Annotated in this window: 67 protein-coding genes, 1 tRNA gene and 3 pseudogenes (1 of these 71 running past the window's edge); 45 read left to right on the forward strand and 26 right to left on the reverse strand. The window is 40.4% G+C overall.

What is annotated here, in order from left to right; genetic code table 11:
- The coding region (locus tag NPX99_RS05995) for a tyrosine-type recombinase/integrase (protein ID WP_269030981.1) at positions 1 to 943 on the forward strand (943 nt) is incomplete at its 5' end.
- A gap of 190 nt (positions 944 to 1133) precedes the next feature.
- Here NPX99_RS05995 and NPX99_RS06000 read toward each other — a convergent pair.
- Positions 1134 to 3656, reverse strand: coding sequence for a DNA translocase FtsK (locus NPX99_RS06000; RefSeq protein WP_269030982.1), 2523 nt, complete (start codon positions 3654 to 3656; stop codon positions 1134 to 1136).
- A 443-nt stretch (positions 3657 to 4099) separates the two neighbouring features.
- On the opposite strand from NPX99_RS06000, the gene NPX99_RS06005 reads away from it, so the two are divergent.
- The 3 genes from NPX99_RS06005 (at position 4100) to rpoH (ending at position 7592) form a co-directional block, all read left to right on the forward strand.
- Positions 4100 to 5530: an aldehyde dehydrogenase family protein gene (locus NPX99_RS06005; RefSeq protein WP_269030983.1), complete on the forward strand. Its 1431-nt coding sequence runs from the start codon at positions 4100 to 4102 to the stop codon at positions 5528 to 5530.
- A gap of 32 nt (positions 5531 to 5562) precedes the next feature.
- The gene (locus tag NPX99_RS06010) at positions 5563 to 6561 is read left to right on the forward strand and encodes an RluA family pseudouridine synthase (protein WP_269030984.1); all 999 of its coding nucleotides are present in this window, start codon (positions 5563 to 5565) and stop codon (positions 6559 to 6561) included.
- Positions 6562 to 6713: 152 nt separating this feature from the next.
- Positions 6714 to 7592 carry an RNA polymerase sigma factor RpoH gene (rpoH, locus tag NPX99_RS06015; protein ID WP_269030985.1) on the forward strand — a complete coding sequence of 293 codons (879 nt, stop codon included), beginning with the start codon at positions 6714 to 6716 and terminating at the stop codon, positions 7590 to 7592.
- A 156-nt stretch (positions 7593 to 7748) separates the two neighbouring features.
- Here rpoH and NPX99_RS06020 read toward each other — a convergent pair whose 3' ends face one another.
- The 3 genes from NPX99_RS06020 to NPX99_RS06030 all read right to left on the reverse strand — a co-directional run bounded on the left by NPX99_RS06020 (position 7749) and on the right by NPX99_RS06030 (position 12263).
- The gene (locus NPX99_RS06020) at positions 7749 to 9176 is read right to left on the reverse strand and encodes a hypothetical protein (RefSeq protein WP_269030986.1); all 1428 of its coding nucleotides are present in this window, start codon (positions 9174 to 9176) and stop codon (positions 7749 to 7751) included.
- Positions 9177 to 9406: 230 nt separating this feature from the next.
- The gene (locus tag NPX99_RS06025; RefSeq protein ID WP_269030987.1) at positions 9407 to 10696 is read right to left on the reverse strand and encodes an adenylosuccinate synthase; all 1290 of its coding nucleotides are present in this window, start codon (positions 10694 to 10696) and stop codon (positions 9407 to 9409) included.
- 403 nt (positions 10697 to 11099) lie between these two features.
- The gene (locus tag NPX99_RS06030) at positions 11100 to 12263 is read right to left on the reverse strand and encodes a phosphoserine transaminase (RefSeq protein ID WP_269030988.1); all 1164 of its coding nucleotides are present in this window, start codon (positions 12261 to 12263) and stop codon (positions 11100 to 11102) included.
- Between the two features lie 413 nt (positions 12264 to 12676).
- On the opposite strand from NPX99_RS06030, the gene NPX99_RS06035 reads away from it, so the two are divergent.
- Positions 12677 to 12752 (forward strand) — tRNA-Phe (locus NPX99_RS06035).
- A 99-nt stretch (positions 12753 to 12851) separates the two neighbouring features.
- Here NPX99_RS06035 and NPX99_RS06040 read toward each other — a convergent pair.
- From NPX99_RS06040 to NPX99_RS06075, 8 genes are all read right to left on the reverse strand, one after another.
- Complete coding sequence (locus NPX99_RS06040; protein WP_269030989.1) at positions 12852 to 13055, reverse strand: helix-turn-helix transcriptional regulator; 204 nt, start codon at positions 13053 to 13055, stop codon at positions 12852 to 12854.
- Between the two features lie 72 nt (positions 13056 to 13127).
- Positions 13128 to 13751 carry a lambda exonuclease family protein gene (locus tag NPX99_RS06045; RefSeq protein WP_269030990.1) on the reverse strand — a complete coding sequence of 208 codons (624 nt, stop codon included), beginning with the start codon at positions 13749 to 13751 and terminating at the stop codon, positions 13128 to 13130.
- A 1-nt stretch (position 13752) separates the two neighbouring features.
- A complete protein-coding gene (locus NPX99_RS06050) occupies positions 13753 to 14508 on the reverse strand; it encodes an ERF family protein (RefSeq protein WP_269030991.1) in 756 nt (251 codons plus the stop codon).
- 144 nt (positions 14509 to 14652) lie between these two features.
- Positions 14653 to 15183, reverse strand: a complete 531-nt coding sequence (locus NPX99_RS06055; protein ID WP_269030992.1) for an antA/AntB antirepressor family protein — start codon at positions 15181 to 15183, stop codon at positions 14653 to 14655.
- Positions 15184 to 15542: 359 nt separating this feature from the next.
- Positions 15543 to 16286 (reverse strand): Rha family transcriptional regulator, encoded by a 744-nt coding sequence (locus NPX99_RS06060; RefSeq protein WP_269030993.1) that lies wholly within the window; start codon positions 16284 to 16286, stop codon positions 15543 to 15545.
- A 62-nt stretch (positions 16287 to 16348) separates the two neighbouring features.
- Entirely contained in the window at positions 16349 to 16741 is a 393-nt protein-coding gene (locus tag NPX99_RS06065; RefSeq protein WP_269030994.1) for a hypothetical protein, read from the reverse strand.
- Between the two features lie 271 nt (positions 16742 to 17012).
- Complete coding sequence (locus NPX99_RS06070; RefSeq protein ID WP_269031059.1) at positions 17013 to 17630, reverse strand: S24 family peptidase; 618 nt, start codon at positions 17628 to 17630, stop codon at positions 17013 to 17015.
- A gap of 79 nt (positions 17631 to 17709) precedes the next feature.
- Entirely contained in the window at positions 17710 to 18312 is a 603-nt protein-coding gene (locus NPX99_RS06075; protein ID WP_269030995.1) for an XRE family transcriptional regulator, read from the reverse strand.
- Between the two features lie 99 nt (positions 18313 to 18411).
- On the opposite strand from NPX99_RS06075, the gene NPX99_RS06080 reads away from it, so the two are divergent.
- From NPX99_RS06080 to NPX99_RS06100, 5 genes are all read left to right on the forward strand, one after another.
- The gene (locus NPX99_RS06080) at positions 18412 to 18657 is read left to right on the forward strand and encodes a helix-turn-helix transcriptional regulator (protein ID WP_241438041.1); all 246 of its coding nucleotides are present in this window, start codon (positions 18412 to 18414) and stop codon (positions 18655 to 18657) included.
- Positions 18658 to 18726: 69 nt separating this feature from the next.
- Entirely contained in the window at positions 18727 to 19203 is a 477-nt protein-coding gene (locus NPX99_RS06085; RefSeq protein WP_269030996.1) for a crossover junction endodeoxyribonuclease RuvC, read from the forward strand.
- A complete protein-coding gene (locus NPX99_RS06090) occupies positions 19196 to 20266 on the forward strand; it encodes a hypothetical protein (RefSeq protein WP_269030997.1) in 1071 nt (356 codons plus the stop codon). The genes NPX99_RS06085 and NPX99_RS06090 overlap by 8 nt, the downstream gene beginning before the upstream one ends.
- The gene (locus NPX99_RS06095; RefSeq protein WP_269030998.1) at positions 20202 to 20675 is read left to right on the forward strand and encodes a hypothetical protein; all 474 of its coding nucleotides are present in this window, start codon (positions 20202 to 20204) and stop codon (positions 20673 to 20675) included. Before NPX99_RS06090 ends, NPX99_RS06095 begins: the two co-directional genes overlap by 65 nt.
- Before the next feature lie 148 nt (positions 20676 to 20823).
- Positions 20824 to 21150, forward strand: a complete 327-nt coding sequence (locus tag NPX99_RS06100; protein WP_269030999.1) for a hypothetical protein — start codon at positions 20824 to 20826, stop codon at positions 21148 to 21150.
- A gap of 43 nt (positions 21151 to 21193) precedes the next feature.
- Here NPX99_RS06100 and NPX99_RS06105 read toward each other — a convergent pair whose 3' ends face one another.
- From NPX99_RS06105 to NPX99_RS06130, 6 genes are all read right to left on the reverse strand, one after another.
- Complete coding sequence (locus NPX99_RS06105; protein ID WP_269031060.1) at positions 21194 to 21487, reverse strand: HigA family addiction module antitoxin; 294 nt, start codon at positions 21485 to 21487, stop codon at positions 21194 to 21196.
- Positions 21488 to 21503: 16 nt separating this feature from the next.
- Positions 21504 to 21779, reverse strand: coding sequence for a type II toxin-antitoxin system RelE/ParE family toxin (locus tag NPX99_RS06110; protein WP_442864051.1), 276 nt, complete (start codon positions 21777 to 21779; stop codon positions 21504 to 21506).
- A 4-nt stretch (positions 21780 to 21783) separates the two neighbouring features.
- Positions 21784 to 22980: an RNA-guided endonuclease InsQ/TnpB family protein gene (locus NPX99_RS06115; RefSeq protein WP_269031001.1), complete on the reverse strand. Its 1197-nt coding sequence runs from the start codon at positions 22978 to 22980 to the stop codon at positions 21784 to 21786.
- On the reverse strand, positions 22977 to 23600 hold the full coding sequence (locus NPX99_RS06120) for an IS607 family transposase (RefSeq protein ID WP_269031002.1): 624 nt from the start codon (positions 23598 to 23600) through the stop codon (positions 22977 to 22979). The genes NPX99_RS06115 and NPX99_RS06120 overlap by 4 nt, the downstream gene beginning before the upstream one ends.
- A gap of 170 nt (positions 23601 to 23770) precedes the next feature.
- Positions 23771 to 24199, reverse strand: a complete 429-nt coding sequence (locus NPX99_RS06125; protein ID WP_269031003.1) for a type II toxin-antitoxin system HicB family antitoxin — start codon at positions 24197 to 24199, stop codon at positions 23771 to 23773.
- A 67-nt stretch (positions 24200 to 24266) separates the two neighbouring features.
- Entirely contained in the window at positions 24267 to 24458 is a 192-nt protein-coding gene (locus NPX99_RS06130) for a hypothetical protein (protein ID WP_269031004.1), read from the reverse strand.
- A 237-nt stretch (positions 24459 to 24695) separates the two neighbouring features.
- On the opposite strand from NPX99_RS06130, the gene ssb reads away from it, so the two are divergent.
- The 9 genes and pseudogenes from ssb (at position 24696) to NPX99_RS06175 (ending at position 29925) form a co-directional block, all read left to right on the forward strand.
- Positions 24696 to 25148 (forward strand): single-stranded DNA-binding protein, encoded by a 453-nt coding sequence (gene ssb, locus NPX99_RS06135; protein WP_269031005.1) that lies wholly within the window; start codon positions 24696 to 24698, stop codon positions 25146 to 25148.
- An 11-nt stretch (positions 25149 to 25159) separates the two neighbouring features.
- The gene (locus NPX99_RS06140; protein WP_269031006.1) at positions 25160 to 25696 is read left to right on the forward strand and encodes a hypothetical protein; all 537 of its coding nucleotides are present in this window, start codon (positions 25160 to 25162) and stop codon (positions 25694 to 25696) included.
- A 68-nt stretch (positions 25697 to 25764) separates the two neighbouring features.
- Complete coding sequence (locus tag NPX99_RS06145; RefSeq protein WP_241438850.1) at positions 25765 to 25965, forward strand: type II toxin-antitoxin system HicA family toxin; 201 nt, start codon at positions 25765 to 25767, stop codon at positions 25963 to 25965.
- Positions 25962 to 26357 carry a type II toxin-antitoxin system HicB family antitoxin gene (locus NPX99_RS06150; protein WP_269031007.1) on the forward strand — a complete coding sequence of 132 codons (396 nt, stop codon included), beginning with the start codon at positions 25962 to 25964 and terminating at the stop codon, positions 26355 to 26357. Before NPX99_RS06145 ends, NPX99_RS06150 begins: the two co-directional genes overlap by 4 nt.
- A gap of 297 nt (positions 26358 to 26654) precedes the next feature.
- Positions 26655 to 26975 carry a hypothetical protein gene (locus tag NPX99_RS06155; RefSeq protein WP_269031061.1) on the forward strand — a complete coding sequence of 107 codons (321 nt, stop codon included), beginning with the start codon at positions 26655 to 26657 and terminating at the stop codon, positions 26973 to 26975.
- A 3-nt stretch (positions 26976 to 26978) separates the two neighbouring features.
- Positions 26979 to 27563 carry a hypothetical protein gene (locus NPX99_RS06160; RefSeq protein ID WP_269031008.1) on the forward strand — a complete coding sequence of 195 codons (585 nt, stop codon included), beginning with the start codon at positions 26979 to 26981 and terminating at the stop codon, positions 27561 to 27563.
- A 557-nt stretch (positions 27564 to 28120) separates the two neighbouring features.
- A pseudogene (locus NPX99_RS06165) lies at positions 28121 to 28612 on the forward strand (Rha family transcriptional regulator); the annotation flags it as partial.
- 306 nt (positions 28613 to 28918) lie between these two features.
- Positions 28919 to 29650, forward strand: coding sequence for an antA/AntB antirepressor family protein (locus NPX99_RS06170; RefSeq protein ID WP_269031009.1), 732 nt, complete (start codon positions 28919 to 28921; stop codon positions 29648 to 29650).
- Complete coding sequence (locus NPX99_RS06175) at positions 29647 to 29925, forward strand: hypothetical protein (RefSeq protein WP_269031010.1); 279 nt, start codon at positions 29647 to 29649, stop codon at positions 29923 to 29925. Before NPX99_RS06170 ends, NPX99_RS06175 begins: the two co-directional genes overlap by 4 nt.
- 51 nt (positions 29926 to 29976) lie before the next feature.
- Here the strand turns inward: NPX99_RS06175 and NPX99_RS06180 are convergent, their stop codons facing one another.
- Positions 29977 to 30258, reverse strand: coding sequence for a type II toxin-antitoxin system YafQ family toxin (locus tag NPX99_RS06180; protein WP_269031062.1), 282 nt, complete (start codon positions 30256 to 30258; stop codon positions 29977 to 29979).
- A complete protein-coding gene (locus NPX99_RS06185) occupies positions 30245 to 30508 on the reverse strand; it encodes a type II toxin-antitoxin system RelB/DinJ family antitoxin (RefSeq protein ID WP_269031011.1) in 264 nt (87 codons plus the stop codon). Before NPX99_RS06185 ends, NPX99_RS06180 begins: the two co-directional genes overlap by 14 nt.
- Positions 30509 to 30632: 124 nt before the next feature.
- On the opposite strand from NPX99_RS06185, the gene NPX99_RS06190 reads away from it, so the two are divergent.
- From NPX99_RS06190 to NPX99_RS06245, 12 genes are all read left to right on the forward strand, one after another.
- Positions 30633 to 31181, forward strand: a complete 549-nt coding sequence (locus NPX99_RS06190) for a hypothetical protein (protein ID WP_269031012.1) — start codon at positions 30633 to 30635, stop codon at positions 31179 to 31181.
- Positions 31171 to 33117, forward strand: a complete 1947-nt coding sequence (locus NPX99_RS06195; protein WP_269031013.1) for a phage terminase large subunit family protein — start codon at positions 31171 to 31173, stop codon at positions 33115 to 33117. The genes NPX99_RS06190 and NPX99_RS06195 overlap by 11 nt, the downstream gene beginning before the upstream one ends.
- Positions 33118 to 33120: 3 nt before the next feature.
- Positions 33121 to 33369, forward strand: coding sequence for a phage head-tail joining protein (locus NPX99_RS06200; protein ID WP_269031014.1), 249 nt, complete (start codon positions 33121 to 33123; stop codon positions 33367 to 33369).
- Positions 33369 to 34913 carry a phage portal protein gene (locus NPX99_RS06205; protein ID WP_269031015.1) on the forward strand — a complete coding sequence of 515 codons (1545 nt, stop codon included), beginning with the start codon at positions 33369 to 33371 and terminating at the stop codon, positions 34911 to 34913. Before NPX99_RS06200 ends, NPX99_RS06205 begins: the two co-directional genes overlap by 1 nt.
- Positions 34903 to 35973 (forward strand): S49 family peptidase, encoded by a 1071-nt coding sequence (locus NPX99_RS06210; RefSeq protein ID WP_269031016.1) that lies wholly within the window; start codon positions 34903 to 34905, stop codon positions 35971 to 35973. The genes NPX99_RS06205 and NPX99_RS06210 overlap by 11 nt, the downstream gene beginning before the upstream one ends.
- A gap of 110 nt (positions 35974 to 36083) precedes the next feature.
- Complete coding sequence (locus tag NPX99_RS06215) at positions 36084 to 36236, forward strand: hypothetical protein (RefSeq protein WP_269031017.1); 153 nt, start codon at positions 36084 to 36086, stop codon at positions 36234 to 36236.
- The gene (locus NPX99_RS06220) at positions 36233 to 36607 is read left to right on the forward strand and encodes a head decoration protein (protein ID WP_269031018.1); all 375 of its coding nucleotides are present in this window, start codon (positions 36233 to 36235) and stop codon (positions 36605 to 36607) included. The genes NPX99_RS06215 and NPX99_RS06220 overlap by 4 nt, the downstream gene beginning before the upstream one ends.
- A gap of 10 nt (positions 36608 to 36617) precedes the next feature.
- Positions 36618 to 37688: a major capsid protein gene (locus tag NPX99_RS06225; protein WP_269031019.1), complete on the forward strand. Its 1071-nt coding sequence runs from the start codon at positions 36618 to 36620 to the stop codon at positions 37686 to 37688.
- Position 37689: 1 nt separating this feature from the next.
- Positions 37690 to 38040, forward strand: coding sequence for a head-tail joining protein (locus tag NPX99_RS06230; protein WP_269031020.1), 351 nt, complete (start codon positions 37690 to 37692; stop codon positions 38038 to 38040).
- Positions 38041 to 38632: 592 nt separating this feature from the next.
- The gene (locus tag NPX99_RS06235) at positions 38633 to 39169 is read left to right on the forward strand and encodes an antA/AntB antirepressor family protein (RefSeq protein ID WP_269031021.1); all 537 of its coding nucleotides are present in this window, start codon (positions 38633 to 38635) and stop codon (positions 39167 to 39169) included.
- Positions 39170 to 39429: 260 nt separating this feature from the next.
- Positions 39430 to 40158: an antA/AntB antirepressor family protein gene (locus NPX99_RS06240; protein ID WP_269031022.1), complete on the forward strand. Its 729-nt coding sequence runs from the start codon at positions 39430 to 39432 to the stop codon at positions 40156 to 40158.
- Positions 40155 to 40433 carry a hypothetical protein gene (locus tag NPX99_RS06245; RefSeq protein ID WP_269031023.1) on the forward strand — a complete coding sequence of 93 codons (279 nt, stop codon included), beginning with the start codon at positions 40155 to 40157 and terminating at the stop codon, positions 40431 to 40433. Before NPX99_RS06240 ends, NPX99_RS06245 begins: the two co-directional genes overlap by 4 nt.
- Positions 40434 to 40474: 41 nt before the next feature.
- Here the strand turns inward: NPX99_RS06245 and NPX99_RS06250 are convergent, their stop codons facing one another.
- Both NPX99_RS06250 and NPX99_RS06255 read right to left on the reverse strand, forming a co-directional pair.
- The gene (locus NPX99_RS06250; protein ID WP_078688424.1) at positions 40475 to 40771 is read right to left on the reverse strand and encodes a HigA family addiction module antitoxin; all 297 of its coding nucleotides are present in this window, start codon (positions 40769 to 40771) and stop codon (positions 40475 to 40477) included.
- A gap of 16 nt (positions 40772 to 40787) precedes the next feature.
- Positions 40788 to 41102: a type II toxin-antitoxin system RelE/ParE family toxin gene (locus NPX99_RS06255; protein ID WP_269031024.1), complete on the reverse strand. Its 315-nt coding sequence runs from the start codon at positions 41100 to 41102 to the stop codon at positions 40788 to 40790.
- Positions 41103 to 41154: 52 nt separating this feature from the next.
- On the opposite strand from NPX99_RS06255, the gene NPX99_RS06260 reads away from it, so the two are divergent.
- From NPX99_RS06260 to NPX99_RS06295, 8 genes and pseudogenes are all read left to right on the forward strand, one after another.
- The gene (locus NPX99_RS06260; protein ID WP_269031025.1) at positions 41155 to 41703 is read left to right on the forward strand and encodes a hypothetical protein; all 549 of its coding nucleotides are present in this window, start codon (positions 41155 to 41157) and stop codon (positions 41701 to 41703) included.
- Positions 41684 to 42373 carry a phage baseplate assembly protein V gene (locus tag NPX99_RS06265; RefSeq protein WP_269031063.1) on the forward strand — a complete coding sequence of 230 codons (690 nt, stop codon included), beginning with the start codon at positions 41684 to 41686 and terminating at the stop codon, positions 42371 to 42373. The genes NPX99_RS06260 and NPX99_RS06265 overlap by 20 nt, the downstream gene beginning before the upstream one ends.
- Positions 42370 to 42711 (forward strand): GPW/gp25 family protein, encoded by a 342-nt coding sequence (locus NPX99_RS06270; protein WP_269031026.1) that lies wholly within the window; start codon positions 42370 to 42372, stop codon positions 42709 to 42711. Before NPX99_RS06265 ends, NPX99_RS06270 begins: the two co-directional genes overlap by 4 nt.
- A complete protein-coding gene (locus NPX99_RS06275) occupies positions 42708 to 43535 on the forward strand; it encodes a baseplate J/gp47 family protein (RefSeq protein WP_269031027.1) in 828 nt (275 codons plus the stop codon). Before NPX99_RS06270 ends, NPX99_RS06275 begins: the two co-directional genes overlap by 4 nt.
- A complete protein-coding gene (locus tag NPX99_RS06280) occupies positions 43535 to 44641 on the forward strand; it encodes a phage tail protein (protein ID WP_269031028.1) in 1107 nt (368 codons plus the stop codon). The genes NPX99_RS06275 and NPX99_RS06280 overlap by 1 nt, the downstream gene beginning before the upstream one ends.
- A gap of 1 nt (position 44642) precedes the next feature.
- Positions 44643 to 47785: pseudogene (locus NPX99_RS06285) on the forward strand (DUF4815 domain-containing protein).
- Between the two features lie 67 nt (positions 47786 to 47852).
- Positions 47853 to 49241 (forward strand): Bgr_08870 family protein, encoded by a 1389-nt coding sequence (locus tag NPX99_RS06290; RefSeq protein WP_269031029.1) that lies wholly within the window; start codon positions 47853 to 47855, stop codon positions 49239 to 49241.
- Between the two features lie 9 nt (positions 49242 to 49250).
- On the forward strand, positions 49251 to 49490 hold the full coding sequence (locus NPX99_RS06295; protein WP_269031030.1) for a hypothetical protein: 240 nt from the start codon (positions 49251 to 49253) through the stop codon (positions 49488 to 49490).
- Here NPX99_RS06295 and NPX99_RS06300 read toward each other — a convergent pair.
- A complete protein-coding gene (locus tag NPX99_RS06300) occupies positions 49487 to 49651 on the reverse strand; it encodes a hypothetical protein (protein ID WP_269031031.1) in 165 nt (54 codons plus the stop codon). The two genes, NPX99_RS06295 and NPX99_RS06300, sit on opposite strands and share 4 nt — an antisense overlap.
- Positions 49652 to 49738: 87 nt before the next feature.
- Here NPX99_RS06300 and NPX99_RS06305 point away from each other — a divergent pair, with 87 nt between their 5' ends.
- Positions 49739 to 50035, forward strand: a complete 297-nt coding sequence (locus NPX99_RS06305; RefSeq protein WP_269031032.1) for a HigA family addiction module antitoxin — start codon at positions 49739 to 49741, stop codon at positions 50033 to 50035.
- 9 nt (positions 50036 to 50044) lie between these two features.
- Here the strand turns inward: NPX99_RS06305 and NPX99_RS06310 are convergent.
- The 3 genes and pseudogenes from NPX99_RS06310 to NPX99_RS06320 form a co-directional block, all read right to left on the reverse strand.
- Positions 50045 to 50430: pseudogene (locus NPX99_RS06310) on the reverse strand (hypothetical protein).
- Positions 50423 to 50674, reverse strand: a complete 252-nt coding sequence (locus NPX99_RS06315; RefSeq protein WP_269031033.1) for a type II toxin-antitoxin system Phd/YefM family antitoxin — start codon at positions 50672 to 50674, stop codon at positions 50423 to 50425. Before NPX99_RS06315 ends, NPX99_RS06310 begins: the two are co-directional and overlap by 8 nt.
- A gap of 123 nt (positions 50675 to 50797) precedes the next feature.
- Positions 50798 to 51319 carry a Rha family transcriptional regulator gene (locus tag NPX99_RS06320; RefSeq protein ID WP_269031034.1) on the reverse strand — a complete coding sequence of 174 codons (522 nt, stop codon included), beginning with the start codon at positions 51317 to 51319 and terminating at the stop codon, positions 50798 to 50800.
- A 356-nt stretch (positions 51320 to 51675) separates the two neighbouring features.
- On the opposite strand from NPX99_RS06320, the gene NPX99_RS06325 reads away from it, so the two are divergent.
- The 5 genes in view from NPX99_RS06325 to NPX99_RS06345 are tightly spaced (at most 47 nt apart) and all read left to right on the forward strand, a layout consistent with a single transcriptional unit that may run on beyond the window.
- On the forward strand, positions 51676 to 53067 hold the full coding sequence (locus NPX99_RS06325) for a phage tail sheath subtilisin-like domain-containing protein (RefSeq protein ID WP_269031035.1): 1392 nt from the start codon (positions 51676 to 51678) through the stop codon (positions 53065 to 53067).
- Entirely contained in the window at positions 53067 to 53573 is a 507-nt protein-coding gene (locus tag NPX99_RS06330) for a phage major tail tube protein (RefSeq protein WP_269031036.1), read from the forward strand. The genes NPX99_RS06325 and NPX99_RS06330 overlap by 1 nt, the downstream gene beginning before the upstream one ends.
- A 2-nt stretch (positions 53574 to 53575) precedes the next feature.
- Positions 53576 to 53863: a phage tail assembly protein gene (locus NPX99_RS06335; protein WP_269031037.1), complete on the forward strand. Its 288-nt coding sequence runs from the start codon at positions 53576 to 53578 to the stop codon at positions 53861 to 53863.
- 47 nt (positions 53864 to 53910) lie between these two features.
- On the forward strand, positions 53911 to 53973 hold the full coding sequence (locus NPX99_RS06340; RefSeq protein ID WP_234924827.1) for a hypothetical protein: 63 nt from the start codon (positions 53911 to 53913) through the stop codon (positions 53971 to 53973).
- Positions 53970 to 54665: the 5' end (the start) of a phage tail tape measure protein gene (locus NPX99_RS06345; protein ID WP_269031038.1), read on the forward strand. The gene runs 1539 nt beyond the window's last position; 696 of the gene's 2235 nt are visible here — the first part of the coding sequence; its start codon is at positions 53970 to 53972; its stop codon lies beyond the right edge, outside the window. Before NPX99_RS06340 ends, NPX99_RS06345 begins: the two co-directional genes overlap by 4 nt.

The raw sequence follows: 54665 nt of genomic DNA on the forward strand, positions 1-54665 counted from the left end.
TGGGACCTACGGAACGCAAGAGTTTGTTGACAACTACAAAAGTGCACTTGCCGAATTACAAGGGCTTATACTCCCTAAATCCAAAACAGGAAAACTTGTTGAGGGTTCATTTGCATGGCTGGTTAAACAGTATTTTAACAGCTCCAATTGGCATAACCTTGCTAAAGCTACGAAAAAACAAAAAGAATTCATCCTTATGAAGGTATGCGATTCAATAGGAAATATTCCATATCAAGCAATCGAAAAAAAACATATCATAGCCGGTGTTGAACGGCGTAAAGAAACACCAGCTATGGCTAGAGACTTTATTAAAACACTTAATGGACTTTTTAAATGGGCGATTGAACAAGGTCTTTTAGAAGATAATCCGGCTTTAGGAGTCAAAAAACCTTCTCTTAAAAACAAAGAGGGCTTTCCTGTTTGGACAGAAGAAGATGTTGAGAAATATTATCAAAAATGGGCTCTAGGTACGCATGAACGCGTCTGGATTGATGTCCTTCTTTACACAGGTTTGCGTCGTGGTGATGCGGTTCGCATTGGTTGGAAAGACGTCAAAGATAATATCATTCACTTAAAAACCGAAAAAAGCCAATTTAAAACAGATGTTTTTCTACCCATTTTGCCTGAATTAGCAGAAACTCTGAAAATTGGTCCTATTGGAAATGAAACATTCATTTGTAATAAACGTGGAAACAAAATACCCAAAGAAAGTTTTGGGGTTTTATTTCATAATGCCTGTATCAAAGCAGGAATTAAAAAATCAGCACACGGTTTGAGAAAATTAGCAGCAACGCGTGCCGCTAATTCCGGTGCAACAGTTGCACAATTGAAAGCACTGTTTGGCTGGACAGAAGATCAGATGGCATCTCTTTATACAAAGAGCGCAGACCGCAAAAGACTAGCTATAGAAGCGATAAAAAAGCTCCAAAAAAATGAGGGATAGGCGCAAAAAAACGTAATAGAATCAATAACCACCCAATCCCTTATATTAGGCATAATTATTTGATTTTGTTATTAAAACTTTCCCCACAGTTAAAAACAAATATAGCCCCCGCTCTCACAACATAAAGCAAACATTAACCATTAAAATGAGGCATTTTTAAAGCCATATATTGTTAAAATTGTTTTGCTTACTACGTGTACTCATTGAGTAAAATTTCACGTTTCCCTACATGATTAGCAGCTCCAACAACGCCTCTTGCTTCCATAAGCTCAACGAGAGAAGCTGCCTTATTATAACCGATTGCAAGCCTGCGTTGAATATAGGATGTTGAACATTTTTTATCACGCATAACAATCTTTACAGCTTGCATATAAAGTTCTTCACCATCTTCATTAAATTTTTCCTCCTTTGAAACTTCAGAAACTGAAGCGGCCAACTCATCTTCTTTGTTATCGTCTTCACTATCTGTTACTGTTGCTAAATAATCAGGCTTTCCTTGCATTTTAAGATGTGCAACCACAGCTTCAACTTCTTCGTCAGAAACAAAAGGTCCATGAACCCTTACAATACGCCCACCGCCTGCCATATGAAGCATATCTCCTTGCCCCAAAAGTGTTTCAGCACCTTGTTCCCCCAAAATTGTACGACTATCTATTTTTGATGTAACCTGAAAAGAAATACGGGTTGGGAAATTTGCTTTAATCGTACCAGTGATGACATCAACAGAAGGACGCTGTGTAGCCATAATAAGATGAATACCCGCCGCACGCGCCATTTGCGCTAAACGTTGAATGGCATTTTCAATTTCTTTGCCTGCCACCATCATGAGATCAGCCATCTCATCAACAATCACAACAATATAAGGAAGCTGCGTTAAATCCATTGCTTCTTCATGATAAAGCATTTCCCCACTTTCCTTATCAAAACCCGATTGTACAGTACACATAATCGTTTCGCCTTTTTGTGCTGCAAGAGCAACACGAGCATTAAAACCATCAATATTACGCACACCTAGCTTAGCCATTTTTCGGTAACGCTCTTCCATTTCACGAACCGCCCATTTTAAAGCTGTTACAGCTTTTTGCGGATCCGTCACAACAGGCGTTAAAAGATGAGGAATACCATCATAAACAGAAAGTTCTAACATTTTAGGGTCAACCATGATCAAACGACACTGCTTTGGTGTCATGCGATAAAGAATCGACAAAATCATTGTATTAATTGCAACGGATTTGCCCGATCCTGTTGTTCCTGCAACCAATAAGTGAGGCATTTTTGCCAATTCTGCAATAACCGGTTCACCATTAATCCCCTTCCCCAAAGCAAGAGCGAGTTTAAATTGGCTTTCACAAAAAGAACTTGTTTGGATTAATTCCCGTAAATAAACGGTTTCACGAACCGCATTTGGCAACTCAATCCCAATAACATTGCGTCCAGGAATGACAGCTACGCGTGTAGAAATAGCAGACATAGAACGCGCAATATCATCAGCAAGATTAATAACCCTCGATGATTTTACTCCAGCGGCAGGCTCAAACTCGTACATTGTCACCACTGGCCCTGGATGAACATGGATAATTTCACCCTTAATGCCAAAATCTTCCAAAACACTTTCCAAAAGTCCAGCACCGCGTTCTAATGTTTCCTGCGGAATCACCGTGCCTTCATGAAAAACAGGTTCCTGCAATAAATTGATTGGAGGATATTCATAAGTAGCATCATCAAAAGATTGAACATTTGACGTAAAAGCGGAATTATAATTGCTGAACGACGTGCTAGCAGATCGTAATGATTTGCCTTTTGGTTTCATTACAGAAAAATCTTTCGAGTTCTTTATGATATTTTTTGATGCAGAGCAAGCAATATTGCTCGTATTTTTGGTTTCTATAGGAATCTCTCCATCGCTTAACGACTCAACAGAATCTCCAACAACAAGCTTAGAATGACACTCTTGATTTTCTTTAACAGGGTGTTTTTTTGTATGCATTAAATCAGAAATTTGCTTTCCTTCTCGATTCTCTCCTGCTGGAGTTTCTGCCGTAATTGAATCGTAAAATTGCGGAAAGCGGTATTCAAGGACACGGTAAAGAGCAGTAATTGATTCATCAAAGGTAGAAGACGTATCGGATGTACTCTCATTATTTGTGCAATCAATTGGCAAATCCTTTCCTGAAATTTGAGCATCAACCTGTTCTAGCATAAAGGATTCACACTCAAAAAATGCATCATCAGAAAGATGAAAAACAGGCTTTATTTTTTTCTCCACGTTTTCTACTTGTAATTTATTCTCCTTTGTATCCTTCTCAAGTGGCGTACTAACAGCTTGCCGTGACAACTGCTTCAAAACAGCTGAATGACAAATTGACGCTTTATTCTCTATCGATTGAGAATTAATAACTCTTTTTGTTGATGAGAGATTTTTTGTTTTTTTGTGTGTACGTGTAATGTTGGTCAGATTTTTTTGCTCTTGCTTTGTAAAAATTTTAAACTGTTTTGCAAAAATTGGATCTTCTTCTATCCGACGACGTAAAATTTCAACTTCTGGTGTTCGCGTAAAACGCACATTCTGTCCCAAAGCAAACGCCTTCTTCCATACTTCCGGATAAGGAAATATCTCAACAATCTTAGTAGATGCATTTCCTTCTGATGCACTTTGTGAATTCTCATCAGAAAAAGAAGACGTAGAAACAGATTTTTTTTTCGAATTATGCATGATACCCAACAAACTTATAATAATGAGAACAATTGCTTCAAAAAGAATACATAGAGACTATAGCATGAAGGTTAATAACCTTTTGCTGGCTGTCACTTTTTAACAAAAAATAATGCCATAATTTCTTTTCATGAGATTGTCTCCGTAAACACTGTATGAATTACAAAATTCATGATGTCATGAAGCTGTATTCTCTTTATTTTGAAGAAAACTCTCTGATAAAAAATGTTAATTATTCTCTTCCCTGCTTCTTTCATAAAAATGATGAGCACAATAATATAAACAACTTGTATCATAAGTGCTCTTTCAATTCTCCGTGCTTTGTTGTCATAAAAATAAATCAATTTCTTGCTTTGATAAAATTATCCTTGTTATTCTTGTTTAAAAAGGATCAAATAGGATAAAATTTAACAATATAAAAAGAGAAAAATGAGGGAATGTTCATGTTTAATAAGCGGAAATTTTATATCAACGGTCTATGGGATGATCCAAGCACTCCCCACGATCTACATGTCATTGATCCATCGACAGAAGAAGCTTGTGCTGTTATTAGCCTTGGTAGCGTAAAAGACGCAGACAAAGCAATTAACGCTGCTAAAAGAGCTTTTCAAACTTGGAAAACAACCCAGCCTAGTGAACGTCTTGGTTTCGTTGAAAAAATTTTAGAAATCTACGAAAGACGCTCGCAAGATATGGCAAAAACCATTTCAATGGAAATGGGGGCACCGATTGATATGGCACTCAATGCGCAAACAGCAACCGGCAGTTCTCATATTCGCAACTTTATCAAAGCTTATAAAGAATTTTCATTCCAAGAGGCTTTAATAGAAGGAAATGAACAAGCAATTCTTCATTATGATCCCATCGGCGTTGTAGGACTCATTACTCCGTGGAATTGGCCTATGAACCAAGTAACACTTAAAGTCATCCCTGCTCTCTTAGCTGGCTGCACAATGGTGTTAAAACCTTCTGAAATTGCTCCTCTTTCTGCTATGCTCTTTGCTGAAATTTTAGATGAAGCCGCTTTGCCTGCCGGTGTTTTTAACTTAATCAACGGTGATGGTGCTAACGTTGGCTCTTACCTCTCTGCTCATCCAGATCTCGAAATGATTAGTTTTACCGGATCAACCAGAGCTGGAAAAGATATTTCTAAAAATGCCAGCAATACTTTAAAACGAGTCTGTCTGGAACTTGGAGGTAAAGGCGCTAATATCATCTTTGCTGATGCCGATACAGACGCTATTCAACGTGGAGTACGACACTGCTTTTATAACAGTGGACAAAGCTGTAATGCACCAACCCGTATGCTTGTGGAACAAGCCCTCTATGACAAAGCTATCCAAACAGCTAAAGAGATTGCCGAACAAACAAAAGTGGGACCAAGCCATCAAGCAGGAAATCATATTGGTCCCGTAGTTTCAAAACAACAATACGATAAAATTCAAAATCTTATCCAATCCGGAATTGATGAAGGCGCAACTCTTGTTGCAGGTGGAACTGGTTTACCAATGGGAATGGAGCACGGCTATTATGTACGCCCCACAGTTTTTGCTGATGTAAAACCTCATATGCGTATTTTTCGAGAAGAAATCTTTGGTCCAGTTCTCTCAATTCTTTCTTTTAATACAGAAGATGAAGCAGTAGCACTCGCCAATGACACTGAATATGGTCTTACAAACTATATACAATCACAAGATCGCAGCAAATGTCGTCGTATCGCTGCGCAAGTACGGTCTGGTATGGTAGAAATTAACGGACATGGGTTGCCTAGTGGGAGTTATTTCGGAGGCGTAAAATTTTCTGGACGTGCGCGTGAAGGCGGTCATTGGGGAATTAAAGAATTTCTCGATACCAAAGCAATTTCATGTTGGTAAAAAGATCTTATTAAAAGCTTAATAGGAATTGTATGATCACACAGCGAATAACGGATGAAGATGCTCTTGGGCAACGACTCGATCAGTGGCTTGCTAAACAATACCATAATGCGCTGTCACGTTCACGCCTACAAACCCTCATCCGTGAAGGCTGTCTTAAAGTTGATGGTCAACGCGTAAAGGAACCAAAAACAAAATTAAGGCCCAACCAAATCATTGAATTGACAATGCCTGTCCTTCGTGATGCAGAACCTCGTGGTGAAGCCATCACTTTGGATATTCTTTTTGAAGATGATCATGTTATTGTCATCAATAAGCCAGCTGGTCTTGTTGTTCATCCCGGCAATGGGAATTGGACTGGAACATTGGTTAATGCCCTTATTTATCACTGTGGGAATAGTTTATCTGGTATTGGCGGAGTTAAGCGCCCTGGTATTGTTCATCGTCTCGACAAAAACACAAGTGGGGTTATGGTTGTTGCAAAAAATGATCTCGCTCATAAAAGTCTCAGTGCCCAATTTTCTGATCATGGACGTACTTGTGCATTAGAGCGGCGTTATCACGCTTTGATTTGGGGAATACCTCACCGCAATGTTTGGACAATTGATGCATCCCTTGGTCGTTCTCCCCATAACCGAACAAAGCAAGCTGTCGTCCATAACCAAAATACTCATGCGCGCCATGCTGTTACACATTTTTCTCTCCTTGAAAAATATAAAACCTGTGCAAATACCCCCCCTTTTGCCAGTCTTGTGGAATGTCGTTTGGAAACAGGACGCACACATCAAATTCGTGTTCATATGGCTCATATTGGACACCCGCTCATAGGGGATACTGTTTATGGAAATGCTTTTAGAACAAAATCAAATATGCTTAATCCCACCCTTAAAAATGCAATCGATCAATTCAAACGTCAAGCACTCCATGCTGCTAGCCTTACTTTTGAACACCCTGCGACAAGCCAAATTGTGTCTTTTTTTTCACCACTCCCTCAAGATATGGCTGAACTTATCAAGCATTTTAAAAAATAAATTGAAACTTTTTTCCTTATCAGGATTTCACAATAGATATCTCTTTTTGAACAAATTTGAAAATTATGCTAGGATCGAGTTGAAAAGATGTTTATAATATCTGGAAAAAGAATTTGCCTTATGAGGGAATTCATACAAAAGGAGGGTGCTTTATGGCCCATATGAATCTGCTATCAGTTACAACAGGTGACGGAGGATTGAATCGTTACTTAGAAGAAGTGCGTCGTTTTCCAATGCTTGAGCCAAAGGAAGAATACATGCTGGCTCAGCGTTATCGTAAACATAATGATTTAAAAGCTGCGCATAAACTGGTAACCAGTCACTTGCGCCTTGTCGCCAAAATCGCCATGGGATATCGAGGCTATGGGCTGCCTATTGGGGAAGTTATTTCAGAAGGTAATGTTGGGCTTATGCAGGCTGTTAAGCGTTTCGAGCCAGAACGGGGTTTTCGTCTTGCAACCTATGCGATATGGTGGATTAAAGCATCCATTCAAGAATATGTATTGCGGTCTTGGAGTTTGGTAAAAATGGGGACAACCGCTAATCAAAAGCGTTTGTTTTTTAATCTTCGTAAATTAAAAAGTAGGCTTCAAGCCCTTGACAGCGGCGATCTTAACGCAGAACAAGTAAAAGAGATTGCAACCCAATTGAATGTTACAGAAGATGAAGTTGTTTCTATGAACCGCCGACTTGGTGGTGACACTTCGCTCAATGCACCTCTTCGCACAAAAGAAGGGGAAAACGGCGAATGGCAAGATTGGCTGGTGGATGACTCCGACAATCAGGAACAAGCTTTGATTGAACAAAGTGAATTAGAAAATCGTCGTTCCATGCTTATAAATGCTATAGACAATCTGAATGAACGTGAAAAGCGTATATTCAAAGCTCGTCGTTTGAGCGATAAGCCATTAACGCTGGAAGAGCTCTCAAGTGAATTTAATATCAGTCGTGAACGCGTCAGACAAATTGAAATGCGTGCATTTGAAAAAGTACAAAATTCTATCAAAGCTTTCGCTTTATCCCAAAGTTAAATGTAGAGCTTACGAAATGAGATATAAATTCAATTTGTTTGCATGTTCTTGATAAGGAGAAAGCTATATTAGCTTTATGCTCTTGGGTCAGTCAACAGAATCCTTTTGAGAGAAAGGATTCTTTATAGAGTTTTTTGCATTACTCACATTGGTGTTTTATTTTTTCTGACCAAGAACTGTGAGCTTATCTGGTTGCGCAAGCCATTGTCCAATAACTTCATTAAAAATAGACTCACCTGTTGGCCCTTTTGCAAAGGTTAATTCATTGATACGTCCATTTTTATCAGTTAACACCAAACGCACCCAATCTAATTCCCGCATCAATTGTAAATTTCGATCAAGGAATGGATGATTATCACTCAAAGCAACAAGAAAAAAATCATCACCAATCTTCGCTGCAACTGCTCTTGTTAAAGCCTGTCCAATGGATTGTTCACTTGCTTTAAAAGTTAATGCTTGAACATTACTTATAGCTTGACCTGAAAATTTATCAGAAAGAATAAAAATAAGATCCATCATATAGGCAGCAGGAAAAGATATATCGGTGTTACGACGTAAAATTAACCGCAATGATAACCCTTCATCTGGAATTGTTATATCACCTTGTATAGCTGACTCTTCCGGAGCCCCCTTTACACGGGACTCCTTTATAAGCGTCCAACGAGCACTCCCTGTCGCCACTTTTTCTGTATCAGAATTTGTACGCGCTTGATAAAAAACAGCTTCACCTAGTTGCTCAGATAATTGCATATTATTCGCAACAACTGTTGAGGTTCCTTCTTCATTCGAAGAATCCGCTGTTTTATCTAAACCGACGTCAACTTCGCTTCCATCCTCTAGTAAGCGTTTCGTTAACTTTTGATTAGCCGACATTGCCTTTGGTAATGTATGAGAAACTTGAAGGTTTTGCCCCGTCAACTCGTAATCATCTGATACAAACACACGCCCCCCAACGAAACAAATACTAGCAGTTAAAACAACAAGACTAGCAAAAACAGCAGTACTTATCACAATACGCTTTTGCATCGACGACCGATGAGCACGACGCAAAGCCTGAGAAAAAATATGCGACACAATGTGCGAATTATCTCCTTGCGAAGAAGAAGTTAAAGGGGAAATTTTTAACATATTGTCATCAATATGTTGAGAAGGAAAAACAGCTTTCATATTGACAGGCTCTGCATCTGGCATGACTGGTACATAAGGCTTATTAAGCGCCTTTTTGTCCTTTGAACCTGTAAAAGACTTCTGTCTTTCTTTTGTTTCTACCTCTAAAAACGCATTATTCTTTGACAATAGAGAACTTTGTATGTGCTTGTCATCTTCAGCTCTGTGTGCAGGATTCCATCCAATTACTGAAGAAAGCAACTTTTTTTCAACGGCTAAATACTCTTCTTCAACAGTTGCAATGGCACTTTGTAAAATCTTTCTCTGCTCATCTACTATTGCGTGTGGTACTTTTGCTGCGGAAAACTGATGTTCTAATGTTTCGATAGCCCGTTTATAAATCTGCTTACGTACTTGTGGTGTACCATGACTCTGCGCATTAATTGCCTTTTTTAAGATTCCAACGAAATCCACCATATCTTCTATGTCTTTCTCAGACTGAAAAAAGAAATCGCAACCATAAAGCTAAAAACGCCCTCATTTTAGCCTTCTAAATTGATTGCCATTTATATCGATACAACTATCGTAATAATTTAAAATGAATGTGAAAAATAAACAATGCTATTTTATACTTTTCTCTCCTTTGCTCTTAAAACTCTCTTGGTAGAAAAACACAGAAAAAATTGTAGAGAAATCATAAATAATGATTAATTTGCAAAAGGGTCCGTAATAAGGATAGTATCTTCACGCTCAGGGCTCGTGGATAATAAAGCTACCTTTGTGTTAATCTGTTCTTCAATATACCGTATATATTTGATAGCCTGCACCGGTAAATCCTTCCATCTCAACGCATGTGCCGTTGCTTCCTTCCAACCTTCTAATGTCTCATAAATAGGTTTTACACAGGCTTGGGCTCCCATGGAAGAGGGTAAATAATCAATCCTTTTACCATTAAGCTCATAACCAATACAAACTTTAATTTCATCTAAACCATCCAAAACATCAAGCTTCGTCAGCGCTATCCCCTGAACACCACAAACCGTTACCATCTGTCGTACTAAAACTGCATCAAACCAACCACATCGGCGTTTTCGACCCGTTACAACACCAAATTCACACCCACGCATCCCAAGAAATTCGCCAATATCATTTATCTGCTCTGTTGGAAATGGTCCTTCTCCAACACGTGTTGTATAAGCTTTTGCAATCCCCAAAACATAATGAATTGCGCTAGGTCCCGTACCTGAACCAGTACATGCTTGTCCAGCAACTGTGTTAGATGACGTCACATAAGGATAAGTTCCAAAATCATTATCGAGTAAAGCACCTTGTGCACCCTCAAAAAGAACGTGCTTTCCCATTCGATAACTTTCATCTAAAAGACGCCACGTACAGTCCATAAAGGGTAGAATTTCATCCGCCACTTGCATCAACTCATCATAAAGCGTTTGAGAATCAATCTCTGCAACACCCATCCCACGCCGCAAAGCATTATGATGTCCTAAAAGCCGTTCGATCTTAGCCATAAGCGTTTCAGATTCTGCCAAATCCATCACGCGGATAGCACGACGCCCCACTTTATCTTCATAAGCTGGTCCAATACCACGCTTTGTCGTACCAATTTTTAAACCAGATAAACTGCCTTCACGCGTTGCATCAAGATCACGATGCAAAGAAAGAATCAACGGAGCATTTTCAGCAATACGTAAAATTTCTGGAGTAATTTTTACACCCTGATCACGTAGTTTTTTTAATTCTGCTACAAAATGGTGGGGATCAATAACAACACCATTACCGATAATCGATAACTTCCCACGAACTAAACCAGACGGTAAAAGCGATAATTTATAACTAACCCCATCAACAACCAACGTATGACCTGCATTATGCCCTCCTTGATATCTCACTACAATATCTGCCCGTTCAGACAGCCAATCTACAATTTTACCTTTGCCTTCATCACCCCATTGTGTACCGACAACTACTACATTGGCCATAACTTTCTCCGTCGCGTCTTGTCACATAAAACCAGCATTCAAAAACAAATGTCTCTTTATAACGAAACCTTAAAGCAAGTGCGACTCTTCATTTCAGCTTTTTCCCAATCTTTAAGTTATTAAATTTTCAGATTCATGATAATAAAAGGCAAAAAAATACTAGGTATAAAATATATCTTTATTTCAAATCAGTCATTTTTTCACAACAAGTAAAAAGATTGGGCGCTTTTGGTAGTTTTTTCGTCAACACTTGACAAAGCATCTATCCTCCCTTGTAATCTTTTACAATCTATGCAGCATTTGCAAATTGTTTGTACGATATAAGAAAGGATACGAAAGATCATGATAATCTGCCGTATTCTTTTTTCTGGGAAAATGCATTATAAAAATCACTAAGAGTGACTTAAAGCCGCGCTTTTTCAACTTGAAATGCCCATTCAAGCCATCGCGTTAAAATTTCAAGATCAGAAGCCTCAATCGTTATACCCGTCCAAATCCGCAGTCCTGGAGGAGCGTCTCGATACGAACCAATATCATAAGCAGCTCCCTCCTCATCAAGACGCTTCACCACCGCTTTTATAAAAGATACCCGCTTTTCAGTCTCTAAAGCAGTAACAACTGGATCCACAATATCCAAACAAACAGATGTGTTAGAACGTATTTGAGGATCTTTTGCCAAATAATCTAACCACGGTGTTTTGCGAACAAAAGCATCAAGTACAGCAAAATTTTTCTCAACGCGTGCCATTAATGCCCGCAAACCACCCTGCGCCTTTGCCCACTTCAAGCCATCAAGAAAATCCTCAACACAAAGCAAAGAAGGCGTATTGATGGTTACCCCTCTAAAAATATTTTCAATTAACTTTCCATCTTTTGTCATACAAAAAATTTGCGGCATAGGCCAAGCTGGAACATAATTCTCAAGTCTTTCAACAGCACGAGGACTTAAAATTAACATACCATGTGCTGCTTCCCCTCCTAAAACTTTTTGCCATGAAAAGGTAACAACATCTAATTTTGAAAAATCAAGATTTTGTGCAAAAGCTGCTGATGTTGCATCACAAATTGTTAACCCTGTTCGCTTATCTGGAATGAAATCTGCATTAGGTACACACACACCAGAAGTTGTTCCATTCCATGTAAAAACAACATCACGATCAAAGTCAATTTGTGTCAAATCTGGTAATTCACCATAAGGGGCTTCAAAAAGACGCACATCAGAAAGCTTTAATTGCTCAACAACATCTGCAATCCATCCCGATCCAAAACTTTCCCACGCAGCCATATCAACGCCACGTTCACCTAATAGAGACCATAGAGACATCTCAACAGCACCGGTATCTGAAGCAGGCACAATTCCTATGCGATAATCAGAAGGGACTTCAAGAATCTCACGCGTTAAATCAACAACTTCAGCAAGTCTTAATGCTGCTTCTCTCGATCGATGTGAACGTCCAACTAATGCATTTTTAAGAACTTCAAGAGTCCAGCCAGGACGTTTACTACAAGGACCTGAAGAAAAATTAGGATTATTTGGACGACAACTTGGTTTTTGTAACATTATCATTATTTCTCCCCTTTAGACGATTTACCTTTCTTTAAAGAAAGGCGTCTTACTACAAAGACTGCACCAATAATCTTTGTAGACAAAAATCAAAAATGTTTTCTATTTATTTCGTAGGCTCAAAATACGCGGAAACCTTTTAAAAACATCTCTCTTAAACCATGCTTCGAGATTGATTCTCTAAAATAATTCCCTCGCGTCATCACCTCGATAAAGACAGCATCCTGATAACGGTACACTAACGTGTCATAATATAGCTATCAAGTTTATTTTATTAGAAAGAGTCATTATATTGCTTAATATTGCTTAGAATACGGAGATAAACTTATAAAAAATCAATTATTTTTCGTTTCATGACTGGACAGAGAAAATTTTAATGTTATAACCGCACACGTTTCACATGTTTTGTGAAATGTGCCCAGATAGCTCAGTTGGTAGAGCAGCGGACTGAAAATCCGCGTGTCCGTGGTTCGAATCCGCGTCTGGGCACCACTTTTTGCTTTGAATATATTGAAATATATAGATTTTTTCTTTAATTGGCAATTTTCAGTCCACCTTTTAGACCACCTTCTACAATTTATACAACTTTATCTATATTGCTCTTATTTGCTCCTTATTTTTCTTTGGAGTGAATGCCAAAATCTCTTTCTTTCTCCATCTCACTGCTCTACCTAGTTTATAGGGTTCAGGAAATTCTCCTTGAAGCACCCAATTGCGAATCGTTGTTGTGGATACGCTAAAAAGCTCTGCACATTCACGTGTCGTTACATATCTATCGCCATCATCAAATATCATCTCATGACCTTTCACTCTTTTATATTACATAAATGGGCGGGGGTGCTGGGAGGAGAGAGCACCCCCATAGGGTTAAGCAGCTTTCGTCAAGATCTGCTCCATGTCTTGCTCTATTTCTGCTAAAAAGACCTCAACTGCTTTAGTAATCTGTTCAATTTGTTCATCATCACGGTGGATGCGTTTGACTTTCATTCTCAAACCAGTAGATCTACCTACAAATTGTGGATTATAGCTAATGAAATGACACCATTTGCGCCCTGTACAAGCCATTTGGAATTGCATCTGCGCTATGTATTCAGGTTTAATCTCGTCATACATAAAAAAACGAAGATGTGTCGTGGATTGTGGACATTTGGCTTCAACTAAACCGTCTTCTCCAATCAAGCCATCAGGACTAGCCCCCGCCATTTTTATGGTAGGATGTGGTATAAAACCGCATTTTATGATATCGGCATCATAAATGAATTCATATTCTTTCAGGGCGTCCTCTTCATGTTCAATCCCCCATTGCATAGATGGTGTTATATAAGATTGGCTTATCTCTCCTGTTAGACGTTCAGTGATGAGTTTCATTTTGTAGTCTTCATATTTACTCGTTGGCAATCCTTTGGCTGTTTTACTGAGGACATTGTAAACATTAGACGCGGTAACTTTCCCTAATCTTGCTTGAAACCATTCTGCTGTTCTTTGTTCCATATCACACCGCCGTTTGTTGTTGTGTTGAAACCATTTGCTTATTTTGTTTATCTTTTAAAAGGTGCAAAATGGTTTGCGCGCTCTGATCAGAGATATCGTCAAGCGTTTCAACATTTGCATAAGAAAGTATCTTTTCTTCTTCTACCTTTGTTTGTACCATCAGTCTTCTGATTTCATTGATCTGTTCCGGAAAAGCTGATTTTTCAGGCATATTCCCATCTTTATCGTCTTCTTTGCTTGCGACATTGAGAAGCATGCCTAACAGATATCTGCGTGCATAAGTGATAGTAGAACCAAGAGATTGAATGTTATTTTTGCTCCCTTGTCCATCAATTGGAAATGTTCCTTCTGTTGAGATTTGATTGCCTGAAGGATGAGACAGAGTTATTTCTATGGTAATGTTTTTTTCTGTTTGATTTTTAATATGAGAAAACAAAGCGAAGCGGTGTTTTGCAAGAGTGTCCTTTACAGCGTCAATATACTGATCAAGGGTTGCATATGCACTCTTAGTATGGTTGTTTTTCGCATTTTTGGTGATTGTTTGATATTCGATTTGCATAGCCGAAAGATCATGGATAAAGCTCTGATGGTTCTGTCGTTTTATTTCTTTTTCTCTTAAATCAAGAAGACGTTCTAAGCGGTCCATATCGACGTCACTTTCTAAGGCTTTATTTAAAATGCGTTCCATAGCAGTTTGTTCGACGTCTAAATGTTGCGTTTTTTCAACTTCTGTTAAGTTCGTGTTTTGTTCATTCATCTTTATTTCCTCCATTAGCGTGCAACTCACCTGTTGCGTGAATCACGCTTTTGTTAAAATGGTCGTTGTTAGAGGTCTGTTTCTAAATGCTGTGTGATATTGACCACCTCCCCGCCTTTAAAAACGAGGAGATGACGTTATAAACTAAGCAGCTTTTACGACAGATCTTTCTAAAACCTGTTTTGCTTCTTTAATGAGAGCTTTGTATTTTCTGTTCTCTTCGTCTACTCTAAAAGAATCGATAAGACGCATATGAATTGGACCTAAAAGATACAAAACTTTTTCACCAGCGTTCATACCCTCCCAATAGCTTGGTAAAGCAAAGCGTGTATCACTATCATAATCAACAGATTGGCTTCTTAATTTCTTTTCACACTCAATAAAGTAACGACGAGCTTGCCTGCCTTTTTCATTCCTCTCAACCATGGAAAGCTCTTTTGCCATATCTAATGTGAGGTAATATTCTGTCATACTTACATTTTGACGCTCCCCCGTTTTGGGGAACGTTAAAATATAATCTTTTGCACAAACAAATTTATATGTTTTGATACGGTTTTTAATCCATGTCGTAAAATCACGACCTACTTCTAAAAATGTATGTAATTCACGTGCATTGACCGTTTGAACCGTTTCTTTACCAATAGTTTGTTCTGTGATTTCTATGAGAGTGTTCATAATGAACTCCTGTTTGTTAAACATTTTCTATTAACACTCTAAAAAGAGTGCCGGGTGCTAGAAAACACGGCAAACAGTCCGCCGTTATGCTTTCCCCATAAAGGGTATTGTATAGCATAACTACACCCGACGGGATCATTATATGCGTGTAGCATAGAATGAGTCAAAGTCTTTAATGTGCGGAAGAGAGATTGTTTCGGCAATCTATCCGCTGTTTGCTTAAGGTGTTTTCTAGGCACCTGATTCGACAATAGGCATATTAGTAGTGCATTGTCAAATAAAAAATTAGCAAACCTACGCCTATAAACTATATCGATTTCATCAGTAAATTCGTATTTCTTTTCCATGATGGTCACCCCTTAATGCACGCTTTGTCTTTTAAGTTCTTGAGAAAGCACACCAATGCCTTTTGTTGTGATTTTTGCCGAAGGAATAACTTTATTTATTCCGCCAGAAGTTTGAATCGTGATGGTAGGACAATCCATAAGACCTTTTTTGATTTTGTCTTGATAAGGCAACAATGGAGTGCTAGGAACACGCCGATAGATCCAACCTTTTTGCTGTAAGAAGAGAATGAACTGTTTTGGTTGCATTTCGAGTATTTTAGCAGCCTCAGTAAGACCAAAGAGCCCATCATGGCGTTGTAAAGTTTCAAGAGCCATTGCCTTTGGTTTTAATTCCGCAATCATATTGTCTTTTTGTTCATTCTCATTTTTGAGATAAGTTAAAACCCCTAACATGACTTGTGGACTAGAGTAATCGATTTGCGGTGCTGCTACTTGCTGTTCTAATTGTTGCCACCGGTCAATGATTTTTGCTCGCAAGGTAGTACTATAACCTGAGACGAGGATTAAACATTCACGCTTGGGGAGATTATAACAAGGGAGAGTGCGACCTGTTGAATCTTTGTAAAAACCTACAAATTCACTCAGCCCAAATTTGGGCTCAGTACTTTTAGAGTGTAGCTCTTCAAGCATTTGCTTAATATCACGCATAACGTGTTTATGTTGTTTACTACACAATTCTGCAATTTCACGACTTGACATGGTTGGAGCGGTTTGATTGTTAAAATTGTTTTCTGCTGCTGTGATAAGATTATGCATGCCTGCACTCCATTTGTGATGATATTTGAAAGAAAGAAAAGGAGGCGTTTTTAAAAACGCCTTTAATAGTTTGGATAATTTGGAAGAACATCCCAAAAAGTCAGGCGGTGCTGTTCTTCATAAGTACCGTAAACTTCATCATTATATTTTTCGTCTGCAATTTCTTCTAAAAGACTATTGTAGGCAGCGCTTTCACATACATAATAATGAACCTTACTGTCCTCATCGAGAAATTCTCTGTTTTCTTTTATGTATGCTTCTGCGATTTCTTCAGAAATATCTTCGCAACTGTTTTCAGAAGGATTTATGCGAAGGATTTGTATGACATCATCTGCCTCGTCAACAATTGCTAGAATTTGGTTTTCATCAAGTGGACCAGAATACCCAATGTGTTCATCATCACCGTAGGCAACTAATAAAATTTCATCGGAATTAATAAGAATTTGCTTATCCATAATTTCCCCTCCCTGACGCCTCTTGGCGATCTCTTGTGTTTGGTTTATATAATTACTTATACGCAAATGTATAAATATAAGCAAGCAAAAAATTACATATATTTCATTTTTTTTTTGCATTTTCACTTAAATGCTATCTTCAAAAATAATAAAATTAAAAGTTGATTTTAGAATCAGTAAATGTGCAGTTTACTGATAAAAATTAATTAAACTCTCTAGAACCTGTTGATGGCAATCTAATTGATAAGGTGAATAGAGAACCGTATTGCTTTTATAAGTCAAGAATAGTACGTCGTACACGACCTATTATAGAGATAGCGCCTTCAAGTTTTGGAGCTTTTATTGTTTTATCGTATGAAGCGGGCTGAAAAGGAGGATTATCATTGGGTCTGTATCTTTTATATGTCGCCTGCCCAGATTTATCTGCTATTACATAACAGGCATTAGGAACAAGTTTTTTATCTCGCATATTTACAAATATTATAGAATTTGGAGGACTCATTTTATTCATAGATGCGCCATCCACACGTAAAGCAATCCATTCACCGGCGGGAAGATTAACAGCCTCTATCATAGGATAATCTGAAAAATCCATTATTCCATCCTGCTCACTTAACTCTCCGGCACTAATCCATGAAATGAGAGGAATGCTTATATTAAGGCTAGGATTTTCTTGAGAAGACTCGCCATATAAAATCCATCCTGGATCTACATTAAATACTTGTCCATATAGCTCTGCTATTTGGCGAGAAATACCACGATTTCCATTTTCGTGACTAATTAGAGTATTTTGATTAAGAGCTGGTATAGCGCGTGCAGCTTCGCTTGGTGTTGCATACCCAGCGTTCTTACGTGCTATTTTAAGTCTATCTTTTGGCAAACAAGTCATTCGTACATTATCCACTAGTTTTTGCATTTTCACTTAAATGCCATCTTCAAAATAAGAGAATTAAAGGTTGACTTGTTAATTATTTTGTAAACAAGCGATAAGCTTTACGTGGCAGTATTGAAACTATTTCCCCAATCCATTTTATCTTAACATTTTTAATGGGATCTGCATTCCATGATTTGAGTACAATCCCCTCTGAAGAGCGAACAATTTGTTTTATGAATCGCCTATTGTCTTCTGTTAGAACAACAACTTCATCACCGTAATAGTCGCTTATTGGCTTTGTTTGCAGATGTTTAACTACGATTAAGTCCCCATCTTTATACACAGGAAACATAGAAGTTCCACGAACCATGAAACCTATTGCTTCAAAAGGCAAATCAAATGGTATTTCAATTGTTTCAAGCCCATCTTCTGGGATTTGCTCAACATCGGTATCAATCTCTAATCCTGCTCCTACATACCCCATAACAGGAACAAGTGTAGTAACTTGATTATAACCCTTTAAGCTTTTATAAAGTTCTAAAATTGCGTCTCTGTGTGAACCTCTGGGATCAGATTCATTTCCTAACCATCTTGATACGGTTGCTTGGGTTACATTTAGTCTATCAGCAAGATCTTTTTGATTAAGACCAAACTCAGATTGCAATATTTGCAATGTCGCAATGATATTTTTCGTCATAATTAGTTACTTATGATTTTTAAATTAAAAAAATCTATTGTTTTTTTTATTATATACTATACAATTGCGTATATGGTTAAAATAAAGGACTTAACTCAAATGGACACAGAGGGAAAATTTAAGGTTAAATCTATCCGAAAGTGTTTATCGCTAACACAAAAGGAATTAGCAGATATTTTAGGTGTTAAGCAAGCTTCTGTTTGTCGTTGGGAACAAGGCAAAGGACTATCTTTAAAGAGTTATTTAAAATTGCAACAATTGAAAGACAGCTCTGTTTCTAGTTCTGCTTTTATTGCTGCTCCTTTATCTGACAACAAACACCACCAACCCAATTCACACTCTTAAAAGAGATCAAATTAATTCCGCGTCATCATACGCACACATATAAATACACAACAATCTAAAGGGGGGATTATGATCACTAACGCATCAACCATTCTTTGCCTTGATCTAGGTACCAAAACGGGCTGGGCAATACGTGGTGCTGATGGTCACATCTTTAGTGGTACGGTCAATTTTCAATCACGCCGTTTTGAAGGCGGAGGTATGCGTTATTTGCGCTTTAAGCAATGGCTTACAGAAATGAAAGCAACAGCTGGTGATATTGATGCCGTGTATTTTGAGGAGGTGCGTCGTCATGTTGGTACTGATGCGGCACATGTTTACGGTGGTTTTCTAGGTCATTTAACAGCTTGGTGTGAACATCATGAAATACCTTATGAAGGCATCCCTGTTGGCACAATTAAGAAGGCAACGACAGGAAAAGGCAATGCCTCAAAAGAAGAGATAATACAGGCGATATGTGCAAAGGGACACGAGCCTAAAGATGATAACGAAGCAGATGCTTTAGCAATTTTATATTTAATGAAAGAAGGGGGTATATATGTCTAGTAAAATACCTTGGACAAGGCTTTTTGCCGATAAATGGATTCTTGATCTCACTTGTTTGTCTTCTATTGAAGGCAATATATACATGAGGTTACGGTTGCAAATGCTTCACACGGGTGAACCTCTCTTAAATAGCATTAAGGTTTGGGCTAATTATACTGGCTATTCAGTGAAAGCATTTGTAAAAGCATTAGACGTTTTACAGAGCACTGGTCATATTATTCGTTTAGAAGATGGTCGTTTATGGAATCTAGATGTTGAAGCAGAATTAAATGATAGCGTGGGAAAATCGGAAGCTGCATCAAAAGCTGTTAGTGCTAGATGGAAAAAATCTAAAGAAAAAGATGTAAAGTGTAATACGGAATCTATACAAACTAAATACGGAAGTAATACGGATTCTATACGAACTGAATACGAAAGCGATACGCAATCGATACCATATAACAATAACATTAACAGTTATAATAAAAAAACTAACACTATCGTGTTAGCAAAAAAAGAAATTGATTTTGAAGATTTAGAAACAAACGAACAGGTTGACAAGCCACCAGAGGTTGCTGCTGTTGAGAACCTTGAAGATCAAATCGCAACGGTATCAGAAAACCAACCTCCCATTCACGAGCAAGAGAACGTTTCCAAAAAAGCTAAGCGGTCTAGAAGTAATCGGGGTTGTCGATTGCCTGATGATTTTGAACCTGATTACGATTTTGCAATTGCAGAGGGTTTGCCTCCAGAACGCGTGAAAGTCGAGATGGCGAAATTTCGAGATTATTGGAAAGCCAAGACAGGCAAGGATGCAACCAAGATCGATTGGCAAGCAACATGGCGTAATTGGATTAGAAATTCAAAAGATCATAAAATTAATCAAATAGGTGGTAATTATGGAAATCACTCTCAAAGGCAAAAAAGCGTTGGTGAACGCATCGCAGACAGCATCCTTGATATCGGAAATCGAGGTTACTTTGAAGCACATTCACGAGATGATAGCCCCGGGATTTCCTTTGGTTTTGAAGGATGGCAGTCAGTTAACGAAACAGCAGGAAGCGATTGCCTTAGATGCTTGTGACCAACTTCACGAGTTGTTTTCAGTGAAAGCGAGCAAAGAGGACATAGCCAAGGCAATTCGGATGCTTTCATGTGGTTTGAAAATATCGCAACAGGCAGATCATGAGGGGATGGCACTTACCTATGGAATGGTTTTGGAAAGTGTTTCAGCGTGGTCACTGATGACAACGGTAAAACGGATTTTGTGTGATGAGGTAGAAGGCTTATCAGATACGTTTTTCCCAAGCACCGGTGAGTTAGTGAGATTATGCCGTGATTTGGAAAGCGATCTTTTGACGAAAGCAAATCTTGTACGCAAGGCTGTTTTGAATACTCGTGAAAAAGCAGAGAAAGAGAAGGCAGAGAAAGAGCAATTTAGACCTTTAACGTTCACTGAACAGCAAAAGATAGCAAATGAGATGTCGATTTGAGATTGGATATGCGTTTAAATCGATAAAAAGGCGCCGTACAGAGCGATTAAGTAATTTTTTGATGTAAAACCATATACGGAATATAAAACGCACTGTGCGGTTAAATTTGAGGCAAATAGACCAGTTGGTAAAATTATGGACTAAAAACATGAGAATATTAAAAGACCTGTTCTTAAAAAACCGTAAACAGCCAAGGCAAAAGAAGTTTGTTGCAACGGCTGTTGGGTATGTTCCATGGGGCGATGGAGCAGCTGAGTATTTTTACAATCTCTACGAATATGAAGACGGCACAAGAGAGTGTGAAAAATTTGATGGTGGTCAATATTACAAAACACCTAAAAATGCGGATTTTAGTACCAAAGCGCAAGTGAAAGCATGGGTTTATGGAGGCAATGTTCCTAAAAGCGTTCTGAATATCGAACCTCTCATAGATGAGATCAACAAAAGTATCAAACAATTAACAGAAGCTGCTTGATTTTAAAGGACATGATCTCTAAGTGGTAAGCTGGGTTTAAGTTCTAAAGATGCCCTGCTTGCTCTAAAGGTGAAATATGAGGGATTGGGTTGTTATGCCGAGCTTGCCAAAGATCATGCTTTTGTTGCAATTTCAGCCAAAATTCCGCATCATTTAACCCCGCTTTTTCTAAGCGTAAAGCTAGATTGATACTAATTGCTGCATGACAGTTTAAGACGCGTGATAAAGTTAAACGCGCAACACCGAGGCGATTTGCCGCTTCCGTTACTGTTAATCCTAACTCATCAAGCAATTCTTCTTTCAAAATACCACCAGGGTGTGGAGGATTGTACATCATCATAATACCTCAAAAATCAATGATAGTCTTGATAATCAACCAGTTCAACATCTGTACCAATGAAACGAAAGGTAACTCGCCAATTGGCATTGACACGCATTGACCAATAACCTTTTAAATCGCCTGTAAGCTCATGGAGACGATACGATCTAAGGGTTATTTGCTCAGGAGAAGATATCGTATCTAAAATTACCAAAATATTTGCTAATTTTTTAGCATGTGCGGGCTGTATACCTTTGCAAACTCCTCTTTCGAAGAATAATTTCAACCGTTCTATCAAACTTATGTAAATATGATCATTTCTGATTAAATATACTGTTGATTTTCTGCTTCTTCGAGGCTGGTTTCACCAAAGTCACAGGACATTGGCCAGAGCCTTCCTCTCCACAGGCTGACACGGTGGAACTCACCGCCAAGTTTTTTAAATTAATCGCGGCATTAATGTCTCGATCATGGTATGTACCACAATGAGAACATCTCCACTCACGTATGTTAAGAGGCAATTGTTCAATCTTACATCCGCAATGATGGCAGATCTTACTGCTCGCATACCAACGATCTGCAATAACAATCTGTCGACCATAACGTGCCGCCTTATATTCCAATTGACGGCGAAACTCGAAAAAACTTTGATCGGCAAGGGCACGCGATAAATGCTGATTTTTCAGCAAGCCTTTTACATGAAGATCTTCGAGACAAAATGTACCAAAACGCTGAATTAAATCTGTTGTAACCTTATGCAAATTATCCGTTCTTATATTGCTTATCCGCGCATGAAGCTTAGCGAGTTTTTGTTTCTCCTTATAGCGGTTGCTCGAGCCTTTTTGCTTACGACTTAGCCTTCGTGAGAAGCGCCGTAAACGATTTAGCAAAGCCTTATAAGGTTTAACGCCTCCTATGGTTTCTCCTGTCGAAAGCGTTGCAAGTGCATTGATGCCCAAATCAAGACCAACAATAGCTTGGTTCTCGCTCAGTGGCTTTTGATGATCTGTTTCAATGCTAAGACTTACAAACCACCGATCCGCTTTACGGCTAATGGTTGCTGACAAGATCTTTCCTTGAAATCGCAATTGTTCTCGCAAACGAACCCAACCAAGTTTGGGAATTCTTATCTTGAAACCTTGCAACTGTATTTGATCATTGGTCAAAGTAAAACGATCGTGCACTCCTTTCTTTCTAAAAGTGGGATATCGGCTTCTCCCTGAAAAGAAATTCTGAAAAGCCACACCCAATTGAATAATTGCCATTTGTGGAGCATTTTTAGTAACTTCCATCATCCATGGAAATTGTTCTCGTTTTAGAGAATTGAATTGTCTACGTAGTGCATAGTCATTAGGCTTTGGTAAATTATTATCTTTCTTCCATGCTTCATATTGCTGCTGCCATTCCTTCAGTGCCCAATTATAAGCAAAGCGCGCGCAACCACTGGCTCGAGCCATGTAGCTTCGTTGTTTATTGTTTAAGTCTAGAGCTATTTTGTGAGCAACAATCATTGCGACGCCTCTACAGCTTGACGGACATTCTCTAATAACCTTTGATTTTTTCTCGAACGACTTCCATAAAGACGAGCACTAAAGACAGTAATAATTTCTAAAACATCTTTGGCTAAATCCTCTTCAAAACTGCTTTCTTCCCCCTGATTAAGAATGATAACCTCAACTTGCTTGGCTTCACAAATGGCAAAGACCAATTCCGCACCAAAGCGCAATAAACGATCTTTATGCGTAATCACCAAACGACCTATCTCATTTTCAATGAGAGCATCCAATAAATGTTTAAGACCCTTTTTACGATAATTCATCCCTGACCCTAAATCAGAGATGAGTTCATAAGTCCAACCTTGGCTTGCGCAATAAAGCTCAAGAACCTGTTTTTGTCGTTCTAAATCGTCTTTTTGATCATGGCTCGATACACGCGCATAGGCAATGGTTGTTCTTTGTGATAGTTCTCTCGAATGAAAAAGCTCAGGTCTAAGCCTAGATAGGTCATAACGGCGGTGACCTCCTGCCGTATACTCAGAAATAATTTTGCCTTCACCTTCCCAACGGCGTAGAGTGCTAATCGAAACACCCAAAACTTGAGCGGCCTTACCTATCCCAACAAATCTATCCATAATGTATATTATTACACAGATATAAATAGATTACAAGCAAACTGTTAAAGCCCTTTATGCTTAAAGCTAACAATTGCCATATATTTCCCTTTTGATACTTGATACTATACACCATGCACTTGTGTCAAGAGTACTCTAAAACCTTATCCTTTAGGGTGAGAGAAGGATATTTAAGCCGCGTCTTTAATTGTAATAACGACTTGCTTGCCAAGAACACTCAGTGCTTGCTCTAATGTTTGAAGCTTAGTTGGATAGTTTGGATCAAGAATGCGTCGTGCTTCTGTTTCTTTTTTACCCAAACGATTAGCCAATTCTGTTTTTGTGATATTCGCTTCATTAAAAGCTTCTACCACTGCTAGCTTAAGAGCATTCCACGCATCTACCGTAACCTCTACAAGGTCTTTATACTGTTGTGGCATTGGTAAAGGCAAACCACGCATAGGATAGCTCCGTAATGCTAACCCTAAAGCTTCAACAGCATTCTCTAATGCCTCAGTTCTATTTTCTCCAGCTGTTATTGCTTCTGGTACATCTGGAAAAGTTACAATAAAACCACCATCTGGATCAGATTCCAGTTTTGCTTGATAAGTATATTCCATGTTTAGGTCTCCTCGCCATGATCGAAATATTTTTGAAACGAAAAATTAAAGCCGTTGAGAGAGTAGCTCATGCCCCCAACTGCTTTTTTATTATTTTCACGTAAAGTGGTGTTAATTCACCAGATTTTATAACGGTTGTCTTGTCTCCAAAAGTTACCAAATAATGTGAACCTTTGCCTGCATCAGGAGCTTCACTGTAATGAATACCTCTTTTTCTGGCTTCTTTACGTAATTCTCTAAGCAGTGCTTCTCGTTTCATTTAGCCTCCCCTTAATTTTATAAAATCAATATCGTACAAAAAAGTTCGATTGTCAATAATAAATCAAGAAAAAAGCCTTGCCTTTTTATGGCATAGATATTTGGTGAATTTATCAAATAAAATTATAATGTAATACATTAAATATGTGTTATTAATTTACTGAATTATTTGATAAAATATGCAAATTATGCTAAGATTTAGCATGTATAAATTGCAAATCAAACGGAACTTACAAGCATGCTAAACAAAGTGACATTAATCGGGCATTTGGGTGCTAATCCCGAAAGCAAAACCATGACTTCTGGAGCAGAAATAGTCAATTTTCGTATAGCTACTTCTGAAAGCTATACTGATAAAAAGACCAATCAAAAAATAGAAAAAACAGAATGGCATTCCGTTGTAGTTTTCAATCCACATTTAGCAAAAATTGCTCTTCAATATTTGAATAAAGGTTCAAAGGTTTATGTAGAAGGAAAATTACAGACACGCAAATGGCAAGATAAAAACGGTCATGATCGTTACTCAACAGAGATTGTCTTACCACAATTCAAAGGCGAACTGTATTTGCTTGATGCAAAGAAAAATCAACTTGCCTCCCCTACCCCTTCATCTGTCACTTCCCAAAGTTATGCCGCCGCTTCAGGAGCTGCTGATTTTAGTACATCTCTTAATGATAGCGTGCCATTTTGATTGAAAAAAATATGACAAAGAGAAAAAAACGTGCAAAACGTGGGCGCCCACGAATTCAGGGATGTGTAAGAGAACCGAATGGACGCATCTCAAGAGCCAAAACACCGCGTGAACCTGTTGATCAATTGGCAATAGAAATACGTGCTAAACGCTTCTGTTTAACCATACAAGACGCCAAAAATCCGCTTGCTGGTACCTATATCGGGCGGCTTTATTTGCAAGGTCAACTTACTCAAGATCAGTATGAGGCTGCACAAAAATATCTTGAAGTAAAAAATGATTATCTCTGTGCAAAGGCATTGCCTAATGCGGTTTATAATGAAATGCCATCCTCTTCTGATGATAGAGCAAGAGAGAAATGGGTTGAATTTGCAACCAAACAGTTTTTAAGCATGCAAGAAGTGATAAGAAAAACACAGGCTTTAAATCGACAGTTTAATCTTTACGCTGCATTACAATATCTTGTTATAGAAGATCAAATGCTACCGCATCTTGTTAATTCACTCTGTATTGTACTTGATGCGCTTCACAAATATTGTAACCACTAAACAAAGAATTGACATCAAATGAGAAATCATTAAAATGTGTATATATTTACACATTATGAGTTTAGGTAATGGAACAAGATAGCCGAAAAATCATTGCAAAATTAAAGCGTGATGGCTTTGAACTTGTGAAAGTGAGAGGTTCTCATCATAAATTAAAAAAAGATGATAAAGTTGTTATTGTCCCACATCCTAAAAAAAATCTTCCTATTGGTACAGCACGTTCTATTGCGCAACAAGCAGGCTGGTTAAAAAAAGGAGAAGAAGAATGAAAAGATTTTTTGCTCTTGTTCATAAAGATGAAGATTCTGCTTTTGGTGTTCAGTTTCCTGATTTTGAAGGACTTTTTTCTGCTGCAGATGAAGAAAAAAATCTCATCACAAATGCAACTGAAGCTCTTCAACTTTATTGTGAAGATATGGATACAGTGCCTATGCCCTTAAAATTTGAAGAAGTCATACAACGGCAATCTGTCAAAACAGCTTTGGCCGAAGGAGCTTTTTTAATACAAGTCCCCTTTATTGAAAATGATGCTGAAGTGGTCCGCACAAATATATCTATTGAACGAGGGCTTTTACGTGCCATTGATGATTGTGCACAAGAAAGAGGCTTAACAAGATCTGCTTTTTTAGCAACAGCAGCACGTCACGAGCTTAATATTTAGAGTTTCTTGCTTTTTTGTTTCTAAAAACACTAGATTTTGATCAAAAAAATAAAAAAATACTAGATTATGATTTTTTCTGTTGACATCGTGTAAAAAATCGTATTTTATGACACTGCTGTACTAGTCGTGTTGCGTCTAAAATTCAAAAATACCCCCTGAAAATTCAGTAAAATGTGGACTTGAAACGTGGCTAAAAAGCCCTGTTTTCTTGCAAATTTTGGCTAATCCATTTTTCAAATAACAAAAATCAATATTTGACTCATTATGTCATTAAATAATTCCCCAAAAGGAGCTATGATGAAAGCTGTCATCACTAAGCCAATGTGTGTCGTTGGCGACAATAAAAGCACCGTTCGTTTTGAACCTTCAACACAAAATACCCCATTTGTTGAAATTTCCAATCAGGTCTATGCACGTCTCAAACGTGCCAATGCTGCAAAACCTTTTATTGAAGTCAAGACAAAAGCAAAGCCTGCTAAAATAGTTGAAAAGGTTGAGAAAGCAGAAAAAGAAATTGTACAAACATCAACTGAACCAGTGGTAGAGGAAATCATACCAGAACAGCCAAAAGCATCTAAAGCTTCCAAGTCATCAACACCTACTCCCAAAAAAGCTTAGAAGTTGAAATTAATCATCCGCCAAAAATGGTATCTTCAACAGGTGAAGGATACCTTTACAAGTCTTCAAGCACCACGCCTTAATTGGGCTTTGCGGAATGCTCTAAACACCACAGCAAAACAAGTGGAACGCTTTGCAGAAAAACAAATTGCCGATGTTACATCAGCCAAATCAAAGCGTATCAAGCGAGGCGTTTATATTAAAGAAAAGGCTACAGCACGGCTTCTCGAGACAGATATCATTGGCTCTGGAACACCGATACCTCTTAAATTTTTTCAAGCAAGAGAAACAAAACGCGGTGTAACTTACAAAATGTTTGGAAAGAAAGAAATCTTACCTCATGCTTTTATCAAAGGTGGGAGTTTTCCAAAGCGTGTTGAATTAAAAAAGCTGAATGGTAATGTCTTTCAAAGAGCCGATGGTGATCAATTCCCCATTGCAAAACAAGAAGGGCCCTCAATTGCTGGGGTAATGTCCAAGCCAGAAATTGCAAATACTATTACACAATATGCCAATGAGAGATTAATTGCCAATATACAGAGACAACTTGATCGTCAAGAATATGCCGCTAACAAGAAAGCTAAATAATATTCTTATGCTATGCCTATGTATTACATACTACGATGTTAATTTTTAAAGCAGATTATCGCTTATACTTTGGTTTTTCCAGAAAAAATACAATAAAATCAATGCAAAAGGTACTTCCCAGCGGGTTGGGGCTGTTGCGGGGCAGGACAGCGCGAATTATCGCTAGCGTTAGAATTTTCAAATTGACTGTACATTGTACACATAACACATTGATAAATAACGATTTCAATATGTACACTGTACAATATATGATTATTTAAAGACAAAAATTATCGAAAGATACTTGACATTATCTCTGTAATATATATTTTCGAATCAGGTGCGTAGAAAACACCTTAAGTGCATAGCGGATAGATTGCCGAAACAGTCTTTTTTCCGCACATTAAAAACTTTGACTCGTGATATGCTTGTGGCGTACAAGAGACTTGTCGGGTGTAGTTACACCATACAATACCCTGTGTGGGAAAAGTGTAACGACGGACTATGCACCGTGTTTTCTAGCACCCGGCACTCTTTTAGAGTGTCAATAGAAAACCTCTAACTGCATAGGAGTTATCATGAATACTTTTATAGAAACTGTGGGAAACACTGCTAATAGTAGTGCAGCGGTTCAGACTATGTCTAGTCGTGAAATTGCAGAATTATGTAACAAAAGACACGATCATGTTATGCGCGATATTAAGCAAATGCTTGAAGAACTTAACGCCCCCAAATTTGGGGTGGTTGATTTTATCGGTACTTACGTTGATGCAAAAGGTGAAAACCGTCCTTGTTATAACCTGCCTAAACGCGAATGTCTTATTCTTGTCTCAGGTTACAGCACGGCGTTACGAGCAAAGATCATAGATCGTTGGCAGGCACTGGAAGCACAGGTAGCAACACCGAAAATTGATTATTCAAGTCCTCAAGCTATGATTGGCTTTTTAAATCACTTGCAAAGCCAAATCGAACAAAAAGATCATGTGATTGCCGAATTAGAACCAAAGGCAAAAGCACTTGATGGTTTAAAACGTTCTGATGGCTTGTTTGGTTTGATTGAAGCAGCAAAACAGATTATCTGCGTAAAAACATTACATTGCCACTTGACAATGTAGCGACAATATGAATAATCGAATCAGGTGCCTAGAAAACACCTTAAATCGATAGCGGATAGATTACCGAAACAATCTTTCTGCCGCACATTAAAGGCTTTGACTCACGATATGCACGTAGCATATAGTAGTCCTGTCGGGTGTGGCTATGCCATAAAATACCTTTTTGGGAAAAACATAGCGACGGACTATCGACCGTGTTTTCTAGCACCCGGCACTCTTTTAGAGTGTCAATAGAAAACCTCTAATCGATAGGAGTTCATCATGAACACTCTTATAGAAATTACAGAACGGATTATTGATAGGGAAGCTGTTCAAACCGTCAATGCTCGTGAATTACATGCATTCTTGGAAGTAAAAACCAGTTTTAAAGATTGGATTATCAGACGCATTCAAGATTGTAAATTTAAAGAAGGATACGACTTTTGCTCTTTTTTGAGCGAAAGTTCAGGTGGGCGTCCTTCTAAAGATTATGCTCTTACATTAGACATGGCTAAACACCTTTCAATGATCGAGCGTAATGACAAAGGGCATGAAGCACGTCAATACTTTATCAAATGTGAACGGCTTTTGAAACAAGTAGTGACACCACAAATAGACTACTCTAAGCCTGAAGCATTGCTAGGCGTCTTGAATCACTTACAAAATCAAATCGAACAGAAAGATCATGTGATTGCCGAATTAGCACCAAAGGCAAAAGCACTTGATGGTTTAAAACGTTCTGATGGTTTGTTTGGTTTGATTGAATCTGCAAAAATGTTAGAAGTACGACCTAAGGACTTAACTGATTATTTGCGTAAACATGATTGGGTCTATCGCCGTGCTCCAAGTGGTCCATTGTTACCTTATCAGGATAAGATCAAGAAAGGTCTCATGGATTGCCCTGCTATTACTATTCAAAGACCAGATGGTACAGAAAAGGTGCTCCCTTCAACAAAAATCACATCCAGAGGATTAGCTTGCTTGAGAGAACAAATCTTTGGGGGTGTGCAATGAAAGTAGATACCAATTTTTTATGTGATTTGTGGATGGCGTTGTCTCAATTTTCTAATCATCAAGGCATTGGAGATGCAGATTGTAACGCCTTAGTTCAAGTCATGGGCATTGTAGAAAAAGCTTTGATTTTAAAGCTTCAAGATGAAGTGCCAAATATTACAAAGATTCTAGCAGTTCTTACAGACTTTGGAGCTTCAGAGTTTCCTACGGCTATAGATCCTTTTTTAAAAGCTTACCAGTCGAATTGGGAAAACTCTATTAAAAAGGTTGCTTAAATAAAAATATGACTTCCCCATCTTTAAAGGTGGGGAGGTGGTTAATTACAACTACAGATTAAGCTGTGAATGAGAACCAAGACGTACCAAAATGAGTCTATCTTGACCGATTAATCGATAAATCAAAACCAAATCAGGTCGAATATGGCAATCTCGATAATCTTTCCAATTTCCAGTTAATGCATGATCATGATGTCGAGGTTCTAAAGGTTGATCATTTGCTAACGCTGCAATGATTTGGCGCAAATCAGTCTCTAGAAGATGCCGATATCGTCCTCTCATTTCACGCTTAAAATCACGTTTAAAGATAGTGGTACGTTCAATCCTCCGCATATAAATCATCAAATAATTCGTCTACAGAATTAAACTTTCTTAAATTGCCTTCGTCTAATTCAGTAAAAGCCGCTATGGTCTCTGCATTGGGTTGAAATAAGAAGGACGGAATAGCTTTATCTTGCGCAATACGCGTCATCAACACTCTCACAACATCACTCACCGATAAGCCAGAGGCTTGAATAACTTGATTAGCGACATTTTGGATCTCTTCTGGTACACGCGCTTGCACCATGCGACTGGTAGCCATGATGATTTCTCCTCTCTTAACTGTATTGCAATGTAATACAATTGAAGTTTGATTTCAACCACAAAATATTTAGCTTTCCTGATACGCCATAAAGTATCACTTTTTAGAATGAAGAGACTACCTAATGAACAAGAAGCATCGTGATGGTCTCTCGGTTCGAGCCTTTGCGAAAAAGATGCGTGTTTCTCCTAATGCGGTTGTTTCTCGGATAAAAACAGGCAAATTTGATGCTGCTCTTTTTGAAGACGGTTCTGTCAATGAAGCTCTTGCAACAGTAATATGGAACCAAAATCCTACTAAGAAAGCTCATCAGAAATCTGCTCAAATTAAGCAGGATTCCGTAAAAGCAGCCAATGAATTTGAGATCAAATTGGAGAGAATGCAGGTTGCGCTAGCAAAAGAAAAGATTGCTCTGGAAAAGCTACGCGAAACAACTGTTGATCGTGAAGAAGTGAGGAAAGAAGCGTGGCGCTTTGGAAGAGCGCATCGAGATACAATGCTCAATTTTGCCTATCGCTTTGGTGCTGAAATTGCCGCGCAAGTAGGATGTGATGCTGCTAGCCTTATTGGAGCTATCGATCATCATATGCGCAAAGCTTTAATGGAAAATGTCGTCCCTGTTTCTTTTCACGATCCCGATATTTTAGAAGAGAAAACAGAACATGACAAATGATGCTTCTCCCCCATCCTTTGGGGCTGGACTCTTTTTTTCCTATGCGAATGAAGGACGCCGTCCTGACCCGCCTTATACTGTTTCTCAGTGGGCTGATAAAAATCGTTATTTGAGTACAGTCACGAGTGCAGAGCCTGGATTATGGAGGACGATGCGTACCCCTTATTTGCGCGAAATCATGGATAATCTTTCTGTTTATGATCCGACTGAAACAACGGTTGTGATGAAGGGGGCTCAGGTTGGAATGTCGGAAGCAGCGTTGAATTTTTGTGGTTATGCTATTCATCATAGTCCAGGACCGGCACTGTATGTGATGCCGACAGTTGAAACCGCTAAGAAACTATCAAAGTCTCGTCTTGATCCGATGATTTCCGCTAGCCCTGCTTTAAGTGAACGCATTGCCCCTGCCCGTGCACGCGACAGTGGAAATACAATGTTTTCAAAGGAATTTTATGGGGGAACATTGATGATTACCGGAGCAAATAGTGCTGCTGGATTGCGTTCTTCTCCTATTCGCTATTTGGTTTTGGATGAAGTCGATGCTTATCCATTGAATGTGGATAACGAAGGCGATCCTGTAACCATTGCTGAAAAGCGAACCTCTGCATTTATTCAACGTAAAATTTTTAAATTGTCCACGCCAACACACCGTGACACAAGTCGTATTGCCAAAGATTTCGTGCTTGGTGATCAAAGATATTACAATGTTCCTTGTGATGCGTGTGGGGTTCTACAGCCCATTGTTTGGTCGCAAATCAAGTGGCCGAAAGGCGCCCTCGAAAAAGCTGTTTTTGTTTGTGCGCATTGTGGTCATGAACATGCCGAACACAGAAAAACGGATTTAATGGCGGAAGAAAACGGTGCTTGCTGGATCGCAACACAGGAGTCAAGTAAACCTCGTCTGCGTTCTTACCATATTTCAGCGCTTTATTCGCCATGGCTGACTTGGGGCGATTGTGCGCGCGAATTTTTAAGAGCCAAAGAAGACCCTGCTCTTTTACAAGTTTTTATTAACACCGTGCTTGGAGAGCCATGGGAAGACAGAACAGGTGAAGTTGTTGATCCCGACAGCCTCTATGCAAAACGCGAAGATTATCCCATTGCACCGCCGCAAGCCGTGTTATTGACAGCAGGCATTGATGTGCAAAACGACCGATTAGAGCTTGAAGTGGTAGGATGGGGACGTGGTGAAGAAAGCTGGCATATTGATTATCACGTCATCCCTGGTGATCCGTCTTCTTTTGAAGTGTGGGACCAGCTGGATGAATATCTCACAAGACGCTGGCCGCACTCTGGTTACAAAGATGGCATCAGAATAACGGCTGCTTGTATTGATACCGGTGGTGGGCACACACAAGCGGTTTACAACTATGTGCGCCCTCGTGAAGGACGGCGCATCTGGGGAATTAAGGGACAAGCAGGATGGCGTGCAGTATGGCCGCGCCGTCCAAGCAGAAACAATAAAGGACAGATTAATCTCTATATTGTTGGTGTTGATGCGGCAAAAGACATTATCACGGCACGGTTTAAAAAATCCGGTCCTGAAGCATCAGGGGCTGGTGCCACACACTTTCACAAAAACCTTGATCGGGAATATTTTGATCAGCTGACCGCTGAAAGAAAAGTCATCAAATATTTTAAAGGCTTCAAGCGCATTGAATGGCAAAAAAGTGAGAAGGCAAGAAACGAGGCTTTGGATTGTAGGGTCTATGCTTATGCTGCTTTACAAGGTTTGATTTCGGCAGGAATAAACCTGAATCGAGAAGTCGATATCTTAGAAGAGCGTTTGGAAAAACTTAAAGTTGAAGGCTCTTTAGAGCAGCCAACATCAAGACCTTCCCCCTCTCCTTCTCTGAGAAAATTACAAGCAACAAAGCCTCAAAGGAAACAATCCAGAACGGTAATGAATCCTTATATGCAAGGGGATTGGAGGTAATTTGTGGATGAAACTTTAGAACCAATTAACAGCACCATTGAGAGACTTGAAAGTTTAAAAAAGCGGCGTGAACAAATTGAAGAGGCTCTTTATTCAGGGGCACAATCGGTGCGCCATGGCGATAAGCAAGTAAGCAATCGTTCTGTTGAGGAACTGCGTAGAGCGCTTGAAATGCTGAACACACAAATAGCCAACCTTGAAGGACGCAAGCGTTCACGTGTTTTCTATTTTAATATATCACGAGGCTATTAATGGCTGGCTTGTTCAATAAACTCACGGGCTTTTTTACAATTTCTCGTCAACACAATCCGCCTTTTGAGGCTGCAAGTAAAAGCCGTCGCATGGGTGGTTTTGACCCCGCAAAAAAACATATCAATAAAGCGATTGAAGAATGCGGAGAGACCATTGTTGCCCGTTCAAGATGGCTTTATGACAATGAAGCTCTTTATGGCTCTGCAACAGAAGAATGGGTCTCGGCTGCTGTTAGTGACGGTATTAAACCTTATCCTCGTATTGAAGGATTTCAAGAAGAAAAGAAAAAGCTTTTAGACTTATGGTGGCAATGGGTTGATGAGGCCGACTATGATGAAGATGCCAATTTTTATGGACTTCAAGCAACCATTGCACGAGAGGTCTTTTTAACCGGAGAATGCTTTGTAAGATTACATTATGTTGACCTCTACGGGCGCTCTGGTGTGCCTCTTCAGTTGCAAGTTTATCCCACCGAAATGTTAGACCTTACCTACAATGGTCCTGCGGAAATTGAAGGTAATTACATCCGCATGGGAATTGAATTTGATGCCAGTGGCAAGCGCGTTGCTTACCATTTTTGGGAACACCACCCTTATGATGATTGTCCTGTAAACAGTGCATTTAAGAACCAAGAGCGCGTGCGCATCCCTGCTGAAATGGTCATTCATATCAAAGAGCGCCGTATTGCCGGACAATTGCGCGGTTCTCCTAAAATAACGCGCTGTATGACAAAGATCTTTCAACTGGAATCCTATGACGACGCAGAACTCGATAGAAAAAGGACGGCGGCTCTTTTCGCAGCGTTTGTCAAGGACAATTCACCAAACGTCGAAAAATTATCCGATAATCGTGATAAAAACAACGTTGAAGAAGAATACAAAGCACCTGTCATTGCGCCCGGTGCATCTCTTTATTTAGGAGAGAATAAAGAGGTTACATTCTCAAATCCTGTTGAGGTTGGTGGCTCTTATGAGGCTTTTCAATTTCGCAATATCTTGAAAATTTGCTCGGCTCTCAATATGCCTTATGCCGTTGTCACTGGAGATGTTACGCGGGGGAATTTTTCCAATGTGCGTACCTCCATCATTCAGTTTAGACGTCATGTTAAACAATGGCGCGAACATATCATTGCTTTTCAGTTTAACCGCATTATTTGGGAGCGTTTTGTTGAAATGGCAGTGCTTGGCAAATGCGTAAATTTACCGGACTGGGAGGAAAATCCCTTGCCATGGCTTCAATGTGAAAGCTTTGCGCCCCCACTTGAAATGATTGATCCAAACAAGGATATCTCGGCAGAAAAAGAAGAAATTCGCGCCGGTTTAAAAACACGCCGTATGGCACTTGCCGAACGGGGTTTTGATATCGACAGCATCCATGCCGAACTTGAAGAAGAACACACCGATGCTCGTGCCCGTGGTTTATCTTTTGATACCGATATGGCTGCACCCTCCGGTGAAAATCAAACGACGAATTTCACAGATTCAGATCCTTCTGAGACTTATGAAAGCAATCAAGGCAGTGAGGCGCACAAAAATGACCAATAATCTTGACATGCCGTTCTTAGTATCACGGCTTTTTGGTGTTCCACATATGCTTGCCTCGACAAAGCTTGATGTCATTCTTAATGCTCTTGCACCGCGTCTTTTTGCTGGAGAAAAGTTTGCCCCTCAGGCTTTTTTGCAAGGGGATACAGCATCTTTCAGACCACCTGAGAGTTACGTGGTGCAAAACAATGTTGCCATCCTACCGGTTCATGGCACGCTTGTGCGCCGCGGTGCATGGCTTGGTGCTCTTTCAGGGTTAACCTCTTATGAAGGCTTAAGTGCTTCTTTTCGTGAAGCCATTGCACAGCCTGATGTTCGTGCTGTTTTGCTCGATATTGACAGTAGTGGTGGAGAAGCCGGCGGTGTGTTTGATTTGGTTGAAGAGTTTCAAACACTCTCAAAACAATACAACAAACCCATTTGGGCGCATGCCAATGAATTTGCCTGTTCTGCGGCTTATGCCATTGCCTGTTCTGCTTCGCAAATATGGATTGCTCGCACAGGGGTTGTGGGCTCGATTGGTGTGGTTTGTGCGCATCTTGACCAATCAAGCGCAGATGAAAAACAAGGGTTTAAATGGACCTTTGTCTTTGAAGGTGATCACAAGGTTCACGGTAATCCTCACGAGCCATTGGCTGATGCAGCGCTGAACAAAATGCAAGCAGATTGCGCCCTACTCTACGAGATGTTTGTCGATTGGGTAGCACAAAACAGACCAATGAATACGGACGCAATCCGTGACACAAAAGCAGAAACTTTTATAGGCACCCAAGCTATCACGCTTGGATTAGCAGATGCGCAAGGCACTCTTGCGCAAGCTTTGGAATCCTTAACGGATTTCATCTCACAAAACCCAACTGTAACAGCAAAAGAAGGACAAAACACATGGCACGCACACAATACCGCGCCCAACAAGAAGAAGATGAAAAGATCGTCGACATCATCAACGAAGACGAAGAGGACGAAGACGATAGTGACATCGACAAAAATGCCGAAATCTTTGACGACGAAGAAAACGAAGATGAGGAGGAAGACAATGAAAACAAACGCGAAAACCTAAAAGCCATCCTTGAACAAGAAAGAAAGCGCGCAAAAGCACTGACAACCCTTGAAAGGCAAGCAAAGCGCCTAGGCGTTTCTTTTGATGCCGCAAAGGCTATTCAAAACGGTATGCGTATCGAGAAAGCACGCCAGTGCGTCTTGACGGAGGCTAGCTCGCAAAGCGCCTCTTTAAAACTATCGCCTTATGTTCCTCATGCTGATGGAGAAAGCAAGGCAAAAATTCATGCAAAATGGCAATCAATTTGGAAGGCAATAAAATGAATAATATTGTTTATGAAGATGTTCGCAATGGCGCTTATCTTGGGCGCTACGACCCTGACATGTCAAATGAACAAGTGGTGTTTGCATCAGGAGCCTTTATTGAGGCTGGGACTGTCATGGGAAAGATAACAAAAACGGAAAAATATGTCCCTCTTAATCCGGCAGCAGCAGATGGCAGTGCGGTGCCCGCAGGGATTTCTTATGCCACTGTTGATGCAACAGGTGAAGAACAACGTGCCGTCATTACAGCACGTTTGAGTACTGTAAAAGCTTCTGAACTGATATGGCCCGATGCAATACTGGAGCAAGAAAAAATGGCAGCTATTCAGTCTTTAGAAGACAATCATCAAAATTATGTTACAATGTGCTAGGAGGTTATATATGGATATGAATTTTTTTAAACATGATGCTTTCTCAACCACAACAATGATGAAAGCCATTGAAAACTATGAGTTTCAGCCTGGTATTATCGGTTCTCTCAATCTTTTTGAAGAAATCGAGACGAATACAACAAAGGTTGGCATTAAAAAGAATGATATATCACTTATTCAAACCAGTGAACGCGGGGCACCTTTCGTAGAAGGTGACAGAGATGATCATAATCTTCGGTTTTTTAAAACAACACGTATTGCCAAAAGTGATACCGTGAAATTAGAAGAAATCCAAAACCGGCGTGAATTTGGTACAGAAGATCAGTTGGAGACGGCAATGAAATATATTGCCAGAAAACAAAAGAAACTGATTTCTGAAATCGAATTGACATGGGAAAACATGCAGCTTGGCGCTGTTCAAGGTGTTGTCCTTGATGCTGATGGTTCGGTGATTATCGATTGGTACAAGGAATGGGAAATCACACCACCAAAGCCGATTGACTTTAAACTGGAGAATGAAACAACCAATGTTGCCGACAATGTTGATCGGGTCATTATGCGAATGATTGAAGCTTCAAAAGGAGCGTTTTCTGATCGTTCACGGATTATTGGACTTTGTGGGAATGAATTCTTTTCCAAACTAAAAAACCATAAAACAATTCGTGAGACCTATTTAAACACAGCCTTAGCACAAACCCTCAACAGCGCAGGAGGTGTTGCAACACCAAGTGCTCTTGGTACGGGAAGCTTTGGCAGTTTTGACTTTGCGGGTGTGACCTTTATCAATTATCGAAGCATTCACAACTATAATGTGCGTGCGAAGGCAGAGACAAAGCGCGCTATAGGAATTAAGCCTGATGAATGTCAATTCTTTCCAATTAATGCGCCTGGTGTATTTCAGAAAACCTTTGCCCCTGGCGAAAGCTTGGATTTTGCCAACACGGTTGGAAAACCTCTCTACACGATGCTTATAGTCGACCACGACCGTAATGCATGGGTGAAACCTGAAGTGTACAGCTATCCGCTTTACATTTGCACACGTCCTGAAATGCTGTTCAAAGCAGTCATTGGAGGGAAATAATATGCTATGGCACGGGCTGCTAAACAAAATGGTCAAAGATGTGCGCAATACCTTTGGGCAGCCCATCATCTATACGCGAAAGGACAATCAACAATCTTTTCGAATTACAGCAATTTACGGCATCAAACATTCGGAATCGGACGCCGGTGGTAGAATCCCTACCACAATCGCAAGAAAGGAACTTGATCTCTGCATCAATGACATTGGGGGATTGCCACCAAAAGCTGAGGATAGTGTCGTGGTGCTCGCCCCTGAAAACACTGAAGAGACAGCCCTAGAGCGCTTCGTTGTCACAGATGTCCAAGCCTCAGAATCCGGTATGTATAAGCTTATTTTAAGGGAGGTAAAATAAAGAACCCTCTTATCATTTTTAAAAAATCTTATATTACTGCTTGACAAGATTATGGGAATATGAATAATCGAATCAGGTGCCTAAGAAACACCTTTAAAAATACCAAGCGGATAAGCTACCGATATAGTTTGTTTTCCGCAATTTAAAAACTTTGACTCATTGTATGCTACACGCATATAATGACCCTGTCGGGTGTGGTTATGCCATAAAATACCCTTTGGGGAAAAGCATAACGACGGACTTGGTACCGTGTTTCTTAGCGCCCGGCATCAAAGATCAAATTAGCAAAAAATATTAAAAAATTATCGAAAGATACTTGACATTATTTATGTAATATATATTTTCGAATCAGGTGCCTGAAAACACCTTAAAACATCTAGCGGATTGGTTGCCGAAATAATCACTCTTCCGCGCATTGTAAAGGCTTTGACTCATTGTATGTGTGTAGCATATAATGGCTTTGTCGGGTGTAGTTACGCTATAAAATACCCCTCGTGGGAAAGGTGTGACGACGGACTAGATGCCGTGTTTTCAGCGCCCGGCACTTTTTATCGAGTGTCAATGAAAACATTCAAACATCTAGGAGTTTACCATGAACACTCTTATTCCAATATTGGAACAAACAATTGATCAGGAAACTGTTCAAACAGTCAACGCACGTGAGTTGCATGCATTTTTAAACATCACATCAAAGTTTGCAGACTGGATTAAAAATCGCATAAAAGAATGTAAGTTTCGAGAAAACAAAGACTTTGTAACGCTTTCTAAAAATTTAGAAAACGGTGGAAAAGTAAAAGAGTACCACCTAACTTTAGACATGAGTAAACACCTTGCCATGATCGAGCGTAATGACAAGGGACATCAAGCAAGAGAATACTTTATCGAATGTGAAAAACTTGCAAAGCAGATAACAACACCACAGATTGACTACTCAAGTCCTCAAGCTATGATTGGCTTTTTAAATCACTTGCAAAGTCAAATCGAGCAGAAAGATCATGTGATTGCCGAATTAGAACCAAAGGCAAAAGCACTTGATGGTTTAAAACGTTCTGATGGCTTGTTTGGGTTGATTGAAGCAGCAAAACAGATTATCTGCGTAAAAACATTACATTGCCACTTGACAATGTAGCGACAATATGAATAATCGAATCAGGTGCCTCAAAAACACCTTAAATGTACAGCGGATGGATTGCCGAAACAATCTTTTCTCCGCCAATTAAAAGCTTTGACTCGTTATATGTTGCACGCATATAATGACCTCGTCGGGTGTGGTTATGCCATAAAATACCCTCGTGGGGAAAGCATAACGACGGACTGTACGCCGTGTTTTTGAGCGCCCGGCACTCTTTTAGAGTGTCAATCAAAAACATCTAATCGTACGGAGTTCATATGAACACTCTTATAGAAATTAAAGAACAAATCATTGATCAGGAAACTGTTCAAACGGTCGACGCACGTGAGTTACATAGTTTTTTAGAAATAAAGTCTGAGTTTAGAAATTGGATAAAAAACCGTATTAAAGAATGTAAATTTCGTGAAAATCAAGACTTTGTAACTACGGTAAATTTTTACCGGGGTGGAAAAGTGAAAGAATATTACATCACGTTAGATATGGCTAAACATCTTTCGATGATCGAGCGTAATGACAAAGGGCACCAAGCAAGAGAGTATTTTATCGAATGTGAAAAACTTGCAAAGCAGATAACAACACCACAGATTGACTACTCGAGCCCTGAAGCTGTATTAGGTGTTTTGAATCACTTACAAAGTCAAATCGAACAGAAAGATCATGTGATTGCAGAGTTAGAACCTAAGGCCAAGGCACTTGATGGTTTAAAACGTTCTGATGGTTTGTTTGGTTTGATTGAATCTGCAAAAATGTTAGAGATACGACCAAAGGATTTAACCGATTACTTGCGGAAACATGATTGGGTGTATCGGCGTGCTCCGGGGGCTCCTCTATTACCTTATCAGGATAAAATCAAGAAAGGCTTCATGGATTGTCCTGCTATTACCATTCAAAGACCGGATGGAACAGAAAAGGTCCTGCCTTCAACAAAAATCACATCCAGAGGATTGGCATGTTTGAGAGAACAAATCCATGGAGGTGTACAATGAATACCAGTATCGACTTTTTATGTGATTTGTGGATGGCATTGTCTCAATTTTCTAATCATCAAGGCATTGGAGATGAAGATTGTAACGCCTTGGTTCAAATCATGGGCGTGGTAGAAAAAGCTTTGATTTTAAAGCTTCAAGATGAAATGCCGAATATTACAAAGATCTTGGCTGTTCTTACAGATTTTGGAGCTTCAGAGTTTCCCACGGCTATGGACCCTTTTTTGAAAGCTTATAATCCAGATTTGGAAAACCCCATTAAAAAGGTTGCTTAAATTAAAATCCCCCTTCCCCATCTCTAAAGGTGGGGAGGTGGTTAAACTCTACATTCAAATTTATTGATTTTAGAAAATTCGTCTGCTTTTTCAGTTTGTAATATACTAACGTCGTAAGCAGCTTGCATGTTAAGCCAAAATTCAGCAGTGGTATCAAAAAAATAGGCTAATCTTAGTGCTGTATCGGGAGTTACTGGACTGTTTTCAGCAACAATACGTTCTATCCTCGTGCGTGGAACATTCAATGCTTTTGCAAGAGCATAAGCAGAGAGAGCATATTCTTTTAAATATTCTTCCCGTAAAATTTCTCCGGGATGTATTGCTATATAATTTCTCATCTCGACCTCCTGTAGATCAATGATAATCTACGATTTCAACTCCATAGGCGCCATTAGAACGCCATTCAAAACAAATACGAAACTGGTCATTAATACGAATAGAATATTGTCCTTTACGCTCTCCTTTCAATGCCTCTAGACGATTTCCCGGGGGACTGCGCAAATCCTTGAGATCAACTGCTTTATCAAGCATAAACAATTTTCTTTGGGCGATACGCACTAGAGTTGAAGGAAAGCCTCTGGGCGGGTTCCCTTCTAAAAGATCTTTACATCGCTTATCTGCAAAAGATTCAATCACCAAATCACCTTTATTCATTCTTTTATGTATCATAACATGATACCATGCTCAAAGAAAGAATAAATTTTGAATAACAGGAACTTTTATGCATCCGAGAGAGACGATAAGAGAAAGCTTTGTTGCATTGATCAAAGCAGCAAAGACGGCTGCTGGTGACAATGTTTTCAATATGCGTGATTTCAACTTTTCCGTTGAGAAAATGCCGGCCATTAATATCTCAACACAAAGCGAAACAATTGAAGATGGATATGATTATGGAGTAAGGCGGCGTGTCTTAACCGTGGATGTTGAATGTTATGCTACACAAGAAGATGGTGCGCGTTTTGTCGACCAATTAGCATGGGAGGTGGAAGAGATCTTCTACGCCAATCCCAATCTCAATAACACCGTGGAAACATGCTCCCTGCAAAATATTGCTTTTGCCTTTGGCGATAATGGTGCTCAAGCACTCCATGGGGCAATTTTAACCTTTGAGGTCACTTATGTGACCAATATCCCCTCCCCTGAAACACAAGCAGGTGATGCAACCGCAAAACTTGTTGAACCTTTCTTGAGGATTACACCACAAACAGATGTGGGCAATGAAGACAAATATCATAAAATTGGGAACACCCATGTTAGAGCGGCGCGATAAAGACATCACCGATTTAAAAAGACGTGTAGCCAATATGGTTATGGTGGGCAAAATTAGCCATGTCGACCATAAAAACGCACGCTATCGGGTAAAAAGTGGCAATCTTATTAGTGACTGGATTCCAGATACCCAAGCTCGCGCCGGTAAAACACGCTCTTATGAAGGACGTGATGTTGGAGAACAAGTGGTGGTGGTTGCATCATCAGGGGATTTATCGCAAGGGGTGATTGTTGGTTCCATCCATACAGATGCCCATCAAGCCGCCGATAAAGGCAATATTCATAGAACAATTTATCCCGATGGCACCATCCTTGAATATGATGATGAACAAAACAGCTATAGTATTCATATCAAATCAGGCGGAAAATTCATTCTCACAATTGCGGATGGCGTGTCTCTTAAAGGTGATGGTGGCAAGCTAGAACTTACCGCACCAGAAGGCATAAAAATTGTTTCACAAAGCGATATCAATTTCAATGCAAAGGGCAGCATTTCTTTGAAAGCGGATGGGGGCGTTTCACTAAATGCCAATGATAGTCTCTCTCTTCATTCCGGTAATCATGTTTCCATTCATTCAAGTGGATTAAGGCATAACGGCACCAATGTAGGAGCAACCCATGTTCACGGTGGTGTTGTTCCTGGTGGATCCATGACAGGAGGTCCCAATTGAACATAGGAATGGACCGTAGCACAGGAAAGCCCTTGACCGGCATTGCGCATTTGCGCCAATCAATCCTTGATATTTTATCAACACGCATTGGCACGCGTGTAATGCGTCGTGATTATGGTTCTCGCGTTGCGGATATCATTGATGCACCGGTCAATGATGCCTTTGCTGTTACCCTTTATGCCGCTATTGCTGAGGCTTTAGACAAGTGGGAACCACGTTTTAAACTGAACAAGATTGATTTTAAATGGAATGGGAATGGGCAAGTTTCCTTGTCCTTTGAAGGTCTTTATTTGCCATCAGGCAAGCCCATCACCATGGAAGGATTGCTGATAAAATGAATGGAGCGCTTGTAAAACCAGATATCATCACAGAAATTTCCTTTGAAGAAATACGAGCTGCTGCTCTTGCCCATTTAAAAGAACTGTTGCCCGGATATATTGTTCTTGAAAGTGATCCAGCAGTCAAAGTCATTGAAGCTTTTAGCTATCGAGAACTGCTTTTAAGGCAACGTATTAACGAAGCCGCACGCAACAATATTCTTGATTTTGCAACCGGTGAATCCCTTGATGCTTTGGGAAACTGGCATGGAATTGCCCGCATGGAGGATGAAAGTGACGAGAGGTATCGTGAACGTATTCAACTTCATGCCCGTGGTGGCAAGGGAAGCGGAACAGAACCCTATTACAAACTTATCGCCATGTCCGCAGATAGCCGTGTTAAGGATGCCATTATTTATCGAAAAGGCAAAGATCCAACCATCTATGTTGCACTTTTTGGCAATAATGAAGAAGGGACAGCATCAGAAGACCTCATACAAATAGTCTCACAAGCCCTTCACAGAAAAAATATCATCATGACCAATGATACAATCATTGTGCATGCTGCTGTCAAAAAAGTGGTGGATTTGCAAGCCGATGTTTGGCTGTTACCCGAAACATCCTTGAAAATTCTCACGACAATGGAAACAAATTTAAGAGCTGCATGGCGAAAAGAACAAGCCATTGGTCGTGAATTAAGCCTTTCATGGTGGGTTTCTAAATTAATGATTGCGGGTGTTCAGAAAGTGATTGCCATTACACCAACACAAGACAGAACCGTTGGTGATGAAGAGGTTTTAGCGATTGGTAAGGTCATCTTAAACTTCAAAGGACGGGCACGCTAATGGTTGGCGCCCTCCTCCCAAACAATGCAACAGAATTTGAAAAACACCTTGCCGATGCTTGCGACTTTCATCAAGATGTGGATGGCGCTGTTTTGGGGATTTCACGTTCTAAACTGATCACCCGCCCTCCCCGCTTCTTGCCATGGTTGATTGAAGAATATGGGCTTGGAGAGCTTACACCTTATGTTCCAAACCTCTATGATTTGATTGACCAAGGGCTCCAATGGCAGCGTTTGCGTGGTTCTCTTTCCGCCATTGATAGAGGGCTTGAATGGCTTCAAATTACAGCACGCTTCACGCCGGCATGGACGGGGCGTGCATGGTGGAATTCCTTTCAACTTTACTTTGATCAATTGCCTGAACAAACACAGCTCGAAGCGATTGAAGCCATCACAGAGCTTTCCAAAAGCTTGCGCTCTGATTTTCGCCGCGGTGTCAATGGTTATGACGTACAAGCCATGGAAGGCAATATGTCACGCCTTGATGACAGTCTGCTGGAATATGAAAGCGGTGTGTGCATAACAGCGGGGAATACACTGTTTTCCTTCGGGCGCACCACAGAGAGCACCCATCTTCTTAGCAAAGAAGAAGGCAGGCTTATTGGCAATTGGATCGATGATGGGGACGAAGAATTAAGTTGGGATCAGATTGATTATCCATGGGATATGGCGAACTTTCCGTGGTGTTCGGTCAAAAAACATGAACGCGATATTTTGATGGCAGAGTGGTTTTGCAACCGCACGCTTTATCTCGTGTTAAGAGACAACCAAAATGCCGTGATTGGGTATCGCAGATGCTATGCTGTAGCGCCTGTCGAACAGGCTTTGGAGGGTGTGTACAGCCATGCAGGCGGCAAATTTCAACCCTCCACGATGGGCACGGCGCTTTTTCTAGCAGCACGAACAGATTTTGGCGATGTTGACGGCAAACAAGCAGCCTCTTTTTCTGTTCTCGTTCACGCCATCCCCAAACAAGATGTTCCCTTTGGCAAACTTTGGTTGGAGCCTGATGAATTAAAGGGTGGTGTGGAGATCATCAAAACGCCCGTCAATATTCCTTTGCGCGGTGATGTTCGCGAGCAATTCAAGATTTTATTGAGGTTTTAAGATGAAGCATGAAAGTGATTTACCCTTTGCAATTGACAGATCTTGCGGCAAAGATGACCAACAAAGCGTTGTTTTCTATGGGCAACGTCCCTTTATCCAAAGTGGTGAACTGAATGAGGTTCAAACCATTATTCGAGGGCGCCATGACCGCTTGGGGCGCCTTGTTGCCAAAGAAGGAGACCGTGTTGAACGAGCCGATGCCTTTGTTAATAAAGACGCGAAGACCGTTACTTTAACAGAGGGCAAGATCTATATCGCAGGGGATATCTTTCCTGTTGCACCCGCTGTTCTCAACAATGTTTCCATGGTTGGGCGCCTTGAAATCGGTGTGAAGTTGCAAAAAACATGGATTACTCATGAGGATGATCCAGAGCTGTTGGGGCAAGTCCCCGGCACCTTGGCAGAAGGAGAGCCCGGTGCGGCGCGCGAGAGTGCAAAGCTTGTTTGGGCACTCAAAGAGGATGGGCAGCAAGGCACGTTCTTTCCGGTTTATATTTTGCAAGATGGCATTTTGATTGATCAAAAGTCCCCCTCTCTGCTTGAACCCGCCATGCAAGCCATTGCTACTTATGACCGCGCGCATGGTCATTATATCGTCAATGGATGCCGTGTAACGGCATTAGGACCAAACAATAGTTGCCAAGTCTTTAGTATTCAAGAAGGAGAAGCCAATATCAATGGCTTTAAGCGCAAGCGCCTTGCTGCTTTGCGCCATGAAGAGAAAGAAGAGTTTTCGACAAGCGTTGTTCCTAGTGAAACCCATATTTTGCACCTCAAAAAGGCAAAACAAGCTTTACCTTCAAAAGTTATTATGCGCCCATTGCCGATATTCACTCTCTTTTGTTGACAAAAGAAAAAACCGTTAACGTCACTCGTGGTGCGGTCGTTGCAGGGCGTGATGGTGTTCCCGATAAAAGCATCACCTCTTTTCTCAAAGTCATGCAAGGCGACAAGGAATTTAAAGAAGGGACTGATTTTAAAAAGACCGGTGATACCATTGATTGGGCGCCCGTGGGAGATGAACCAGCTATAGGGAGTACTTATAAAGTCACTTACCGCTATCGTGCACAAGTGACCGCCGATAAGGTAACGGCACAAGAAATCACTGTCTCAGGGGGTGCGCAAGGGGGGGATATCATTGTCAGTTACACTTACAAATTGCCGCGTATTGACCGTATAGGTCTCAATACACAAGGCAATGTGGTTTATATCAAGGGTATTTCCGCAGACCAACCGATGGCACCGAGTGTTCCTGATGATGTGTTGTCCCTTGCAACTATCACCAACAATTGGCTTGAAACGCCGGTAGTTGTCAATGATGGCACACGGGTTGCCCCCTATGATGAGATGTGGCGTTATTTTCAACGCGTGCTTTCCCTTGACCGGTTGATGCAGTTAGAGCGCATTAAAAGCAATGTCGACTCTAAAGAGCCTGTTGCCAAAAAAGGCATGTTTGCCGACCCTTTTCTGGATGACTCTTATAGAGATGAAGGCTTTCAACAAACAGGAGCCGTAGGCAACGGTATTTTGCAGCTTGCCATTGATCCAACATTCTATACCGCGCCTTTAAAAGCCCCTGTCACCCTTGACTGGACAAATGAAGTGATCATTGCGCAAGAATTGACAACCGCTTGCGAAAAAATCAACCCCTATCAAAATTTTGCCCCCCTCCCTGGTACAGTAACCCTCACACCCGCAACAGACTTTTGGCACGAACAGCGCACCGATTGGCTCTCGAGTGTCACCAATCAATTGTTTATGGGAACACACCGTGGCAGCAGTCTTCGCAAGACAGAGGCAAAGGATGAATTGATCAATGTTGCGCATGAACAAATCGATTTTTTAAGACAAATTACCCTTGACTTTAAAATTGAAGGTTTTGGCAAGGGGGAAATTTTAGACAGTCTCACCTTTGATGGTGTGAATGTCTTGCCAAAAAGCCGCCTTGTTGCCGATGGCAATGGTATTCTTGAAGGCACTTTCAAAATCCCTGAAAATATTCCTGCCGGCACCAAAAATGTTGTAGCACGAGGCAAAGGGGGAACCCTTGCGACAGGTCTCTTTACTGGGCAAGGTGTTATTGATGTGAAGGTGATGCGGCGCACCACAACGGTGAAGATCTGGACGCAAGTGGACCCGCAAGCGCAAGTCTTTACTCCCGATGAAACACGGCAAATCACCGGCATTGACTTTCATCTTTGCAAAATTGGCAATCAGGACCATGATCTGGTGATTGATTTGGTTACCACCGAAAACGGCTATCCGACCGCCAATATCCAAGCCCAAAGCTTTTATTCCATGAAGGGGGCAAAAACTGGATGGGCACAGGCACGCTATGATGTCCCACTCCTCGTGCCCAATGACCGCTTAACCGCTTTTGTCATTAAAACCGATGATAGCAATCATTCCCTCTCACTCGCAAAGCTTGGGGGTTTTGATGAAGAACAGCAAAGATTTGTCTCAAGCCATCCCTATGTGACCGGTCCTCGTTTTTCCTCTGTCAATGCGCAAACATGGAATGCCCATCAAGATGAGGCTTTGGCTTTTCGTGTCTTGGCAGCACGCTATACACAAACAGAAAAAACCATTGATCTTGGCACATTTGATCTTGCTGACTGTTCTGATTTACAAATCCGTGCCGCGGTTGAATTGCCTTCAAGTGATTGTTCGGTGATCTTTGAAATTGAAAGAAACAATGGCACGATTTACCAGCTTCTTCCCTTTCAATTGTTAAGCCTCACCGAATATATCAGTGAAAAGGTTCAATTACGTGCCATTCTGAGAGGTACAGAGAAGCTCTCACCGGTTTTGTTTGCTCCTGTTCAGTTGATTGCGGGAAAAATCCATAATACAGCAACCTATGTTACCCGTGCTTTTGCCTTTGGTGAGAAGGCAAGATTGACCAGCTATATCAAGACCTTTTTACCAGGCGGCTCCACATTCACCCTCGAGATGCAACTGGATGATGGTGCTTTTACCCCTCTGACCTTAGAGGAAACAAAACAACTTACTGAACCCCTTTGGGTGGAGCGAAAATTTGTCAGTCACGACCAAACAGCAAAGCAAGCGCGCTTGAAACTCACGCTAACCGGTGGACCTTCGGCGCGGTCAATGCTGCGTGATTTTGGTGCGGGTATTTTGTGATACCCCCTTACTTTAAAAGATGAAATTTGGGGCTGCTTGAGAGATTTGGAAAATTTGGAGAATGGAAATGACAAAAACCAAAAAGCTTGCCATGGAATTGCCGAAAGAAGGGCGTTTTATCAGTTCTGAATTCCCCATTTTGCGTGAGAACTTGACAAAACTTGATCAAGCCATCATGGAAGTTGAGGAAAAGCTAGACGACAAAGCCTCTGCAAAACATACACATAGCATAGGGGATGTTACAGATCTTGAGGCAGCCCTCAAAGGCAAGATGCCAGCGGATAAAACCTTTTCCTTTGCTGATTTGGGCGATATCGAGGGCGCTAAGGATGCCGCCAATAATTATGTTCTCTACAAAGCAAGCAATAATCATTTTACCTTTGGCAGTGCTATCTCCCTTCTTGGAGCACACCAACACAAAATTGAAGATATTGTTGGTCTTGATAGATTTAGAGCCAAGATTAACGAAGATTTGACAAGCTATGGGCGCCTAAAACAAGCCAATGAATGGCAGGATTATAACAAGTTCACAAAAAAAGTCACTATGAGTGATGGTTTGGAAATCATAGGCAATTCATCATTAGCTCTCATGCATAATGGGGAAGTGGTCACAAGTTTAAGTGCAACAGGGAGCACGCTTAAAGGACCGCTGAAAGTGGATGGTGCAGAAGTTTATAGCAAAGATGAAGCTCTTGTTGCTCTTCAAGAAATACGTGATGAAATCACGAAATTGAGAAAAGCGACCTCTCCCCTTGAAATTCTTGTAAAAGAAAGTGGTCCCATCCCATTTCCTGATGGCGTCACTAATGACACCGATATCGAAATATGGGCATGGGGTGGCGGTGGAGGTGGAGGATATGGAGGCTGGTTAAAAAATACCGGTTTTGTTAACAGCATGATCACCTACTACGGTGGCGGCGGTGGCGGTGGAAGTCAATATGCATGTATTAAAATCAAAGCTTCACGGCTAAAATCGGCAAAAGTTATTGAAGTTGGTCGAGGAGGACGAGGTGCTTCTCCGAGAGGCGGTGGGGGTGCTGGTGGTGATACACGTATTGAAGGAATTATTATAGCGTATGGGGGGGCTGGTGGAGGTGGGGGCGCCGGTGGTTCAGGAGGCGCATCATCCATCAATGGTAGCCGTGGCGGCGATTCTAGTTCTAATGGTTATAGAGGTAGCTCTTTTATTTACGCTGGTGGGAATGGCGGCGATGGGGGGAGTGGTAATGGCGGGAACTCTTTTTTTGGTGGCGGTGGCGGTGGAGGTGCTGGTGCTCAGAATGGAAGAGGTGGTTATGGCGGAGAGAGCCATAAAGGTGGCCATGGTGGTAAAGGCTGCAAAGGCAGTGGACAAGGTGGTGGCGGTGGGGGTGGCTACTTCCCAGGAGAAGATGGTGGATCTGATAAAAGTGGCGATGGCGGTAATGGAGCAGTGTTGTTAAGATTTTTTATATAGGAGTTTTTTATGGAATATGCAGTTGTTGAAAATGGTGTGGTGACAAATATTATTGTGGCGCCAGAAGATTATGTTCACATCTTTGATGGTGAGGCCATTCCCTCAAATGAAGCGCAAATCGGCTGGACTTATAAAGATGGGGTATTCTCTCCTCCCATTATTGATGAAGAAAATGCTTCTTCGTCTTCTGAAAGGGCTAAGACAGACACACCTGTAGAGTCTGTAGATGAACCGAAAGAGAAAGCTTAAACAGGGCAATTCTCTATTTCATAAGCTTCAATTAATGCAACAAGGATTTTCATTCTATCAAATTCTGGAGTATTCTCTTTAGGTTGATTGTCAAACATTGCAGACACAATCTCTAAAGCTTCTTGATAATCTTTTTCAGTGCGAAGTGGTTTGATATTCATTTCTTAAATTTCTTTAAATTACACAATATTGATATCATATTGTTTAGATTGTAATAGTTTTAAAATTAATTGCAAAGAAGACTGTCCATGACCACACGTAATCCTAATCGCTGTCCTACTCATCCAGGAGAAATTTTAGCAGAAATTATTCCTGAAACTGGCAAAACGAAGACAGAAATTGCACAGATGCTTGGTATATCACGCCAGCATCTTTATGATATTCTAAATGCAGAAAAACCTATCACCCCTTCTCTTTCAGCTTGTCTTGGCAAAATGTTTGGGAATGGAGCAGCCATATGGTTACGTATGCAAGCCAATTATGATGCTTGGCATGCCGAGCGTGAAACAGATGTTAGTAAAGTTCCGATACTCCATACTGTTTAATTGTGTAACTCAGTCTCTAGAAACTTTCCTAAGTGGTTTTATTGCTTTAACTTCTTTAATCTTAAGTGCAATTTTACGTATAAAAGCAGGACTAAAACGCCCTTGTGGTTTCAAATCTTCAAAGTCATAGAAAGCCTTGCAAGAAACAACATTAAATTCATCAACATGTATCCAAGACTGCTTTGTAAACCCACACGCTTACATTCTATTTCAGGTATTTTTAAGCTAAATTGCAAATTAAGAGGTTCCTGGGAAGTAATCGGAAACAAAAAGAAATGACTTTCAGTTTTTACCATCATACAGGCAGGACGTGCTTTTCGCCCTGAATGTTCACCTTTTTGCGCTTGTTCATGCCACAAATAATAATATCTAACGACATCACCTGCTTTAAACATATTCGTCGCCATTTAAAATATCATCTAAACCACGATCTAAGTCGTCTAATATATTCTTCGGTGCATCCGTGTAAGAAAAAGCTTGTACACTGGAATGGGATTTGATTAATTCATTATATAAATTGATAGGAAGCATAACAATCTTTTCACGTCCTCGCTTTGTTAAGGCGACAGGTGTAGACATTGCTTCGTCTAAAATATCGCCAGCTCCACGGTTTACATCGGTAAAACTATATTTCTTCATAGGCGCATCCTATCCTTAATTAAATAACACGTATTGTACGTATAATATGTATTATGTAAAGATGTTTTACAAGGTTAATTTTCTCCCCGCCTAAAAGACGAGGAGATGAAATTATGTTTTAAACTACGCAGCTTTTACAACAGATCTTGCTAAGACCCGCTTAGCTTCTTCAACAAGTGTTTTATAATGTTTGCTTTCTTCTGCTAATGTAAAGGCTTTGACAAGATGCATGTGGAGAGGTCCGTAAATGTAAACAGCCTTTTCAGTAGCTCCCATTTCATCCCAGTTGCTTGGAAAATCAAATCGTGTGTCACGGTCATTATCAATTAACTGTTTTTTTAAATCGTAGAAAGCTTTAACAAGTGCTTTTTTAAATGCACGCACCATATCATTGTTACGCATATAGGTCATGAGTAAGGTTGCTTGTGGTTCATTGAGGATAGCAACTTCTCTCTTTTGACCGCCTTTACCATCTTTTCTACTCACTCGCATTTCAAATGCGAGTGAACCAAATTCTTCAAAGTCTTTAATATTTTGACGAACCAGCTGCATAACTGTTTTATGAGTATGCCTCACCCCCTCTGCAACTTTTAAAGAGGTTGTGACAGCGATACCATCATTGTTAATTGTTACTAAATTGTTCATGATGAACTCCTTGTTGTTAGACGTTTTTCATTGACATTTTTTATAAAAATGCCGGGTGCTGAAAAACACGGCAACAAGCCCGTCGTTATGCCTTTCCCCCGAAAGGGTATTGTATAGCATAACCACACCCGACAAATCTATTATATGCGTGTAGCATATAACGAGTCAAAGTCTTTAATGTACAGAAGACTGATTATTTCGGTAACCAATCCGCTTGTTGTTTTGAGGTGTTTTTCAAGCACCTTTTTATGAATCTAACGGTTTTAAAATTTTTGTCAAGTCGTTCTCAAGAGCGGTTTTTTGTCTCTGATTTTTTCCATTCATTTTATTCACCAATCATGCAAAGGAGCATCATAATGACAACAGGTTTTTTACACGGTGTTGAAGTTGTCGAGGTGGACGATGGAACGCGTCCCCTTCGCGCAGTTCAATCGGCAGTTATCGGTATTGTCGGCACAGCACCCGATGCCGATGAACAGGCTTTTCCATTAAACACACCGGTGTTGGTTACCGGTTCACTTTCACAAGCAGCAAAACTGGATAAAACAGGAAAACGTCAAGGTACCCTACCCAATGCTCTTGATCTCATTTTCAAGCAAGTGGGCGCCATTGTTGTTGTCGTGCGTGTGCAAGAAGGCGATAATGAAAACGCAACATTGACCAATGTATTAGGCGGTGTGAACGCAAATGGTACTTATGAAGGTGTGCATACTTTGATTGGAGCGCAATCCCTTCTTGGACAAACACCACGCATTCTGATTGCTCCAGGTTTTACCCATAAACGCCCTGTTAGCCTTAGCAAGATTGATGTCACCAACAAAGGGAGCGGTTATACCCAAGCAACTGTTAAAATTGCCGGCGGGGCAAAAGCAGAAGCAATCCTTGCCAATGGACAAGTGACCTCAATTGTTCTCAAAGACAATGGCTTTGATTACCAAACCGCCCCCAATGTAACGATTGAAGGTGATGGAACCGGTGCAACAGCAAAAGCCGAAATCAGTGCAACCTCTAATCCTGTAGCAGCAGAGTTAATTGGCATTGCCGAGCGTCTCCGTGCTATTGTGGTACTTGACGCACCAAACACAACCGATAAAGCAGCTCTTGGAGCAGCAAAGGATTTTGATTCAAAACGCGCTGTTATTGTTGATCCTTTTGTAAAGGTAAATCGTGATAGAAAAATCCTAGAACAGCCTGCAAGTGCAGCGGTTGCTGGTGTCATTGCCAAAACAGATTTCACACATGGTTTTTGGCATTCCCCTTCAAACAAAGTGATCAATGGCATTGTAGGAATTACCCGCCCAATTGATTTTTCCATTGGTGACAGATCAAGCCGTGCCAACCTCCTCAATGAACAAAACATCACAACAATTATTCGCGAAAATGGTTATCGTCTTTGGGGCAATCGCACCCTTTCAAGCGACACAAAATTCGCTTTCTTATCCGTTGTGAGAACCGCGGATATGATCAATGACGCCATCTTGCGTGGACACATGTGGGCTGTCGACCGCAATATCAAAAAAACCTACATGAGTGATGTGAGTGAAAGCGTCAATGCCTATTTGCGTGATTTAAAAGCGCAAGGCGCCATTCTTGGTGGGCAGTGCACGCCTGATCCAGAGTTGAATACAGCAAGCGCCATTGAAAGCGGTAGAGTCTATTTCAATGTCGAATTTACACCAACAACACCAGCAGAACACATCACATTCCGTTCACGCATCATCAATGATTACTTAGAGGAGATCTTTTAATGACTGTACCTGTTTTACCGAGAGTTCTAAAATATTTTAACATTTTTGTTGATGGTATTCCCTATCAGGCAAAATGCGAAAGCGTGACATTGCCAAATTTAAGTTTGGTTGTTGAAAACTATCGCGGTGGTGGCATGGATAGCTCTCTTGAGGTTGATCTTGGGCTTGAAACGCTCATCCTCACCATGACCATTTCTGATTGCTCTCCAGAGTTGATGGCACTGTTAGGGCGCTCTGATGTGAACATTTCATTGCGAAGTTCAATGCAAGCACAAGGCACACCAGCAGAAGGTGTTGTCATCACTATGAGGGGGCTTTGCAAAGGCTTTGAAATGGCAGAATGGCAACCGGGAAGCAAAGCAACATCCACTGCTACATTTACATTGCAGTATTTCAAATATGTCCAGAAAGATGTTGAAATTGTTGAGATAGATGTCCTCAACTTAATCAGAAAATTCAATGGTGTTAATCAATTAGCAGAACATAAAAACTTTTTAGGAATATAAAAATGACCGTACAATCAAGCATTACGCATCAATTGCTTATCCCTGTTACCTTTGAAGGAAAAGAGCATACCACAATTACCTTACAGCGCCCCAAAACAAAAGATGTGCAAGCAATCGATAAAAAAGAAGGTATTGAACAAACAATTGCTATGGTTGCACGCCTTTCTGGATGGCCCCATGAAGCTGTTGGGGAACTCGATATTAGTGACTTATCGAGCATTGGAGAAATTTTAGAGTCTTTTATCAAGCGGCGGGATACCTCGACTGGGAAACCGCCGCTAAACTCATAGCGGATATTGCCATTGTTTTTCATTGGTCCCTTGCAGACATGATGGAAATGGAACCGCAAGAGTTAATCTTCTGGCGAAAACAAGCAGCAGAAAGGTATAAGACAAAATGAGTGAAAAAGTTGCTGATGCAAAGGTAAAATTGTCTCTTGAAGACAATCTCACCGCACCTCTTAAACATCTTCAAAAAAAATTTGATACATTGTCAAAGACACTCTCCCATAGATTGAGTATCCCCCGCTTTTCTGCTGCGGTAAAAAATATGACATCACGTTTGCAAGGCGTTCAAAGTGCCCTTGGTACAGCGGCAAGCCGTGCTTCGCTCTTTACCGGTGCTTTAGGGCTTGCCGGTGGAGGTCTTATCGCAAGTATCACCGCTGTCACCATGAAAACCATGCATCTTGGGGATAGTCTTCATCACGCATCACGGCATTTGGGCATGAGTGTTACAGCACTTCAGTTATGGGGTGATGCGGCAGACAACTCAGGATATTCTGCTGAACTTTTTCAACAATCCTTAGCAACTTTAAATAGGCGTTCGGCACAAGCATATGCCGGACAAAAAAGAGGCATTATGGGGTTTGAGGCACTTGGCATTTCTGTCAAAGATGCCTCTGGAAAACTCAAATCAAACTCCGCTTTGTTAGAAGAAATTACCGACAAGATGAGTAAGATGAAAAATCAAGCGCAAAGACAGCATATTGCTGCTCTGCTGTTTGGTGGTGATGGAAAAGAAATGGCCGCCATGCTTGCACAAGGGATGGCGCCCATCAAAGAGCTGTTTGCAAAGGCACGAAAAGGAAAA

This window comes from Bartonella sp. 220B, from assembly GCF_026930205.1.
Classification (GTDB): Bacteria; Pseudomonadota; Alphaproteobacteria; order Rhizobiales; family Rhizobiaceae; genus Bartonella.

What these genes read in the sequence shown, in the direction of transcription:
- NPX99_RS06000 (WP_269030982.1), bottom strand. Translation starts at nt 3,656, where the DNA reads ATGCATAATTCGAAAAAAAAATCTGTTTCTACGTCTTCTTTTTCTGAT.
- NPX99_RS06005 (WP_269030983.1), top strand. Translation starts at nt 4,100, where the DNA reads ATGTTTAATAAGCGGAAATTTTATATCAACGGTCTATGGGATGATCCA.
- NPX99_RS06010 (WP_269030984.1), top strand. Translation starts at nt 5,563, where the DNA reads ATGATCACACAGCGAATAACGGATGAAGATGCTCTTGGGCAACGACTC.
- rpoH (WP_269030985.1), top strand. Translation starts at nt 6,714, where the DNA reads ATGGCCCATATGAATCTGCTATCAGTTACAACAGGTGACGGAGGATTG.
- NPX99_RS06020 (WP_269030986.1), bottom strand. Translation starts at nt 9,176, where the DNA reads ATGGTGGATTTCGTTGGAATCTTAAAAAAGGCAATTAATGCGCAGAGT.
- NPX99_RS06025 (WP_269030987.1), bottom strand. Translation starts at nt 10,696, where the DNA reads ATGGCCAATGTAGTAGTTGTCGGTACACAATGGGGTGATGAAGGCAAA.
- NPX99_RS06030 (WP_269030988.1), bottom strand. Translation starts at nt 12,263, where the DNA reads ATGATAATGTTACAAAAACCAAGTTGTCGTCCAAATAATCCTAATTTT.
- NPX99_RS06040 (WP_269030989.1), bottom strand. Translation starts at nt 13,055, where the DNA reads ATGATATTTGATGATGGCGATAGATATGTAACGACACGTGAATGTGCA.
- NPX99_RS06045 (WP_269030990.1), bottom strand. Translation starts at nt 13,751, where the DNA reads ATGGAACAAAGAACAGCAGAATGGTTTCAAGCAAGATTAGGGAAAGTT.
- NPX99_RS06050 (WP_269030991.1), bottom strand. Translation starts at nt 14,508, where the DNA reads ATGAATGAACAAAACACGAACTTAACAGAAGTTGAAAAAACGCAACAT.
- NPX99_RS06055 (WP_269030992.1), bottom strand. Translation starts at nt 15,183, where the DNA reads ATGAACACTCTCATAGAAATCACAGAACAAACTATTGGTAAAGAAACG.
- NPX99_RS06060 (WP_269030993.1), bottom strand. Translation starts at nt 16,286, where the DNA reads ATGCATAATCTTATCACAGCAGCAGAAAACAATTTTAACAATCAAACC.
- NPX99_RS06065 (WP_269030994.1), bottom strand. Translation starts at nt 16,741, where the DNA reads ATGGATAAGCAAATTCTTATTAATTCCGATGAAATTTTATTAGTTGCC.
- NPX99_RS06070 (WP_269031059.1), bottom strand. Translation starts at nt 17,630, where the DNA reads ATGACTTGTTTGCCAAAAGATAGACTTAAAATAGCACGTAAGAACGCT.
- NPX99_RS06075 (WP_269030995.1), bottom strand. Translation starts at nt 18,312, where the DNA reads ATGACGAAAAATATCATTGCGACATTGCAAATATTGCAATCTGAGTTT.
- NPX99_RS06080 (WP_241438041.1), top strand. Translation starts at nt 18,412, where the DNA reads ATGGACACAGAGGGAAAATTTAAGGTTAAATCTATCCGAAAGTGTTTA.
- NPX99_RS06085 (WP_269030996.1), top strand. Translation starts at nt 18,727, where the DNA reads ATGATCACTAACGCATCAACCATTCTTTGCCTTGATCTAGGTACCAAA.
- NPX99_RS06090 (WP_269030997.1), top strand. Translation starts at nt 19,196, where the DNA reads ATGTCTAGTAAAATACCTTGGACAAGGCTTTTTGCCGATAAATGGATT.
- NPX99_RS06100 (WP_269030999.1), top strand. Translation starts at nt 20,824, where the DNA reads ATGAGAATATTAAAAGACCTGTTCTTAAAAAACCGTAAACAGCCAAGG.
- NPX99_RS06105 (WP_269031060.1), bottom strand. Translation starts at nt 21,487, where the DNA reads ATGATGTACAATCCTCCACACCCTGGTGGTATTTTGAAAGAAGAATTG.
- NPX99_RS06115 (WP_269031001.1), bottom strand. Translation starts at nt 22,980, where the DNA reads ATGATTGTTGCTCACAAAATAGCTCTAGACTTAAACAATAAACAACGA.
- NPX99_RS06120 (WP_269031002.1), bottom strand. Translation starts at nt 23,600, where the DNA reads ATGGATAGATTTGTTGGGATAGGTAAGGCCGCTCAAGTTTTGGGTGTT.
- NPX99_RS06125 (WP_269031003.1), bottom strand. Translation starts at nt 24,199, where the DNA reads ATGGAATATACTTATCAAGCAAAACTGGAATCTGATCCAGATGGTGGT.
- NPX99_RS06130 (WP_269031004.1), bottom strand. Translation starts at nt 24,458, where the DNA reads ATGAAACGAGAAGCACTGCTTAGAGAATTACGTAAAGAAGCCAGAAAA.
- ssb (WP_269031005.1), top strand. Translation starts at nt 24,696, where the DNA reads ATGCTAAACAAAGTGACATTAATCGGGCATTTGGGTGCTAATCCCGAA.
- NPX99_RS06140 (WP_269031006.1), top strand. Translation starts at nt 25,160, where the DNA reads ATGACAAAGAGAAAAAAACGTGCAAAACGTGGGCGCCCACGAATTCAG.
- NPX99_RS06145 (WP_241438850.1), top strand. Translation starts at nt 25,765, where the DNA reads ATGGAACAAGATAGCCGAAAAATCATTGCAAAATTAAAGCGTGATGGC.
- NPX99_RS06150 (WP_269031007.1), top strand. Translation starts at nt 25,962, where the DNA reads ATGAAAAGATTTTTTGCTCTTGTTCATAAAGATGAAGATTCTGCTTTT.
- NPX99_RS06155 (WP_269031061.1), top strand. Translation starts at nt 26,655, where the DNA reads ATGAAAGCTGTCATCACTAAGCCAATGTGTGTCGTTGGCGACAATAAA.
- NPX99_RS06170 (WP_269031009.1), top strand. Translation starts at nt 28,919, where the DNA reads ATGAACACTCTTATAGAAATTACAGAACGGATTATTGATAGGGAAGCT.
- NPX99_RS06175 (WP_269031010.1), top strand. Translation starts at nt 29,647, where the DNA reads ATGAAAGTAGATACCAATTTTTTATGTGATTTGTGGATGGCGTTGTCT.
- NPX99_RS06180 (WP_269031062.1), bottom strand. Translation starts at nt 30,258, where the DNA reads ATGCGGAGGATTGAACGTACCACTATCTTTAAACGTGATTTTAAGCGT.
- NPX99_RS06185 (WP_269031011.1), bottom strand. Translation starts at nt 30,508, where the DNA reads ATGGCTACCAGTCGCATGGTGCAAGCGCGTGTACCAGAAGAGATCCAA.
- NPX99_RS06190 (WP_269031012.1), top strand. Translation starts at nt 30,633, where the DNA reads ATGAACAAGAAGCATCGTGATGGTCTCTCGGTTCGAGCCTTTGCGAAA.
- NPX99_RS06195 (WP_269031013.1), top strand. Translation starts at nt 31,171, where the DNA reads ATGACAAATGATGCTTCTCCCCCATCCTTTGGGGCTGGACTCTTTTTT.
- NPX99_RS06205 (WP_269031015.1), top strand. Translation starts at nt 33,369, where the DNA reads ATGGCTGGCTTGTTCAATAAACTCACGGGCTTTTTTACAATTTCTCGT.
- NPX99_RS06210 (WP_269031016.1), top strand. Translation starts at nt 34,903, where the DNA reads ATGACCAATAATCTTGACATGCCGTTCTTAGTATCACGGCTTTTTGGT.
- NPX99_RS06215 (WP_269031017.1), top strand. Translation starts at nt 36,084, where the DNA reads ATGCGTATCGAGAAAGCACGCCAGTGCGTCTTGACGGAGGCTAGCTCG.
- NPX99_RS06220 (WP_269031018.1), top strand. Translation starts at nt 36,233, where the DNA reads ATGAATAATATTGTTTATGAAGATGTTCGCAATGGCGCTTATCTTGGG.
- NPX99_RS06225 (WP_269031019.1), top strand. Translation starts at nt 36,618, where the DNA reads ATGGATATGAATTTTTTTAAACATGATGCTTTCTCAACCACAACAATG.
- NPX99_RS06230 (WP_269031020.1), top strand. Translation starts at nt 37,690, where the DNA reads ATGCTATGGCACGGGCTGCTAAACAAAATGGTCAAAGATGTGCGCAAT.
- NPX99_RS06235 (WP_269031021.1), top strand. Translation starts at nt 38,633, where the DNA reads ATGAACACTCTTATTCCAATATTGGAACAAACAATTGATCAGGAAACT.
- NPX99_RS06240 (WP_269031022.1), top strand. Translation starts at nt 39,430, where the DNA reads ATGAACACTCTTATAGAAATTAAAGAACAAATCATTGATCAGGAAACT.
- NPX99_RS06245 (WP_269031023.1), top strand. Translation starts at nt 40,155, where the DNA reads ATGAATACCAGTATCGACTTTTTATGTGATTTGTGGATGGCATTGTCT.
- NPX99_RS06250 (WP_078688424.1), bottom strand. Translation starts at nt 40,771, where the DNA reads ATGAGAAATTATATAGCAATACATCCCGGAGAAATTTTACGGGAAGAA.
- NPX99_RS06255 (WP_269031024.1), bottom strand. Translation starts at nt 41,102, where the DNA reads ATGATACATAAAAGAATGAATAAAGGTGATTTGGTGATTGAATCTTTT.
- NPX99_RS06260 (WP_269031025.1), top strand. Translation starts at nt 41,155, where the DNA reads ATGCATCCGAGAGAGACGATAAGAGAAAGCTTTGTTGCATTGATCAAA.
- NPX99_RS06265 (WP_269031063.1), top strand. Translation starts at nt 41,684, where the DNA reads ATGTTAGAGCGGCGCGATAAAGACATCACCGATTTAAAAAGACGTGTA.
- NPX99_RS06275 (WP_269031027.1), top strand. Translation starts at nt 42,708, where the DNA reads ATGAATGGAGCGCTTGTAAAACCAGATATCATCACAGAAATTTCCTTT.
- NPX99_RS06280 (WP_269031028.1), top strand. Translation starts at nt 43,535, where the DNA reads ATGGTTGGCGCCCTCCTCCCAAACAATGCAACAGAATTTGAAAAACAC.
- NPX99_RS06290 (WP_269031029.1), top strand. Translation starts at nt 47,853, where the DNA reads ATGACAAAAACCAAAAAGCTTGCCATGGAATTGCCGAAAGAAGGGCGT.
- NPX99_RS06295 (WP_269031030.1), top strand. Translation starts at nt 49,251, where the DNA reads ATGGAATATGCAGTTGTTGAAAATGGTGTGGTGACAAATATTATTGTG.
- NPX99_RS06300 (WP_269031031.1), bottom strand. Translation starts at nt 49,651, where the DNA reads ATGAATATCAAACCACTTCGCACTGAAAAAGATTATCAAGAAGCTTTA.
- NPX99_RS06305 (WP_269031032.1), top strand. Translation starts at nt 49,739, where the DNA reads ATGACCACACGTAATCCTAATCGCTGTCCTACTCATCCAGGAGAAATT.
- NPX99_RS06315 (WP_269031033.1), bottom strand. Translation starts at nt 50,674, where the DNA reads ATGAAGAAATATAGTTTTACCGATGTAAACCGTGGAGCTGGCGATATT.
- NPX99_RS06320 (WP_269031034.1), bottom strand. Translation starts at nt 51,319, where the DNA reads ATGAACAATTTAGTAACAATTAACAATGATGGTATCGCTGTCACAACC.
- NPX99_RS06325 (WP_269031035.1), top strand. Translation starts at nt 51,676, where the DNA reads ATGACAACAGGTTTTTTACACGGTGTTGAAGTTGTCGAGGTGGACGAT.
- NPX99_RS06330 (WP_269031036.1), top strand. Translation starts at nt 53,067, where the DNA reads ATGACTGTACCTGTTTTACCGAGAGTTCTAAAATATTTTAACATTTTT.
- NPX99_RS06335 (WP_269031037.1), top strand. Translation starts at nt 53,576, where the DNA reads ATGACCGTACAATCAAGCATTACGCATCAATTGCTTATCCCTGTTACC.